The sequence below is a fragment of the Lachnoanaerobaculum sanguinis genome (assembly GCF_033242365.1).
In the GTDB taxonomy this organism is placed as follows: Bacteria; Bacillota; Clostridia; order Lachnospirales; family Lachnospiraceae; genus Lachnoanaerobaculum; species Lachnoanaerobaculum sanguinis.
Genome location: NZ_BTHK01000015.1, coordinates 1 through 57,671 on the forward strand (window position 1 = coordinate 1; position 57,671 = coordinate 57,671).

General features: G+C 37.9%; 49 protein-coding genes, 3 tRNA genes and 1 pseudogene (1 of these 53 running past the window's edge). 12 read left to right on the plus strand and 41 right to left on the minus strand.

Features of this window, described 5'->3' with window-relative positions; genetic code table 11:
* From SBH76_RS10145 to yedE, 17 genes are all read right to left on the minus strand, one after another.
* Positions 1-6,518: MucBP domain-containing protein (locus SBH76_RS10145; RefSeq protein ID WP_317977725.1), on the minus strand; the 6,518-nt coding region annotated here is incomplete at its 3' end.
* 285 nt (positions 6,519-6,803) lie between these two features.
* Positions 6,804-7,283, minus strand: a complete 480-nt coding sequence (locus SBH76_RS10150) for an S-ribosylhomocysteine lyase (RefSeq protein WP_314098155.1) — start codon at positions 7,281-7,283, stop codon at positions 6,804-6,806.
* A gap of 10 nt (positions 7,284-7,293) precedes the next feature.
* Positions 7,294-9,180 carry a heavy metal translocating P-type ATPase gene (locus tag SBH76_RS10155; RefSeq protein WP_317977726.1) on the minus strand — a complete coding sequence of 629 codons (1,887 nt, stop codon included), beginning with the start codon at positions 9,178-9,180 and terminating at the stop codon, positions 7,294-7,296.
* Between the two features lie 40 nt (positions 9,181-9,220).
* Positions 9,221-9,442 carry a cation transporter gene (locus tag SBH76_RS10160; protein ID WP_290648829.1) on the minus strand — a complete coding sequence of 74 codons (222 nt, stop codon included), beginning with the start codon at positions 9,440-9,442 and terminating at the stop codon, positions 9,221-9,223.
* A complete protein-coding gene (locus SBH76_RS10165; protein WP_317977760.1) occupies positions 9,439-9,756 on the minus strand; it encodes an ArsR/SmtB family transcription factor in 318 nt (105 codons plus the stop codon). Before SBH76_RS10165 ends, SBH76_RS10160 begins: the two co-directional genes overlap by 4 nt.
* 228 nt (positions 9,757-9,984) lie before the next feature.
* Positions 9,985-11,073, minus strand: a complete 1,089-nt coding sequence (gene trpS / locus SBH76_RS10170; protein WP_317977727.1) for a tryptophan--tRNA ligase — start codon at positions 11,071-11,073, stop codon at positions 9,985-9,987.
* Complete coding sequence (locus SBH76_RS10175; RefSeq protein ID WP_317977728.1) at positions 11,066-12,712, minus strand: O-antigen ligase family protein; 1,647 nt, start codon at positions 12,710-12,712, stop codon at positions 11,066-11,068. Before SBH76_RS10175 ends, trpS begins: the two co-directional genes overlap by 8 nt.
* A gap of 13 nt (positions 12,713-12,725) precedes the next feature.
* Complete coding sequence (locus SBH76_RS10180) at positions 12,726-13,352, minus strand: CvpA family protein (RefSeq protein WP_009664276.1); 627 nt, start codon at positions 13,350-13,352, stop codon at positions 12,726-12,728.
* Between the two features lie 65 nt (positions 13,353-13,417).
* A complete protein-coding gene (locus tag SBH76_RS10185) occupies positions 13,418-16,576 on the minus strand; it encodes a tetratricopeptide repeat protein (RefSeq protein WP_317977729.1) in 3,159 nt (1,052 codons plus the stop codon).
* A 37-nt stretch (positions 16,577-16,613) separates the two neighbouring features.
* Positions 16,614-17,210, minus strand: a complete 597-nt coding sequence (gene recR, locus SBH76_RS10190) for a recombination mediator RecR (RefSeq protein ID WP_128674335.1) — start codon at positions 17,208-17,210, stop codon at positions 16,614-16,616.
* Positions 17,210-17,554 carry a YbaB/EbfC family nucleoid-associated protein gene (locus SBH76_RS10195; RefSeq protein WP_034211039.1) on the minus strand — a complete coding sequence of 115 codons (345 nt, stop codon included), beginning with the start codon at positions 17,552-17,554 and terminating at the stop codon, positions 17,210-17,212. The genes recR and SBH76_RS10195 overlap by 1 nt, the downstream gene beginning before the upstream one ends.
* A gap of 10 nt (positions 17,555-17,564) precedes the next feature.
* A complete protein-coding gene (dnaX, locus tag SBH76_RS10200; RefSeq protein ID WP_317977730.1) occupies positions 17,565-19,124 on the minus strand; it encodes a DNA polymerase III subunit gamma/tau in 1,560 nt (519 codons plus the stop codon).
* An 11-nt stretch (positions 19,125-19,135) separates the two neighbouring features.
* Positions 19,136-20,218, minus strand: coding sequence for a 6-phosphofructokinase (locus SBH76_RS10205; protein WP_314098138.1), 1,083 nt, complete (start codon positions 20,216-20,218; stop codon positions 19,136-19,138).
* Between the two features lie 141 nt (positions 20,219-20,359).
* A tRNA-Lys gene (locus SBH76_RS10210) sits at positions 20,360-20,432 on the minus strand.
* 195 nt (positions 20,433-20,627) lie between these two features.
* Positions 20,628-20,930, minus strand: coding sequence for a putative Se/S carrier protein (locus tag SBH76_RS10215; protein WP_317977731.1), 303 nt, complete (start codon positions 20,928-20,930; stop codon positions 20,628-20,630).
* A complete protein-coding gene (locus SBH76_RS10220) occupies positions 20,927-21,127 on the minus strand; it encodes a sulfurtransferase TusA family protein (protein ID WP_317977732.1) in 201 nt (66 codons plus the stop codon). Before SBH76_RS10220 ends, SBH76_RS10215 begins: the two co-directional genes overlap by 4 nt.
* Positions 21,127-22,191 carry a YedE family putative selenium transporter gene (gene yedE / locus SBH76_RS10225; RefSeq protein WP_317977733.1) on the minus strand — a complete coding sequence of 355 codons (1,065 nt, stop codon included), beginning with the start codon at positions 22,189-22,191 and terminating at the stop codon, positions 21,127-21,129. Before yedE ends, SBH76_RS10220 begins: the two co-directional genes overlap by 1 nt.
* A gap of 180 nt (positions 22,192-22,371) precedes the next feature.
* On the opposite strand from yedE, the gene SBH76_RS10230 reads away from it, so the two are divergent.
* Positions 22,372-23,526: an aminotransferase class V-fold PLP-dependent enzyme gene (locus SBH76_RS10230; protein ID WP_317977734.1), complete on the plus strand. Its 1,155-nt coding sequence runs from the start codon at positions 22,372-22,374 to the stop codon at positions 23,524-23,526.
* Positions 23,516-24,418 carry a selenium metabolism-associated LysR family transcriptional regulator gene (locus SBH76_RS10235; RefSeq protein WP_290648848.1) on the plus strand — a complete coding sequence of 301 codons (903 nt, stop codon included), beginning with the start codon at positions 23,516-23,518 and terminating at the stop codon, positions 24,416-24,418. The genes SBH76_RS10230 and SBH76_RS10235 overlap by 11 nt, the downstream gene beginning before the upstream one ends.
* Before the next feature lie 45 nt (positions 24,419-24,463).
* Here SBH76_RS10235 and SBH76_RS10240 read toward each other — a convergent pair whose 3' ends face one another.
* The 6 genes from SBH76_RS10240 to SBH76_RS10265 all read right to left on the minus strand — a co-directional run bounded on the left by SBH76_RS10240 (position 24,464) and on the right by SBH76_RS10265 (position 28,669).
* On the minus strand, positions 24,464-25,039 hold the full coding sequence (locus SBH76_RS10240; RefSeq protein WP_317977735.1) for a helix-turn-helix domain-containing protein: 576 nt from the start codon (positions 25,037-25,039) through the stop codon (positions 24,464-24,466).
* Between the two features lie 114 nt (positions 25,040-25,153).
* The gene (locus tag SBH76_RS10245) at positions 25,154-25,639 is read right to left on the minus strand and encodes a GNAT family N-acetyltransferase (RefSeq protein ID WP_317977736.1); all 486 of its coding nucleotides are present in this window, start codon (positions 25,637-25,639) and stop codon (positions 25,154-25,156) included.
* Complete coding sequence (locus SBH76_RS10250; RefSeq protein ID WP_317977737.1) at positions 25,636-26,115, minus strand: GNAT family N-acetyltransferase; 480 nt, start codon at positions 26,113-26,115, stop codon at positions 25,636-25,638. The genes SBH76_RS10245 and SBH76_RS10250 overlap by 4 nt, the downstream gene beginning before the upstream one ends.
* Positions 26,116-26,221: 106 nt before the next feature.
* Complete coding sequence (locus SBH76_RS10255) at positions 26,222-26,815, minus strand: L,D-transpeptidase family protein (protein ID WP_317977738.1); 594 nt, start codon at positions 26,813-26,815, stop codon at positions 26,222-26,224.
* 23 nt (positions 26,816-26,838) lie between these two features.
* Entirely contained in the window at positions 26,839-27,864 is a 1,026-nt protein-coding gene (gene queA / locus SBH76_RS10260) for a tRNA preQ1(34) S-adenosylmethionine ribosyltransferase-isomerase QueA (protein ID WP_009664278.1), read from the minus strand.
* A 1-nt stretch (position 27,865) separates the two neighbouring features.
* On the minus strand, positions 27,866-28,669 hold the full coding sequence (locus tag SBH76_RS10265; protein WP_314097965.1) for a hypothetical protein: 804 nt from the start codon (positions 28,667-28,669) through the stop codon (positions 27,866-27,868).
* 120 nt (positions 28,670-28,789) lie between these two features.
* Here SBH76_RS10265 and SBH76_RS10270 point away from each other — a divergent pair.
* Both SBH76_RS10270 and SBH76_RS10275 read left to right on the plus strand, forming a co-directional pair.
* A tRNA-Arg gene (locus SBH76_RS10270) sits at positions 28,790-28,862 on the plus strand.
* A 31-nt stretch (positions 28,863-28,893) separates the two neighbouring features.
* Positions 28,894-29,877 (plus strand): biotin--[acetyl-CoA-carboxylase] ligase, encoded by a 984-nt coding sequence (locus SBH76_RS10275; RefSeq protein ID WP_317977739.1) that lies wholly within the window; start codon positions 28,894-28,896, stop codon positions 29,875-29,877.
* A gap of 103 nt (positions 29,878-29,980) precedes the next feature.
* On the opposite strand, the gene SBH76_RS10280 is transcribed toward SBH76_RS10275, so the two are convergent.
* Positions 29,981-30,053 (minus strand) — tRNA-Thr (locus SBH76_RS10280).
* Between the two features lie 155 nt (positions 30,054-30,208).
* On the opposite strand from SBH76_RS10280, the gene SBH76_RS10285 reads away from it, so the two are divergent.
* The 7 genes from SBH76_RS10285 (at position 30,209) to SBH76_RS10315 (ending at position 37,716) form a co-directional block, all read left to right on the plus strand.
* Positions 30,209-30,484 carry a GNAT family N-acetyltransferase gene (locus SBH76_RS10285; RefSeq protein WP_290648862.1) on the plus strand — a complete coding sequence of 92 codons (276 nt, stop codon included), beginning with the start codon at positions 30,209-30,211 and terminating at the stop codon, positions 30,482-30,484.
* 106 nt (positions 30,485-30,590) lie between these two features.
* On the plus strand, positions 30,591-31,010 hold the full coding sequence (locus tag SBH76_RS10290) for an RrF2 family transcriptional regulator (RefSeq protein WP_317977740.1): 420 nt from the start codon (positions 30,591-30,593) through the stop codon (positions 31,008-31,010).
* Positions 31,011-31,218: 208 nt separating this feature from the next.
* Complete coding sequence (locus SBH76_RS10295) at positions 31,219-32,319, plus strand: ABC transporter substrate-binding protein (RefSeq protein WP_317977741.1); 1,101 nt, start codon at positions 31,219-31,221, stop codon at positions 32,317-32,319.
* A 126-nt stretch (positions 32,320-32,445) separates the two neighbouring features.
* Entirely contained in the window at positions 32,446-33,537 is a 1,092-nt protein-coding gene (locus SBH76_RS10300) for an ABC transporter ATP-binding protein (RefSeq protein WP_317977742.1), read from the plus strand.
* A 1-nt stretch (position 33,538) separates the two neighbouring features.
* Positions 33,539-35,203 carry an ABC transporter permease gene (locus tag SBH76_RS10305; RefSeq protein WP_317977743.1) on the plus strand — a complete coding sequence of 555 codons (1,665 nt, stop codon included), beginning with the start codon at positions 33,539-33,541 and terminating at the stop codon, positions 35,201-35,203.
* A gap of 19 nt (positions 35,204-35,222) precedes the next feature.
* Positions 35,223-36,920, plus strand: a complete 1,698-nt coding sequence (locus SBH76_RS10310; protein WP_317977744.1) for a sensor histidine kinase — start codon at positions 35,223-35,225, stop codon at positions 36,918-36,920.
* Positions 36,913-37,716 (plus strand): response regulator transcription factor, encoded by an 804-nt coding sequence (locus SBH76_RS10315; RefSeq protein ID WP_314758004.1) that lies wholly within the window; start codon positions 36,913-36,915, stop codon positions 37,714-37,716. The genes SBH76_RS10310 and SBH76_RS10315 overlap by 8 nt, the downstream gene beginning before the upstream one ends.
* 49 nt (positions 37,717-37,765) lie before the next feature.
* Here the strand turns inward: SBH76_RS10315 and pepT are convergent, their stop codons facing one another.
* The 9 genes from pepT to SBH76_RS10360 form a co-directional block, all read right to left on the minus strand.
* Positions 37,766-38,992 carry a peptidase T gene (gene pepT, locus SBH76_RS10320; RefSeq protein ID WP_317977745.1) on the minus strand — a complete coding sequence of 409 codons (1,227 nt, stop codon included), beginning with the start codon at positions 38,990-38,992 and terminating at the stop codon, positions 37,766-37,768.
* A 12-nt stretch (positions 38,993-39,004) separates the two neighbouring features.
* Positions 39,005-40,156, minus strand: a complete 1,152-nt coding sequence (locus SBH76_RS10325; protein ID WP_317977746.1) for a metallophosphoesterase — start codon at positions 40,154-40,156, stop codon at positions 39,005-39,007.
* Between the two features lie 13 nt (positions 40,157-40,169).
* Positions 40,170-41,318, minus strand: a complete 1,149-nt coding sequence (locus SBH76_RS10330; RefSeq protein ID WP_317977747.1) for a rhodanese-like domain-containing protein — start codon at positions 41,316-41,318, stop codon at positions 40,170-40,172.
* Complete coding sequence (locus SBH76_RS10335; protein WP_317977748.1) at positions 41,318-41,488, minus strand: DUF6472 family protein; 171 nt, start codon at positions 41,486-41,488, stop codon at positions 41,318-41,320. Before SBH76_RS10335 ends, SBH76_RS10330 begins: the two co-directional genes overlap by 1 nt.
* Positions 41,485-41,712 carry a hypothetical protein gene (locus SBH76_RS10340; RefSeq protein ID WP_009664268.1) on the minus strand — a complete coding sequence of 76 codons (228 nt, stop codon included), beginning with the start codon at positions 41,710-41,712 and terminating at the stop codon, positions 41,485-41,487. Before SBH76_RS10340 ends, SBH76_RS10335 begins: the two co-directional genes overlap by 4 nt.
* Before the next feature lie 114 nt (positions 41,713-41,826).
* Positions 41,827-41,982 (minus strand): rubredoxin, encoded by a 156-nt coding sequence (locus tag SBH76_RS10345; RefSeq protein ID WP_007594817.1) that lies wholly within the window; start codon positions 41,980-41,982, stop codon positions 41,827-41,829.
* A 3-nt stretch (positions 41,983-41,985) separates the two neighbouring features.
* Positions 41,986-42,360 (minus strand): desulfoferrodoxin family protein, encoded by a 375-nt coding sequence (locus SBH76_RS10350; RefSeq protein WP_317977749.1) that lies wholly within the window; start codon positions 42,358-42,360, stop codon positions 41,986-41,988.
* Between the two features lie 9 nt (positions 42,361-42,369).
* The gene (mscL, locus tag SBH76_RS10355) at positions 42,370-42,774 is read right to left on the minus strand and encodes a large-conductance mechanosensitive channel protein MscL (protein ID WP_317977750.1); all 405 of its coding nucleotides are present in this window, start codon (positions 42,772-42,774) and stop codon (positions 42,370-42,372) included.
* Positions 42,775-43,071: 297 nt separating this feature from the next.
* Positions 43,072-44,730, minus strand: coding sequence for a PspC-like choline-binding domain-containing protein (locus SBH76_RS10360; protein WP_317977751.1), 1,659 nt, complete (start codon positions 44,728-44,730; stop codon positions 43,072-43,074).
* Between the two features lie 275 nt (positions 44,731-45,005).
* On the opposite strand from SBH76_RS10360, the gene SBH76_RS10365 reads away from it, so the two are divergent.
* Positions 45,006-46,787 carry a phosphotransferase gene (locus SBH76_RS10365; RefSeq protein ID WP_317977752.1) on the plus strand — a complete coding sequence of 594 codons (1,782 nt, stop codon included), beginning with the start codon at positions 45,006-45,008 and terminating at the stop codon, positions 46,785-46,787.
* Positions 46,788-46,847: 60 nt separating this feature from the next.
* Here the strand turns inward: SBH76_RS10365 and SBH76_RS10370 are convergent, their stop codons facing one another.
* The 8 genes and pseudogenes from SBH76_RS10370 to SBH76_RS10405 all read right to left on the minus strand — a co-directional run.
* On the minus strand, positions 46,848-47,555 hold the full coding sequence (locus SBH76_RS10370) for an AIM24 family protein (RefSeq protein ID WP_317977753.1): 708 nt from the start codon (positions 47,553-47,555) through the stop codon (positions 46,848-46,850).
* Positions 47,556-47,565: 10 nt separating this feature from the next.
* Complete coding sequence (locus tag SBH76_RS10375; protein WP_317977761.1) at positions 47,566-48,378, minus strand: TerD family protein; 813 nt, start codon at positions 48,376-48,378, stop codon at positions 47,566-47,568.
* A gap of 70 nt (positions 48,379-48,448) precedes the next feature.
* Positions 48,449-49,423 (minus strand): zinc dependent phospholipase C family protein, encoded by a 975-nt coding sequence (locus tag SBH76_RS10380; protein ID WP_317977754.1) that lies wholly within the window; start codon positions 49,421-49,423, stop codon positions 48,449-48,451.
* A gap of 3 nt (positions 49,424-49,426) precedes the next feature.
* Positions 49,427-50,170, minus strand: a complete 744-nt coding sequence (locus SBH76_RS10385) for an HAD family hydrolase (RefSeq protein WP_317977755.1) — start codon at positions 50,168-50,170, stop codon at positions 49,427-49,429.
* A 106-nt stretch (positions 50,171-50,276) separates the two neighbouring features.
* Positions 50,277-56,831: a MucBP domain-containing protein gene (locus SBH76_RS10390; protein ID WP_317977756.1), complete on the minus strand. Its 6,555-nt coding sequence runs from the start codon at positions 56,829-56,831 to the stop codon at positions 50,277-50,279.
* Between the two features lie 178 nt (positions 56,832-57,009).
* A pseudogene (locus SBH76_RS10395) lies at positions 57,010-57,147 on the minus strand (type II toxin-antitoxin system YoeB family toxin); the annotation flags it as partial.
* A complete protein-coding gene (locus SBH76_RS10400; RefSeq protein ID WP_317977757.1) occupies positions 57,140-57,403 on the minus strand; it encodes a type II toxin-antitoxin system RelB/DinJ family antitoxin in 264 nt (87 codons plus the stop codon). The pseudogene SBH76_RS10395 and the gene SBH76_RS10400, both read right to left, overlap by 8 nt.
* 99 nt (positions 57,404-57,502) lie before the next feature.
* A protein-coding gene (locus SBH76_RS10405; protein ID WP_317977758.1) for a MucBP domain-containing protein crosses the window boundary here: on the minus strand, positions 57,503-57,671 show its 3' portion. Its footprint extends 7,949 nt past the window's final position; the window shows 169 of its 8,118 coding nt (coding positions 7,950-8,118); its start codon lies beyond the right edge, outside the window — the gene reads right to left on this strand; it ends in the stop codon at positions 57,503-57,505.

Consider the following 57,671-nt stretch of genomic DNA (forward strand, 5'->3'; position numbering starts at 1 on the left):
GTATAGTTCTCTCCAAGTTTCTCTCTTCCGTCAAGTACCTCAGGGCTCTCTAAAGGTACATTTCCGTTCTCATCTATATGCTCTACTACAACATCTCCCGCATCATCACGCTTATAGATATAGTTTACAGTTATCGGATCCGGCGTAAATATTCCGTTTGCGTTACCCGGTACTGTTATAAGAGTATATCCCGGTATTGTCTTCGGTGTTGTTATGTATGGCAAGCCTACATTATCTGTTCCTGTTATTGTATCAGGTGTCTCAATTCTGTTTCCATGATTGTCCAGATAATTTACCGTTACTCCGCCTGACTGCTTTCTCTTGTATAGATATGTTACAGTTTGGCTTCCGCTTACATATGTTCCTGTTGCGTTAGACGGTACTGTATCTATCTCATAGTCTGAGTAAGTCTCAGGGCTTGTTGTATATGGTAATCCCAGCTTTCTGCTTCCGTCAAGTACTGTCGGTGTGCTTAAGTCGCTGTTATCATATACTGATTTGTGGTATACGGTTACATCTCCCGCATCAGCTCTTCTATATACATAGGTTACTGTCTGTGGTCCCGGTGTGAATGTTCCTGTTGCGTTAGACGGTACGCTCACTAATGTGAAGTTTTGTATTGTCTTTGATGTAGTTGTGTATGGAAGTCCCAGCTTTCCTGTTCCGCTTTGTGTATCAGGAATATCTATCTCATTTCCGTCCTCATCTACATATATAGTTGTCACATCTCCGGCAGGTATTCTTCTATATTCATAGATTACTGTCTGTGGTGTATTTGTATATGTTCCGTTCTTATTGGCAGGTTGTGCTACCAACTCGTAGTTAGGGATGTTCTTCTCTGTTGTTGTGTAAGGAAGTCCGAGTTTTCCGACTCCTCCCATTACATCATCTGTATCCAGAGGTGTTCCGCTTCCCTGTTCTACATATTTTACAGTTATACTCTGAGCATCATTTCTCTTATACTCATATGTTACCACTGTTGTTCCTGTTGCAGGATATGTTCCAGTATTGTTTGCAGGTGTAGTATTTACTACTGTAAAGTTTGTTACATTTGCAGGGCTTGTTGTATATGGAAGTCCTGACTTGCCTGCACCGCTTAAGTTCTCATCAGGAGCCAGTGGTGTTCCTGTTCCCTGTTCTACATGGTGAACTAATACATTTCCTGCATCATTTCTTCTATAAAGGTAAGTTACAGTCTGGTTTCCTGTAGTATAGTTTCCGTTCTTATTTGTCGGTTGGGCTACCAATGTAAAGTTCGGAATACTATGCTCAGTAGTTGTATACGGTAATCCGAGCTTTCCGGTTCCACTCATTGTGGTATCCGGTACAAGCGGTGTTGTTGTTCCGTCAATATAGTGATGTACAACTACATCTCCTGCATCATTTCTCTTGTACTCATATGTTACTACTATTGTTCCTGTTGCCGGATATGTTCCGGTGTTATTTGCAGGTGCAGCATTTACTACGGTGTAGTTTGCTATATTTGCAGGGCTTGTTGTATATGGCAATCCCGCATTTCCTGCACCGTTTAGATTCTCATCAGGAGAAAGAGAGTTTGTTGTGCCCAGCTCTACGTGGTGTACCAATACATTTCCTGCATCTTTTCTCTTATAGTAGTAGTTGACGGTCTGTGTTCCGCTTGTAAATGTTCCGTTTGCTGCAGGACTTACAGATACAAAATCATAATCATTTATATTCTTTTGTACTGTTGTAAATGCTGTTCCAAGCTTTCCTGTTCCGTCTAAAGTCTCCTGAGTATCAAGCACCGCATTTGTACCCTGCTCAAGATAATTTACCACTACATTTCCGGCATCATTTCTCTTATAGTAATAAGTTACTACCTGATTTCCGGTTGTATATGTACCGTTCTGATTTGCAGGTGTGCTCACCAATGTAAAGTTCGGAATGGTCTGTTCTGTAGTATTATATGGAGTTCCGAGTTTTCCGCTACCACTCATTGTGATATCAGGTACAAGCGGTGTTGTAGTACCCTGTTCATAATGGTGTACTGTAACATCTCCTGCGTTCTTTCTCCTGTACTCATATACTACTGTTGTTGTTCCTGTACTTGGATATGTTCCGGTGTGGTTTGCAGGTGTTGTACTTACCACCTCATAATCTGTAATAGTCTTCGGTGTAGTTGTATAGCTAAGTCCCGACTTTCCTGCTCCGCTCATTACTGTCTGAGTGTCAAGCTCCGTGCCGCTACCCTGCTCTACATATTTTACTACCACATCTCCTGCGGTCTTTCTTCTGTACTCATATACTACTGTTGTTGTTCCTGTACTTGGATATGTTCCGGTATGGTTTGCAGGTGTTGTACTTACCACCTCGTAATCCGCAATGTTCTTCGGTGTAGTTGTATAGCTAAGTCCCGACTTTCCTGCTCCGCTCATTACTGTCTGAGTGTCAAGCTCCGTGCCGCTACCCTGCTCTACATATTTTACTACAATATCTCCAACATCTTTTCTCTTATAGTAGTAGTTGACGGTCTGTGTTCCGCTTGTAAAGGTTCCGCTTGCTGCAGGACTTACAGATACAAAATCATAATCATTGATGTTCTTTTGTACTGTTGTAAAGGATGTTCCAAGCTTTCCGGTTCCGTCCAAAGTCTCCTGAGTATCAAGCACCGCATTTGTACCCTGCTCAAGATAATTTACCACTACATTTCCCGCATTCTTTCTCTTGTAGAAATAAGTTACTTCCTGCACTCCGGTAGTAAATGTACCTGTTGCATTTGTAGGTGCCGGTGTTGTGAGTTCAAAGTTTGCTATATCATTTTCTCTGCTTGCAGTTGTATAAGGAAGTCCAAGCTTTCCGCTTCCGCCAAGTTCTTCAGCTTGTGGTGAAGTTTTTCCTGCCGGTGTGTAAAGCTCTGTAGTCTGCCCTGTTTCATAGTGGTGTACTATAACTTTTCCGGCATCCTTTCTCTTGTAGTAATAAATTACTTCCTGCTCTCCTGTAGTAAATGTTCCTGTCGAATTTGTAGGTGCAGGAGTTGTAAGCTCAAAGTTTGCTATATCATTTTCTCTGCTCTGCGTTGTATATGAAAGGCCAAGCTTATTTGTTCCGTCAAGTTCCTCAGGTCCTGCCGCAGTTGCACCCGGAGCTTTGTAAAGCTCTGTAGTTGTACCTACTTCATAATGATGCACTGTAACTTTTCCTGCATTTTTCCTCTTATACTTATAAACAACAGTTGTGTCTGTAGTCGTATAAGTACCGTTTGCATTTGCCGGAAGCTGTGTTGTATCCACCTCATAATTCGGATCTGTTGTAACCGCCGCTGTGGTATATGGTGTTCCCACACCTGCAGCAGTCGTTGTATCCGGTATAAGTTCGGTGTTGTCATCAATCTTTATATGTTTTACCGTAAGATTTGAAGTCTGATTTTTCAGACCTATGTTTTTAACAGATTTAGTCTTTATCTTTGTAAGGCTTACATCTGTTTTTGCCCAAGTACTTGTCTGTCCGCTAAACAATGTTGAGGCTAAAGACTCTGTAGAGTTAAAATCCTGTCCTATTACCGAACTTGTGCTTGGATTATTTGGAATGATTGTATCACTTGTTAATGTTTCGACCACCACATTGTAGTTACCTGCATTTGTGATAATGTTTTTGAAAGCATAATCACCGTTTGCGTCTGTTGTAGTTTCGGCAATAACATTTCCGTCTTTTAAAAGCTTTACAGGACGGTTTGCAATCAGCACATCTCCTGTACCATACTCCCCGTCATCATTAACATCATAGTATGCTTTTCCGGATACCTGATACTTATAAATACCAACCTTTGAGTTGATTGCCTCATTTGCACCGTCAATATTGTTTCCATACCATGTTGCAATAGAGTTGTTACTTGTATCAGCTTCATCCAAATCTTTTGTATCAGGCATTTTTACCTTGTAAGTAAAATACTCCTTGTCATCCCTTTCCAGCTTCACACCTGTATTCATTATAGCCTTAAACATTGTTACCTGACTCCAGTCTGAAATACCTGAAGCATTTACCCAGGTATTTGCAAGGTTCTCGGCAAATGTATCCTTAGGTGAATCTGTAGAATAGTAAACCGTATATCCTGCCGGAGCAGTTACAGGTCCTTGTAAAACAGTTGCAAATTTGGAACCTCGGTCTACATAATTTCCGGCATAGTCCTTTACCGTGTTCTTATCTCCCACATATGGGAAAACATCCAAGAAATTCAACTCTGTTGCATCCGCATTTGAGTTGTTATAAGCCATGATACGATATTGAACTATCTCATCCTTTTCAGCTTTCATCTTTGCACGGTATGCACTGTCAGGCTCGGATTCAAGCTTTTCAACCTTGTTTATGATAACCGACTGTGGAGGTACGAAGTTGAACTTCCACTCTATTCTTGAAAGTCTGTCATTTGTACTTCCGTTCTCGTTTGAATCATAAATATCAAGGTAATTTGCAGTAGCCTTTGAAAATACTGTGTGAGGATCCTTACTGTTTGCCTGATCCGTATTATTGGTCCATGAAAGTATAGCTTCAACTTTATGTTCTCCCGGCTCAAGACTTGAACTTGGAGTAAATGAAACCTTTATATTATCTCTCTTAAAAATTGCCTGCTGTTGCTTTTTGAAGGCAAAATTATTGAGATCGAAGATATATGCTTTCTTTCCTGTTCCGCCGTAATTGGCTACTTCGGTAGGATTTGCATCAACTGTAAAGTAAGGCGTTCCTCCGACTGTAATGCTGTTAAAGTTTAACTCCGGATCGACAACCATAACAAGCTTACCGTTTTCTACATCTCTGTCCTCGCTGAATATATATGAATTGTCATAGTTGACATTCATCTCATATTCCATGGTATTTCCGGTGTAGGCTATATTTGAAGAAGTATTGCCGTTGATCTTCTGACTTAATTTATCAAGCTGCATCTGAGCATACTCTTCACGCATAATATATACCGCATTTGAGCTTATAGTTGTCCATACGCCGTTGGAGTATGACTGTACCTTACCTGTATTTGTAACATTTGAGGATGAAGGTGAAGGATTTGCAGCAAGTCTGTTTTTCTCCTTTGTAAACTCGGCAGGTGTAAGCTGTGTCTCAACTACAAGACCTATAGCCTTCTCACCGTACTTTGATATTGTCACCTCGTTGTCAAATTCAAGTCTTACACTCTTATAGTGCTTAGGTGTCATGGCAATCGGTATGCTGTCTGTTGTCATAGCCGCATCATTATTTACCACTTCATACGGCACATTTGTCTGTATAACTTCCTCGCTGCCGTCATCATTTACACCGATCAGCTTGTTTTGAGCTATAAGCGCAAGATTTGCGGCATCAAAATAACCGTTTTGTACACGGATTCCGTAACCTGTAAAAAGGCTTGGACTCCATGGCTCATCAATGATTGTATTTAATGTTGTTGTAGTATTTTGTACTACCGTAGTTCCCCAATACTGTCCTGCTGTAATTAAATAAGCATGTTTGTATTCTTCTTTTACGGGAACCGCATAATTGTAGCGAAGGTGATATTTGTTTCCTTTAAGCTTTCTTACATAAGAATAATCCTTAAATACGCTACCGTTTCTCTCTGTTGTGGAATCTGCACTTCCGTCAGTGTTTACAAGTGCCGTTTTTACCGGGAAAGTCTGTCGTCCCACTGTGGTTCCGGTTCCATACTTTATGGTAAAAAGAGGCCTAAACTCATAGCCTGTTCTTGTAAAATCTTTTGTAATTGTATTGTCAGCCGAATTATAAGTCCAGCCTGCATTGTTCGGTAATGAAGCATCCCAAACCGATGTTGAAGGCAATGTAACGGTTACTCTAACCGGTCTCTTATCCAAACCTTCCGAATATACTACTCTCACTTCTCCATTGGTCGCGTTCTTTTTTCCGTTCATAATAGAGAATGTGATATCGTTTTGGTAATTTGGTGAAAATTTTGTATGTGTTGAATCAACATCCGCATCTACGATTGTCTCACCATAACCCATCTGTCTCGGATTAGTCTGACTGTTGTCATTTCCTTCAATACCTGCCACATAGCCTGCAGCAGTGAAATTTTTGTTGTCGTTTACAATCTCCACTCCGTCTTTGTCGTGGAAAGTTGTCTTAATATTAACCTGCTCCCCTCCGGCGACATTCAAGTTTTTGAGAACTGCTCTAAACGGGAATGTAACAGGCGGTCCTGCCGTCAATTGTCTATAGGTAACTTTTATCTTATAGTATTGTGCATCGCTTGTGCTATCAACTGTAACTCCTTGTATGAAGTTGGCTGTTGATACATCCGCTGCAGACGGTTCCTCAAATTTGTCTTTTGACAAATAAATGATTGAGTATGGCAGTGTATAACTTCCTACCGTACCTGAAATACCCGTCTGAATACTGTAAGATTCCTGTTTTCCTATCAGCGATGTTGTTTGACTACTTACAGAGTATCCTATTTTTGTTGTAACTTGACTACCTATACCTGTTGCATGTGCGTCGATTGGCACAGAGGTAAATGTAATTATAAGTGCAAGTATGAATGACAGTACTCCGGTCAAACGTTTTCTTAATGTGTTGATATGTACTCCTCCTTCCGTTGTCCTTTTACTATTAAATATAGTAAGCGAAGAATATTTAACGGTACAATTATACTTATTCTTATCTCGATTTTCTACACTTTTTTATTGTATAAAATTAATTTCTCCGGTTTTTACTCCCTAATAATAGGAATCATTCCTTCTTTTGTAAGAATTTACAAATAAGGTTTTATTGCTTACATTTTAAAAAGGTATATAGGCCGAAGCTTACATACCTTTAAATCTTATTTAAATATATTTTCAAATTTATTCAGGATATATCAGTCTCTCTTTTGATATATCAGACAATACTTCATCAAGATACTTAGCTGAAATATATCTTGCCATAGGCAAATTTATATCCAGATAGTTGCCACAGTCCTTTGCACAGGCTCCGGGAACCTCTCCCTCATAGTTCTTTATAAACTCGAACATCTCCTTAAGCAAAGGTATAATCTCATTTGACTCATGATTGCCCTTTAAAAGCAGGTAAAATCCTGTTCTACATCCCATAGGTCCGAAATATAGAATACTCTCTCCGTAATCTTTGTGGTTTCTTAAAAATGTTGCTCCCAGATGCTCAATAGCATGAAGCTCCGCAGTATTTATTACCGGCTCAAAATTCGGCCTGGTCATTCTTATATCAAATGTGGTAACTATCTCTTCACCGACATTATCTTTTCTTGACACATAAACTCCCGGCAAAAGCTTCAGATGATCTATTGTAAAGCTTGTTATCTTTTCCATAAAATCTCCATTATATGTTTTTTGTCTGCAGGTTTCTCATAGCATTGATTACACAAAGTACAGTTACACCTACATCAGCGAATACCGCTTCCCACATAGTACCAAAACCTATGGCCGCAAGCAATAGGAAAATAAGCTTAACACCCAAAGCAAATATAATATTTTGCTTTGCAATGCTCATAGTTCTTTTTGCAAGTTTGATACCTCTTACTATATTGTAAAGCTTATCATCCATTATAACCACATCCGCCGCTTCAATAGCTGCGTCGGAACCTATACCTCCCATTGCAATACCTATATCGGCTCTTGCCAAAACCGGAGCATCGTTTAATCCGTCACCTACAAATGCCAGTATTTTATTGTCATCAAGTTCCTCTTCCACCTTTTCAACCTTATCCTGTGGTAAAAGTTCAGAGTATGCATAGTCAATTCCCAGCTCATTTGCCACTACATCCGCGACCTCTTTTATATCGCCTGTAAGCATTACAGACTTTTCAACTCCGACACTCTTTAGTGCAATCAGGCTTTCACCTGCATCTTCCTTTATTCGATCATTTATTACAATCGATCCTAAGAATTTGCCTTCCTCAGCCACATAGACAACACTTCCGAATTCTTCACTTTTTTCAAAATCTATACTGTTTGAACTCATAAGCTTGTCATTACCTACAAGAACCTCTTTGCCGTCAACTTTTATACTGATACCATGTCCTGCAATCTCTTTTAAGTCACTTAATCTGTCGGAAATATTTGTATTTTCTTCCGATTCTGTTTTCAGTTCTTCATATGCCTTTTTAATAGATATTGCTATAGGATGTGAAGAATACTCTTCCGCCATTGCTGCCTTACTTAACAATTCTTCTTCACTCACATTATTTGGATGTAAGCTTACCACCTCAAAAACTCCCTTTGTTAAGGTACCGGTTTTATCAAACATAAAAGTCTTTACTCCGGCTAAAAGTTCAAGATAATTGCTTCCCTTTATCAGCACACCTATTTTTGATGATGCACCTATGCCGCTGAAAAAGCTTAAAGGAATCGCTATAACAAATGCACAAGGGCATGATACAACTAAGAATGTAAGTGCCCTGTAAATCCATGTGGCAAATCCTGTTCCCGGGAATATAAAAGGCGGAATCACAGCCAGTGCTATAGCCGCAAAAACAACTATAGGAGTATATATCCCCGCAAACTTCGAGATAAAGTTTTCTGTCTTTGACTTCTTTGCTGCGGCATTTTCCACAAGGTCAAGAATTTTACTTGCTGTAGAATCACTGAATTCCTTCGTAACCTCAAGCTTTAAAAGACCGTCCTTATTTATACTTCCGCTATATACATTGGCGCCCTCATTTACACTTCTTGGAACCGACTCACCTGTAAGTGCCGAAGTATCAAGCATTGCCTTACCTGAAACTACAGTTCCGTCTAAAGGAATAATCTCTCCGGCTTTTACCAGTATGATATTTCCTACTTCCACATCATAAGGATCCACAGTTTCCACACTGCCGTCTTCTTTTACAAGATTTGCATAATCAGGTCTTATATTCATCATATCCGATATGGATTTTCTGGATTTATCTACAGCCAGCGACTGTAAAAATTCACCCACCATATAAAAGAGCATAACTCCGACAGCTTCCGGATATTCACCTATTATAACTGCACCTACAGTAGCAATAGTCATAAGGAAGTTTTCATCAAATACCTTACCTCTTTTTATATTTGAGAAGGCTTTTAGTAATACATCCTTTCCCACTATTATATATGCCGCTATGAACAGTCCGAAACTGATTATATTTGACATGGAAAAGCTTATTTTTGAAACTATGACGGCAATTATATAAAGGCTTGCCCCCATAATTATTTTTCTTAACATCTTCTTTTGCTTATTGTTCATATCATCCTTCTATCTAATGAATACACCTGCATTAATTAAATTACGCTCTCTTTACCTCTACATCAGGCTCTTCAATCTTTATTATCTCCATAGCCTTTTCAATAACATCATTTAACTTGTCAGCCTCTGCCTCCAAAGTACATTTTAAAGTCATAAAGTTGATATTTGCACTTGTAATACCGTCAATGGCGGCAAGCTTTTTCTCAAGCTTTGCAGCACAATCCGCACAATCCAAACCTTCTAATTTATAAACTCTCTTCATTTCTTTTCTCCTTCTAAATCTGCTTTACATCTATGAGAGACATGTACGATACCTGTTTCAAATATCTCCTTTACATGTTCGTCATCAAGTGAATAATATACTTCCTTACCTTCTCTTCTTGCTTTAACAAGCCGGGCTTCCTTAAGTGTACCAAGCTGATGTGATACCGCCGACTTCGTCATTCCCAGCACATCACAAATATCAAGTACACATAACTCATGTACATTTAATGCCCAAAGTATCTTTATCCTTGTCGGATCTCCAAATACTTTAAAAAGCTTTGACAGTGAATCTATTGTTTCAGCTTCAAGCATATTTGTCTTTGCTCTTTCCAGTGCCTTGTCTCTGCTTAAACTCTCTACTTCAATACACCTCCCTTGGTTGAATGCTTGTTCAACTGTTATGTTGCTATTATAGTTGAATGCTTGTTCAACTGTCAAGTGTTGTTTTTAAATTTATATAGAAAATTTAATCAAAAATCCAAGCCTTAAATTTTACAGTCTCATATAGGATCATAAAATAAAGCTCGGATTTAAAATTTATTATTTATTGTGAAATCTCTCCGCCTGTGACTTTATAAGCTCGATATCATCAAAGTAATTTATTCTCATAGCGTTCTTTACTTCTGAAAGTGTATTTGCGGCTTCATTTCTTGCCACTTCACAGCTTTCCTTAAGCATCTCATAGATGGCCGGAATATCTTTTTCAAATTCCGCTCTTCTTGCTCTAATCGGTGCCAAGGTTTCTTCCATTATGCTCGCAAGGAACTTCTTTACCTTCATATCTCCTAATCCGCCACGTGTGTAATGCTCTTTGAGCTCATCAAGTGAATTATAATCCGGAAGGTACTCTGTAAAATGTTCAGGTCTTGAGAAAGCATCCAGATATGTAAATACCGTATTTCCTTCAAGATGTCCCGGATCACTTACCTTTATATGCAAAGGATCTGTGTACATAGTCTTTATTGCTGATGCCACCGTATCCGCGTCATCTGAAAGATAGATACAGTTGCCAAGCGACTTACTCATCTTTGCCTTACCGTCCGTGCCCGGAAGTCTCTTTGCCGCATCTTCCTGTGGTATAAGTGCCTCAGGCTCTACCAAAGTCTCACCGTATACTGAATTAAACTTTCTTACTATCTCTCTGGTCTGCTCAATCATAGGCAACTGATCCTCACCTACAGGTACTGTAGTTGCTTTAAACGCTGTAATATCCGATGCCTGTGATATAGGATATGTGAAAAAACCTACCGGAATACTGTTTTCAAAATTTCTAAGCCCTATCTCAGCCTTTACTGTAGGGTTTCTTTGAAGTCTTGAAACAGTAACAAGATTCATATAGTAAAATGCCAGTTCTGTAAGCTCCGGTACCATTGACTGTATGAATATAGTAGACTTCTTAGGATCTATACCGCATGCCAGATAGTCAAGTACTACCTCTATAATATTCTGTCTTACCTTTTCAGGATTTTCCATATTGTCAGTGAGTGCCTGAGCATCCGCCACCATTATAAAAATCTTTTTAAATTCTCCTGAATTTTGCAATTCAACTCTTCTTTTAATAGAGCCGATATAATGTCCCACATGTAACTTTCCCGTAGGACGATCTCCTGTAAGTATTATCTTATCCATTTATAACTTCTCCTTTGTCTCTAAGTATTGCCACCATGATACTTAGGAATATCCATAAAAATGGTGTTACCACAGGTAAGTTCAAATTTACAACAGCCTGAGTGGCATAGCAAATTACCGCAATAGCACATGCATACAAATATGGCAGCATTGTATTGTCTCTAAGATAAAACAGTCTTGTTCTTAGCGCTTCAACACTTGGAAGTATAAGTGCCAGAATATAGGCTATTGTAGCTATAGGTCCAAGAGTAAATAAAAATTGTATATACTCATTATGTGTTGCATCAAAGAACTGACCGGTTACACTTGTCATTTCTTCGTTTCTAAGTAAGCCGATATATAAGCCGAAAGTATCCGGTCCGCTTCCAAAAATCTTGTGAAGCAACGGGAACTTCATATACTCTTCCACAGCGGCTCTCCATATATAACCTCTGAAAGTACCCCATGAATCGTTAAATACGAAATAATCTGCAAGAGCACCGTACTTTTCTTTAGCAGCAGTTACATCCGAGTTTATCTTCATTCCCATAAATACTATTGCCGCAAATACTATAACAAGTATTGCAAGCCAGATATATCTTAAGCTTCTTAAAAGCGCTTCGTTGTCTCTTCTTTTTTCTTTCTTTCTGTATTCAAGTACATACATGATAATAACTACGATTGCCAAAGCAACAATGACTAAATCCAGATATTTAAAATCACTTATAAAATCGTACAAACCTGAAATACCGAGCACTTTGCCCGCATAGCTTATATTTATCAGCTGTATTATCTTTATTCCGAGAAGATAAGTAAAAATCGTGAGTATAAATCTTCTTACACCTTCCATTGTTCTGAATGCCACAAAAGGTACAAGACCGAAGAATGCGGCAAGTGTAAGATAACCGTTATCAGAGGTACCCATTGCAAGTGCAATAAAGTTCATAAGCATTATCACATAGTAGAAAACTATTTTTCCAATGCTCTCACCTCTTCCGTTATCACTTTTAAAAGGTGTGGTAATAAACAGAGTTCCTGCAATGGCGATATAAAACGCCAATACCGCAGTATATGTATTTATATTACCGATTGTCGAAGTAAATATCGGCCACTGCTCAGGACTTATTTTCTCCTTAAATCCCAATATGTCCATATTGAAATAATCTGTGTATCCAAACAAACATACAGGAATACTTACTGCAAGGAAAACTGTAAAGTAGACCTTGCCGAATGAAAACATGCGACTTACTGTAAAATAAAGTATCACATAGATAGAAATAAGTAAGAGTCCCGAATATCTTCCCTTATCTCCTGTAATGGATTCCATTATAAATCTTCCTGCAAATGCTGTAGAAAGTGCACTCATCAGCCAGAATACCATTATACATATATCCCATATGCTGAATTCTTCTTTGAACCATACAACAAACCCTTTTTTATTCAGATTATCAAAGAAATTTTTAAATCCGCCTGCAAAACCGCATATTACAATCAAAGCCAAAATCATTATTATTGAAAGAGTCAATACCGTATAATATTTTGTCTGCAAGATGTCAAAATAAAAATCATTGTAAATCAAAGGGAAGATGGTAAACATAGCCATAACCCAAAGTCCGACTATAACATTTGATGCATTCATCAGCTTTCTTTTAGATTTCATATAACCTCCATATCTACAGTCCTAAAAATACCGCTATAGGGTTCATTCTTGATAAAAATACCAAAATCGGGCTGCATTCCAACATTTCAGAAAGATTCGCCCCCATCTTTGTTGTAGAAAGGGCGATGATAAAAATACAGCCGACCCAGAATATTATCAATGCAAAAATAAAACCTGTAAAAGCTCCAAGCAGCTGATTGACTCCGCCCAAAACCGGTATCTTGCTTAGAATCTTGTTACCTTTAAACAGTATCCCAAGCACCAGCCAAACCAGTACAAATGAACCGATGAAACTTATAGAATTGACAGTCATCTGAGTAACATAGCTTGCAATATAATCTGAAAAAGTATATACTCCGAGCTTTTCATAAAATACTCTGTCATCATTTTTCTTCAAAACATCTTTGACCTTTGTGGGTACATTCAGTTTATCAATCGCCTCTCTTCTTCCATCGGCATTTGATGAGTCTTCATGCATCTCATTAAGTCCTATTTTTTCATAAATTGTGGTCAAAACAAGTTGGTTTAGTTTGGTGTTTTGCTGCAACTCATTTCTAAGATATGGATTCACAAAATTCAAAGCAATTACACTTGATATGAGCGCCAGCATTGTAATTGATATTTTTAAAAGGCCCTTCATATACCCTCGCGCTATCATACCTATAAAAAACAGTAATATACAGACCTCCAGAACATTAAAACACATTATATCCTAAAATGCTCCTCTCTTAGAATCAATCTGCCTTCTTTATCATACTTAGGATTCATAAATCCGAATATAGCCTTCACAACCCCCGGCCTTTCAGCAAGGTCTGCTGCGTGATCTATAAGATTTCTGGCATTCTTTCTGGTCAATGGAGTTTTATCCTCCTTCATATAATCCGCTCTTTCTTCAACAGCATACTTTGCCTTGTTGTAAAGCACGCATTCTATTTCCTTTGCATAACTGAGTGCATAGTTAATAAAATCGTCCACATCCATAGGAGCGTTATCCTCACCGTCTTCTTCCTCATCCGCTATATCGGCTTCTTCCTTCTCTTCAATCTGAACAGGCTCTTCATCCGGTATCTCATCTTTTTCCACTTCTTTATCTTCTTCCTTTACAGGCTGTGATATAACAGGCTCAATCTTAATGGCCTCTTTTTCTTCCTCTTTCACATCAGACTTTAGATTGTTGTTTGCATGTAAGGTAATGCTGTCCGAGCTTCCTATTTCCTGCATTTCAAACTGAAAATCCTCGCCATATTCCTTCTTTAAAATATTCGCTATGATTTCAAGGTCCGATAATTCTTCAGTACTCTGTGGCTCTTTTTCCGTATCGTCTTCCTCAACAGCTTTCTCCTGTGCCTCCTTGCTTTCTTCCTTCTCAGGCTCCTTTGCTTTATCCTTCAGCTCAATATTTGCCACAATATTCTTTCTCTTTACAGGAACCTCTTCCTCTCTCATAACAAGACTCATTCCATGCAAAAGATCGTTTGCTTCTATAAGGTTTGCAATGCCTTCTATAGTATCCGCAAATACTACAGTCTCCTTACCGTCTCTGATAAACTCTATGAGTTCCGCAATAGTATTATCATCAAGGTATCCCGCATCAACTATAATAAGATCTTTACCTTTAATCTTATCAATAGAGTTCATCACTCCTTTTGCATTAAGGCTCTTTGCCTTGATTTTTAATACTGTATGCTTTATCTTCGTAAGTTCATTTACATCTCTCAACACCTCTATAGCATTTTCAAGAGCCTTTTGTCCTGTTATACCCTCTACCATTATGGAGCCCGGTCTTCTCATCAAATATTCCTTCGGATCTCTTGATTTTGGCGCTTTTGCTTTCATTACCTTTCCGTGCACAGGTAAATCAACCTCCCTACTTTCATCATTTGCAGCCTCTTCCACACTCTCTTCAATAACAACGGTATCGCCCTCTTCTTCATCTTCAGGTGAATCGGATTTTGCAATCTCTTCAGTTCCCTTTTTTTCTTCCCCTTGGATATCTGTTTCTTTTGTTGTATCCTCTTGAATATCGGTTTCTTCTATCATAACGGTACCTTCATCCTCGGCTTCCACTTCTTTATACTCAGGCTCTATAAAGATTTCCTCAGGTTCTTCACCCTTCTTTACCTTTGTTACAAAAGTTCTCTCTTCCTTTGTGTAATAGATTTCTTCATCATCTACCACTTCCATTGTTGTTTCACTTTTTATACTGCTTTGGACTACATCCTTTTGTTCTTTTCTTTTGGCCATAACAGATGAAACTGTAGGTACACCCATGTCTATTTCATCGTCAAAATAGCTGTTTATTAAATCATCCTTATCAAATATAGGATTCTTCTTTTCCGGGACATAGTTTTCCAATACCTTTGTTGAAGCCGTTTCTGTAACCGTGATATTCTCTACAGGCGGTTCATCAGGTATCTCCTCTATGAAATCATCATCCTCATCACTTTGATCCGTATTACTTTGAAGTACATCACTCTTATTTGTATTGATATTTATCAAATCAATCTTATCATTTTTTTCTTCTTCGATATCCGACTCATCCGCAACATCAGCCTCGTCTACATCAGCTTTGACTACTTCATCAGCCTGCTCTTTTATATTTTCACTGTCTTTGGCCTGTTCGGCTTTAGTAACCGTATCTTCTAAAACAGGCTCCGCAAGGTGTGAATCTTCAGATGTATCGTCATTGTCTGAAGACTTTCTTTCCTCTTCATCTCTTATCCATGTATTTTGTACTTTATCCATTCCCTCACGTTCATCTCTGCTTCCGTGAGTTTTTGGAAGTCCCATACTGTCAAAATGATTACTGATTCTGCTTTTTCTTCTTTCACCCACGACCGGTGGAGCATTAAATCTTCCCTGTTTGATTCTCTCCACTCTTTCCATATGTGCTCTGACTTCTTCATCTATCTCTCTCATAGATGCATGATCGCCTTCAGTCTTCATCTTATTCAAATTTTCATTTGTGATTGCTATGGCCCTCTTGAGTTCTATTTCAAATTCCGGGTTCACGTTTTCCCCCTTAAATGTTGTTTCTGATATCCTTATTTCGTTTACACCGACAGTCTTTGGAAAAAGCTCAGTATTTATGGAAGCATCCTCATTTGGACTTTCTTCCTCATCAATCAAACTTATAGTAGTTCTTTTTTCCTCTCTGGGTTTATATGCACTCATATCATCCAGATTAAGATTCGGATAATTCTCACTTTCATACTGTTTTGCAAGCGCATTTAATCTGTCCTCATAGAACTCCTTGTTATCAACCTGCTCCTGCTGCTTTGAGCTCAAAGGACAGCCTGTTGACTCCTTCAAAGCCGCGGCCTTTTCCACGTACTCACCGACTCCGAATAAAAGCATTATTTCATCACATGTCTTTATACAGTCATCTATTCTTCCTGCTTGAGCATAAAGCTGTGCAAGTTCATATTTCCACTGCTCATCCATCTTCTCGATATCACTGTACTTCTCAAGAATTCTTATCTTCTTATGTATGTCTTCACCCTTTGCCACAGCAATATGATATTCCATAAGATATTTTCTGCTGTCTTGAGGTGATATCTCGATATATTCTCTGTAGTAAGCTTCAGCCTCCGCTATATCTCCCTCTTTTATCGCAAGCATGGTAAGCCTGTACAAAGCTCTTTTGCCGACCGGTGCTCTGTCATAGGCCAAAAGCAATACTTCTCTGGCTTCCTTATACTCATCGTTTTTTTCATAGACTTCTGAAACGGTTGTCAATAAGCCTGCATTATGAACTCTACTCCAGTCGATTGTATCGGTGATTCTCATAGCAGCCTTGTAGTCACCGCTTTTCACCAATTTATTCAGTTGTTCAACCTTTAAATTAAATTCATATTTATCCATACTTGCACCAAACCTCAAGATTTTTTACTTTTGCACCCTAGAGTGCTCTTCTTCCCTCAAGTGCCCTCAAAAGAGTCACTTCGTCAATATATTCCAAATCCCCACCTACAGGGACTCCGCTTGCTATCCTGCTAACCTCTATACCTGTGGGTTTTACAAGTTTTGCTATATACATTGCCGTAGTCTCACCCTCAAGTGTGGAGTTTGTGGCAATTATAACTTCATTTACATCACCCTCAAGTCTTTTTATCAGTTCCTTCAGCTTAATATCCGCCGGACCTATTCCAAGCATTGGCGAAATTGCCCCATGCAAAACATGATATACTCCATTATACTTTCCGGTCTTTTCATATGCCGCCAAATCCCTTGTGTTTTCCACGACCATTATAGTCTTATGATCTCTTTTCTCACTGGCACATATAGGACAGACTTCTCCGTCTGTCAAGGTATAGCATTCTTTGCAATAATTCACATTGCCCTTGGCATCTTTTATAGCCTTTGACAATGACTCTACCTGTTCACTTGACATTCCAATTATGTGAAAAGCAAGCCTTTGTGCGGACTTTGCTCCCACCCCCGGCAGCTTTGAAAGTTCCTCTATAAGCTTGCTGATATGACTGCTGTAATAATCCATTAGAATGGCAACTTTCCTGCTCCACCTGCAATGCCGCCCATCAGTGCGGAATGCTCTTCTTCCATCTTTCTGAGAGCCTCATTTGTAGCCGCCATTATCAAATCTTCTAACATTTCCACATCGTCAGGATCTACCACTTCTTTATCTATAGATACCTTTGTGACTTCCTTTTTACCTGAAACGGTAATACTTACCGCACCGCCTCCGGCGCTTGCGCTAAACTCCTTACCTTCAAAAGCGGCACTTTGCTCCTCCATCTGCTTTTGCATCTTCTGAGCCTGCTTCATCAACTGATTTATATTACCGGGCATCATGCCTCCACCGAAACCGCCACGCTTTGCCATAAATATCTCCTTACTGTTCTATAATAATGTCTGCGTTTATAACAGATTTTATCTCGTCTATCGAAACATATCTTGTGTTTCTTACAACCTTATTTTCTCTTAAAGAAATCTGGATTGCAATATCTTTTCCGTATTTTTCTCTTAAAAATGTACGCAAATCTAAGATTGTCGTCTCCTTATTTCCCATATCGTAAAACATCTTATTAAAGAAAATAACATCTATACCGCCTTCTTTCACCGGCTCTATCTCAGCTTCCTTATATACACTGCCCGCCTTGCCGCCAAGATGTTCCACTATGCTGTTCCATTCCTTCTTTATTGCCATGAAATCATCATAGGTTGCCTTTGGAAGTTCTATCACTTCCTCAGCTACGGGAATATCTTCTGTTACTTCCACATTTCTTTGCACCGTATTTACCGGTCTTACTCCGGACTCAAGCCTTGAGAGTCTATCCAGTACACTGTCCAGATTATCCTCCATCTCAGGAGTCATAAGTCTTATAAATTCAAGTTCCGCCACAACTCTTTTTTGTGTGGCCGTCTTTAATTTATTGGACAGTTCCGACAAATTTCTAATATACCGCATAAGCGTTTCTTTGGAAACAATATTTGCTTTTTCTTTTAAATTTTGTAAGTTCTGTTCCGACATGTCAACCAAAGAACTGTCATTTTGTGTGGACTTAAGTATCAGAATATTTCTCAGATACCATAGAAAATCCGTCACAAACTGCCCTATCTCTTTTCCGTCTATTATGGAATTATTCAAAAGATTCAACACTTCTATAGTATTGCCCTCAAGTACTCCGTCCAAAAGCTCATTAAATACACTTATATCTGAAGCACCCAGTATATCCAGTACCGCTTCATAGCTTATCTTTTCATTTTGTAAAAACGAAATACATTCATCCAAAAGGCTAAGTGCATCTCTCATAGCTCCGTCCGCAGTTTTTGCAATATACTCAATCGCCCTGTCTTCTATATCAACGCCTTCACTCTTACACAGGATCTTTAGCCTTTCCGATATGGTATCGATACCTATTCTTTTAAAATCATATCTTTGGCATCTTGACAGCACTGTAACCGGCAGCTTATGTACCTCTGTGGTTGCCAGAATAAATATAACATATTGCGGCGGTTCTTCAAGAGTTTTTAAAAGTGCATTAAACGCTCCTGTAGAAAGCATATGCACCTCATCTATAATAAACACTTTGTACTTTCCGAAAGTTGGCGGATATTGTACCTGTTCCTTTATATCCCTTATATTATCCACACCGTTATTGGAAGCCGCATCTATTTCCACTACATTTATAGAAGCCTCACTGAGTATTGATTTACAGGTAGGGCATTCATTACACGGTCCGGCATCTGTAGGATTTTCACAATTGAGTGCCCTTGCCATTATCTTGGCTATACTTGTTTTTCCTGTACCTCTTGTTCCGCAAAAAAGATATGCATGTGATATTCTTCCGGTCTTTAACTGATTTTTTAAAGTTCTTGTTATAGCTTCCTGACCTACTACCTCATCAAAATTTGAAGGTCGAAACTTCCTATATAATGCTGTATAAGCCATCTGCTTCCTTTCTATTTGTCGCCAAAACTTATTCCAACAAGTCTTGCCTCTCTTACAAGTGAAGACTCGGGATCTACATATTTTAACTTGCCGGCAGACTCATTTAAAGCAATATCCGTAACCTCTGTGCCCTTTAATACCACAAGACGACCAAACTTTTTTCCAAGTATAAGTTCGGCTCCATGCGCACCAAGCCTTGTAGAAAGAGCTCTGTCATAAGGATTCGGGTCTCCGCCTCTTTGAGTATGTCCCGGAACCGTAACTCTTACATCCACATCTGTTTCGGCACTCAGCATATCTCCTATTTCATAACTTATGGAAGGATATCTGCCTGCATCTTTTAACTTCTTCTTTTTTAATTCTTTTTTTGAAAGGGCCGCATCTTCCTTTGATATTGCACCCTCTGCCACTGCAAGTATGGTAAACTTCTTGCCTTCCTTCTCTCTTGTCTTTATAGCCTCGGCTATTTTTTTTATATCATAAGGTATCTCAGGTATCAAAATGATGTCCGCACCGCCTGCAAGACCTGCGTACAGTGTAAGCCATCCCACCTTATGCCCCATTACTTCTACAATAAAGACTCTGCTGTGAGAGGCTGCTGTAGTATGAATGCAATCAATAGCATTTGTAGCTATTTCCATTGCACTTTGAAAACCGAATGTCATATCCGTACCGTAAAGATCATTATCTATGGTCTTTGGCAGACCTATGACATTTAATCCCTCTTCACTTAAGAGATTTGCAGTTTTTTGTGAACCGTTTCCGCCAAGCACCACAAGGCAATCAAGTTTTAACTTCTTATAAGTTGATTTCATTGCCTCCACTTTATCCATACCGTTTGCATCGGGCTCTCTCATAAGTTTGAAAGGCTGACGGCTGGTTCCGAGCATAGTTCCGCCCGTTGTCAATATACCCGAAAAATCTGAAGGTTTCATTACTCTGTATTCCTCATACATAAGCCCCTTGTAGCCTTCAAGAAAACCTATTATTTCCACCTCTTTATCAGATTTGTAAAGACTCTTTGCCACACCGCGCATTGTTGCGTTTAAGGCCTGACAATCTCCTCCACTTGTTAGCATACCAACTCTCAGCATATTAAACTCCTTTGCACAAAGTCGAAACAAATTCACTGCTTTTGCATTTAAGCATTGTCTTTAATTATAACCTAATTTTATTCATTATACAACAAAAAAAGCCCTTCCCAATAGCTCACTGTCTATCAAGTAGGACCTTCATGCGCCTTCAGGGACTCGAACCCTGGACAAATAGATTAAGAGTCTACTGCTCTACCAACTGAGCTAAAGGCGCTTTTTTTATTTTTTTTGCATTCCTGTTTTTTGAACACTTCGATATAATACAATATATAAAAGTTGTTGTCAACATATTTTTTAAAAAAGATTGAAATTATTTTTATTTTATTATTATATAATCTATAGTATATTTATTTTACAATTCCCGTCGTCGCCGGAACGCTTCGGGGATTGTAAAACAAATACTGTATAACTATTCTTTCGCTGTATATATTCTCCTATATCCCTCTTCCGATATTTCAGCCACCTGCTCTATTTCATTATGCTTATCATTGATCTTAAGTTCATTATCTTTTAAATAAAAGACATCTTTTTCATCCCAGAACTTTTCACTTAAACTCATATCAATTTCAAACTCCACACAGGTTCCGCAAGATGAACTCAGGCTTCTTGGCACCGGCTTCACGATACCCTTAATACCGTACTCCCTAAGTCCTCTTTCAAATCTTATAGCTCCAAAGTGTGAAAAGAAAGTGGCTATATATTTTTTGATCATTTGATGATCACCAGCTTGTACTCACCGTTTTCCTCTGTGACTTCTACATTATATCCCTCACCCTTTACAAATCTTGTGACATTTTCCAGGGCATTCTTGCTGTCGACCATCATTTCATATCTGCTCTCTTTGCTTGCCAGAGCTTTCTTTATCATTATTACAGGCTCAGGGCATGAGCATCCTCTTGCATCTACCATTATGCATTCTCCTTTTTCATCGTATTTGCTACCGCAATTATTGTTACTACAACAAGTCCTATAATAACGGCTATTTTTCCGTTTGCACTCGGTCCTTTGCCTGATGCCGCAAGTGCAAAGTTATGTGCAAATGCCGCACCTGCAAACAATCCAAGGAATGTAAAAGCTGAATCTGTATTTCCCTCACCTGTAAGTACAAGCTGTCTGAGAGGGCATCCACCAAGAAGGCAGCATCCATATCCTGCAAGCAACATTCCAAGGAAATTCCAAAGTCCGTCATTATGTGCTACAGGCTGCTCCAAAAATCCCAAATTAAACTTTCCAAGTACGAGATTTCCTACCAGAGCCGCTACAAGTATTGCCACAAATCCGATCAAAAGTCTTGTTTCTCTAAAGAGGATAAAATCTCTTATTCCTCCAACCATGCAAAGTCTTGTATACTGTGCAATACCACCAACGATAAGACCTGCAACAAGTGAAACGATAACTGCCGCATGCTTTGCTCCCGGACCTCCGTCAGCAGGTGTAAAGAAGATAAATGCAGGTGCCGCAATAACCAAAACAATTAAAACTATCTGTACTATCGGCATTACAAATCCCTGTACCTGCTCCTGTTTATAAGTTCTTCCAAGTGAATATCCCTTGTTTAAAAATACTATTCCCGCTACTATTCCACAGACAAATCCCAAAAGACCTACAATTGCATTTAGATCTCCGCCTGCAATACGAAGGATCATTCTAAAAGGACATCCCAAAAACATAAGGCATCCTATCATTACAAAAAATCCAAGCACAAATCTGAGCAAAGGACTTGAACCGCCCTTTACACTGAATTCCTTTCTGGCAAATGCCACTCCGAAGGCTCCAAGGATAAGTCCCATTATCTCCGGTCTGATATACTGTACAGGCTCCGCTCTGTGAAGTCCAAGTCCGCCTGCTGTATCCCTTATAAAACAAGCAAGACAAAATCCCATGTTGGCAGGATTACCCAGCTTTACCAGAACTACGGCAATTATTCCGATAATAATTCCCGTTCCTCCAATCACAACTTTTTCGTTCTTCATTTCTCCTCCTTAATGTTTTCTAAATAAAAAACTAAATATTTTTTATAATTATAACATGTAATCTAAATATTATTTATATGATTAACTAATCTTACACAACCATTTATTGACTTTGTCTATAAATAAAACTATAATTGAGATATAATTATTTGTGCTTCAAATATTTCGTGAGGTGGCTTTTTGAAAAGAATTTATTTTGACAATGCCGCAACTTCATATCCCAAGCCTGCAAAGGTTAGTGAATCCATGCTTGATTATATACAAAATGTCGGATCCAATGTAAATCGTTCGGGATATAAAGATGCATATAAGGCAGAAGATATTTTGTATGAGACCAGACAGCTCCTATGCTCAATGTTTAATGGAGGGGATTGTAAAAATGTTATTTTTACCGCAAATATTACTACATCATTGAATATTGTACTAAAGGGACTCTTAAAGAGCGGGGATCATATATTGACATCATCTATGGAGCATAATGCCGTAATGAGACCTCTAAAACAGCTCTCCTCATCGGGTATTTCATATGACAATATCCCTTGCTTTAGCGACGGCTCACTTGATACCTCCTCACTTAATTCAATGCTGAAGTCAAATACTAAAGCGGTTGTAATGACTCATGCATCAAATATCTGTGGTACTTTGATGCCTATAGCTGAAGTAGGAAAATTTTGCAGAGAAAACAAGCTCTATTTTATAGTCGACTCGGCACAAACTGCAGGTCTTTTCCCCATTGATATGGAAGCCATGAATATAGATGTGCTTACCTTTACAGGCCATAAGGCATTACTCGGTCCTCAGGGTATCGGAGGCTTTATATTAAAAGAACATATGATAGATATTATAGAACCGCTTATCCTTGGAGGTACAGGCAGTATATCACACACTTTGGATATCCCTGACTTTATGCCTGACAGATTTGAATCCGGTACATTAAATATACCGGGAATATACGGACTGAATGCCTCTTTAAAATATATTAATGAAATCGGTATGGACAATATAATAAAAAAGGAACTTAGTCTTACCGGAGCCTTTTTAGACGGAATATCAGATATACCTGAAATCAGGATATACGGTAAAACCGATACTAAAAACAGAGCGGCTGTTGTGTCAATTGATATAAAAGAAAGGGATCCGTCGGATATTGCATATATTCTTGAAGATACATACGGCATACAGACAAGAGTAGGACTTCATTGTGCACCGACAGCGCACCAAAGTCTTGGAAGCTACCCGAAAGGAAGTATAAGATTTTCCTTTGGACATAATAATAATTTGGAAGAAATAAAACACTGCATACAAGCATTAAAGGAGATAATTTATGGAATTTAGACAATTGGAGGCTTTCGTTGCCACCGCCGAATTAAAGAGTTTTTCACAGGCAGCAAAATATTTATATCTTTCACAATCTACTATCAGCTCACATGTTCAAAACTTAGAGGATGACTTGGGCAGAAAGCTGCTTTTAAGAACCACAAAGTCCATTACTCTCACACCTGAAGGTGAGACCTTTCTCTCATATGCCAGAAAAATAGTGGAAACCAAGGATCAGGCTGTACTCTCATTGCAACAGTCATCTAAAAGCATGTTACATATAGGCGCTTCCTCCATACCTTCAGGCTATCTTCTTCCTAAGATTATTGCAGGCTTTAAAGAGAAATACCCTGAAATGCATTTCAGTATCTGGCAGGGAAGCAGTGACGAAATAGCAGAGCTTTTACTTAGCGACAGCGTTGATATAGCATTTACCGGCAAAGACATAAACTCACCGCTTTGTGAGAGCCTTAAGGTATGTCCGGATCATCTTATGCTGGTTACACCTGCAACGGAGGAATACAAAAAATTAAGGGACAGCCATGCCAAAATATCGGATATATTAAAATATCCTATGATATTAAGATCCAACGGATCCGGCACACAATTTGTAGCCAGCAAGCTTCTCGAAGGGCTTGGCATAAAGAAAAGCGACTTAAATGTTATTGCACAGACAAATGACCTTGAATCAATACAGCAGATGATAGTTCACGGTATGGGCATAAGTATCTGCTCAAGATTTTCCACTCAGAATTTATTGGATAGCGACAAGGTGATAACATATCCGCTTGATAATGCAAATATGAGACATTTTTCATTACATTATATGAATATAAAGAAATCCCATCCGACAATTAAGCTTTTCCTTGACTATGTGCAAAACTTAGTAGATGAAGGTATTTACAAATAAAACAAGAGCCGATGAAATCGTTTTGATCTCACCGGCTCTTATATCTTATCTGAAAATTATGTACATGATTCCACAAATCGATACAGTGATTAATACAGTAACAATTACTGACAGGATTTTTTGATATGGACGCTTTGCATTTTCTTCAAGTTTCTTTAATTCATCCAATCCTTTTCCCTCTGTAAATGCTACAATTTCCTTATAGCTTTGAATATTATTGTTTTTCTTGATTTTCTCTATTTTAAACGCAAAAATCATTGCAGTCATCCATAATATAAAGCATGGAATAAACGCATAAACACCAATAAATTTAAACAGCGGAAATATTGACCCTACCGATAGAAAAAATAAAATCAGCATCATTAGAGAATACAACTTCATTTTCTTAACTTCTTCCGAATGGATTTCAACCTTCATCAAATCAACATCTCCTTTAATCAAATTATCAATAGATACCTCTAATACTTCACTCAATAAGATTATACTGTTAATGTCCGGATAACTTTTGTCATTCTCCCAATTGGAAATAGTCTGTCTTGAGACAAAAACTCTTTCAGCAAGATTATCCTGTGTAAAAGACTTCTCATTTCTGTAGTATTTGATTCTTTTACCAAGTTCCAAAATTAGTACCTCCTTTCTCGATAATATTATTGAAGATGTTATGATTTTTCTATCAAATGCTCTTTACATACATATGTTTTTACCTGTCAAAGCTCTTTTACGTACTCGTGGAAATCAAGTTTTCAATGTCATTCTCATCTTATACCAGATAGTATCGCCATGATTTGACTGTGATATACCCTCATCCTCATATCCAAATTCTGCATAAAAAAGTCTGAGTCCGTCTTTACAGGTAAGTACTATTCCTTTTCTTCCTCTACCCCTACAATCCTCTATTACCTTCTTCATCACCTGATTTGCAAGCCCCTGACCTCTGTAAGGCTTTTCTGTAACTACGGAGAATATCATCTGCCACTCTCCGTCTTTTTTATGCATAGAGGCATCGTCATACATAATATCGGTAAGATCCTCTTCATCGGTAGCCATACCGTTTATGAAACTCTTTATAATCCCATCCTCTTCCAGTATCCAAAAGCACTCCGGAAAACTTTCCATCCTCTTTCTTATGCTTTCCCTACTTGCCGCCTCAGCCTTTGGATAAGAATCCGCCTCTATCTGTGCCAGTCTGTCCAAATCCTCCGCTTTTACATATCTAATCATACATACCCCTTTAATTCATATAAAATCCTAAAACTTTTATCATCAAGCTGTATTATTCCAAGTCTTTTAAACCCAAGTTTTTCCACAGCTTTTTGCATAGTTTTGTTATCCTCATGGGTTTCTATTCTTAAAATAGATATTTCCTTCTTTGCAAAATCTACTATACGGCTTACAATATTTCTTTTACTTCCATCACTTGCCACTCTATGTATTATCCCATACTCCTTATCAGAAGGAAATTTAAGTTCTTGACTATTTTCATAGCCCTTTATAAATACAAAACAGGCAAAAATATGACCATTATCTTCCAATACATAGCCTATTTTTTCTTCTATATCCTTATTTACGATATTTTTTTCGGGATAACTGTCCTTCCACTGATTTGGATTGCCGCTATTTTTCATATATTCCCTTGCAATAGCATATATCTCCATTATCCTGTTATAATCAGAAGGAATTGCTTTTCTAATATTCATCCTATACTTCCTTTACCCAAAGTTTGTAATATAAACAGTAATAATATACTGCTCTCTATTTAAAAAAGGCATATTATAGACAAAGCCTATAACATGCCCTATATCTTTATGGTCCTACCGAAACCTTGATTCCAAGCTGTCCATATGGCCAGATAATATCCATTACATCATTGCTTACAGCAACACAACCCGCTGTAGGTACACCTTTTTGATAATTTCCGTGGATCATTATTGCACCGCCAAGTGCTGTATTCCATGGAGGACATACCTTCTTATCAATAGCTGTGTAGATGGCATCTTTTTCTTCCTGTGTAATAATTCCCTGTTCAAATCCTCTGTCGGCTGCTGCCTTATCAGGGTAAGAAAGTCCAAGAGATAAATGATATGCACTCTTATCATTTCTTACACAGATATAGTAATCGCCATTCGGGGTTGTTCTGTCACCCTGCTTTTGCTTTGTTCCGTTTGCTGAAAACTCTCCAAGACTGCATGGCCATTTACCTACTACCTTATTGTCGGCTATAAGTGTAAGCTCCTTGCTTGTCTTACTTACATAGATTCTTGTAGCAGGCTCAGTCTGCTGCGGTGTGTAATTGCTTGTAGTTACCTTTCTTACTGTTGCGGCATATACACTAAAGCTCATAAGTCCTATAATAATTGACAAAACAAGTAATGCCACAATGCTTTTTCTCATCTTCATAAAAACCCTTTCTAAAAATACATTTAATTTATAAACATCGCATCCCCAAAACTGAAAAATCTGTATTTCTCTTTTACAGCCTCCTCATAGGCATGCAATATATTTTCTCTTCCTGCCAATGCACTTACAAGCATTACTAAAGTGGACTCCGGTAAATGAAAGTTTGTAATAAGTGCATCCAAAACCTTAAACTTATATCCCGGATATATGAAAATATCTGTCCACCCCGACTTTTCTTCAAGATGTCCGTTTTCATCCGCCGCACTTTCTATGGTTCTGGTACTTGTGGTTCCCACACAGATAACCCTTTTTCCATTTTCCCTTGTACTGTTGATTATATCCGCAGCCTCTTTTGATATTTGAAAAAACTCGGAATGCATATGATGTTCATTTACATCCGTAACCTTTACAGGCCTAAAAGTACCAAGTCCCACATGCAAAGTAACCTTTGCAAGTCTGATACCCTTTTTCTCAATTTTGTCAAGCAGCTCCTTTGTAAAATGCAAACCGGCCGTAGGTGCCGCAGCAGAGCCCTCATTCTTTGCATATACTGTCTGATATCTGTTTTTATCCTTCAGCACATGTGTAATATATGGCGGAAGCGGCATAGTTCCAAGCTTATCTAAGATCTCTTCAAAAATCCCTTCAAACTCGAATTCTATAATCCTGTTACCTTCCTCCACAATATCAACTATTGTTCCCAAAAGTAATCCGTCTCCAAAATCAATCTTCGCTCCGACCTTACATTTTTTTCCCGGCTTTACAAGGCATTCCCAAGCGGTCTTTGACTTTCTCTTTAAAAGAAGTATTTCTATCGCCGCTCCGGTATCCTTTTTTACACCCATAAGTCTTGCAGGTATTACCTTTGTTTCATTAAGTACCAGACAATCACCCTCATTTAGATAATCTATAATATCAAAAAAATGCTTATGACTGATATCTCCGCTTACTTTATCAAGTACCAAAAGTCTTGAAGATGCTCTGTCTTCAAGAGGGTCCTGTGCTATAAGTTCCTGTGGCAGATCATACCAAAAATCTCTTACATCCATATCAGTTTCCGCTCTTTGTCTCGGCTATTGACACATTAGCTTCCTCTTTATCGGTTTCTGTAATACTCTCTACAGTACTTTCTTCTACAGTTGTTTCTGTAGGTTGCTCTGAAGTTTCCACTGCAGCACTGCTCTCATTTGTAGAAGCATTTTGCACCCAAATAGAATAAAGTGTACCAAGCTGTATATCACTTGTTACTGCAGTTGCAAGGTCTTTCCTCATCTGTGCATCAAGAGCAATAATATCTTCCGACTTCGACACCTCATCCACATACTGCCTCTCTTCAGCAGTCAGCTTGTCAGTCTCTACCATATAAAAAGCATCCTTAGGCTCTTCTTTTACATATGCCCATGTAAGCATAGGTGCCTTTGTATCAATATCATGGAACTTTACATTTGAACTGATAAATACCACATATGAATTATCCTCATATCCCTTTGTCACATAGGTAACAGTATCATCAAATGATTCGTATACCTTTGCCTCATCTGTAAGTTTTGCCTGTAAATCCGCAAGTCCGTCCTCATCGCTTCTTCCAAAGACATTGTACATTCTTCTGGCATCCGCATTTACTTTTGCATACTGATATGCCTTCACAAGCTCTATAATTCCCGGAATCGGATCCTTTTGCATACCATATGTTTTATAATCCGATAATACTTTTTCCTCTTCAGACATGGTAGACTCTGCAACTGTGGTGGTCTCCTCAGTGCTTGCCGTATTACTTGTATTGCTGCAGCCTGTAGCAACAGCCATCATCACTGCCATCATACCTATTCCTGTTATTATTTTTTTATTTCTCATAAATGCCTCTTTATAATTAATTTATAACCTTTTGATTCCGGTATTATTTTATCAAATATTATTGCAAAAAGCACCTATCAATTTATTATAAAAAATGATATAATTTTGTAATATTTGTTTGTATCAATAGCGTATTGGATAACGCATCAGACTCCGACTCTGAAGACTGTGGGTTCGAATCCCACTTGATACATTATTTTTTTATATGAAATATAAGGAGAACTATGTTAAAGAATGAAGTTTTAAAAATCTTATTATCAAATAACATTCACGTATCCGGTCAAGATATTTCAGAAAGTCTAGGTGTCTCAAGGACCGCCGTATGGAAGGCTATTTCCGCACTAAAAAAAGATGGCTACAATATAGAATCCGTCAATAACAAAGGCTATCTTCTTTTGGCAAAAAGTAATATTCTAAATCAAGTGGAAATAGAGCAAAATATAAGTTCTTATAAACTCTCCAATGCACCACAGATAATATATCTGGATGAAGTCGACTCCACCAATAACTATGCCCGACTGATGGCAGACAAGATAAATTCCGACTTCCTTGTAGTAGCCGATATGCAAACTTTGGGAAAAGGCAGAATGGGAAGAAGTTGGAGTTCACCTGCCGGAATCGGTATCTTTATGAGCCTTTGTATAAAGCCTGAGATTGCTGTAGAAAAGGCTTCTATGATCACTCTGGTAACCGCCATCTCCATTTGTGATGCTATAGAAGAGCTTTACCCTATAAGCGCCACCATCAAATGGCCGAATGATATAGTCATAAATTCAAAGAAAATATCAGGTATACTTACGGAAATGAGCTCAGATATGGACGGTATAAAATACATTATTTCGGGAATGGGTATAAATGTTAATAATAAGGAATTCCCTGATGATATAAAAGATATGGCATCATCTCTTTTGCTTGAAACAGGTATTTTAATGGACAGAGCTAAATTAATTGCAGGTATTATATATCACTTCTATAAGAACTTTAATACTTTTTTAAAAACAGAGGATATGAGCGGACTTAAAGAAAATTATGAGAAGCATTTGGCAAATATCGGCAAAGACGTGAAGATTCTTGACCCTAAAGGTAGTTATCAAGCCGTCGCACTTGGAATCGATGAAACAGGTGCCTTGCTTGTAAATGCCGAAGGAAAAATAAAAAGAATTATCAGCGGTGAGGTCAGTGTACGTGGACTCTATGGCTATATATAAAATGAGCAGGGAAAACTGCTTTTTTGTAAGCAAAAATCGTTGACATACAACTCAAGATACAACACATAAAAAATAACCCTTGTAAAATCAAGGGTTATAATCAAGCTGCTGACGGGACTCGGACCCGTGACCTCCTCACTACCAATGAGGTGCGCTACCACCTGTGCCACAGCAGCATCTAGGTAATAGTAGCATAAACACAAATTGCTGTCAATACGATTTGGATGCCCTACATTTACATACGATTTGGATGCCCGACATTTACATAGCCCTTGACTTTTCTCTCTCACATGCTACTCTTTACTTAAATAATAAAAATATTGGAGGTACTATGTTTAATATAGCTGATAACAGAATATATATGAATGATGAAAACGGTAAAATGATTGCTGAAGTTACTTTCCCAAATTTGGATGATAACACAATAGTTATTGACCATACATTTGTGGATGACTCTCTTCGCGGTCAAGGCATTGCAGCCAAGCTTATGCTTGAGGTAATAGACTATGCTAAGTCAACTAATAAAAAAATAAAGGCTACATGTTCCTATGCAGTAAAATGGTTTGAGAAAAACAAAGACGAATACAAAGACCTTTATATAGGATAAAAATAAATTGTTACATCACTATTTTCATTTCTGTCTTATTATTTACTTGATTTACCTATTACCTACCTGTATAATAGGATTATAAATTAAGAAGTAGGTGACTCATATGAAAATTTCAACTAAAGGGCGATACTCACTCCTTGTTATGATTGATTTAACAGAGAATAAATCTGATGATTTTATACCATTACGAGATATTGCCAAAAGACAGGACATTTCAGAAAAATACCTGGAAAGTATAATAAAACTTCTTGTAAAGCATAAGCTTGTTGTAGGGCTACGCGGTAAAGGCGGCGGCTACAAACTAACCGGACATCCAGGCGATATTACAGTAGGTGAAGTGCTTAGAATTGCAGAAGAAAATATAATGATTGATGATGAAGATACAGAAAGCATGTATCGTACAAGCGAATACCGCACTATTGATATGTGGAGTAAACTCTCAAAAATGATAAACGATTATTTTGACAACATTTCCATTGCCGATCTTATAGTAGAAGATCCCGGAAATGACTTTGTGATTTAACATATCAACTTACATCTGATAATTTTAAACTAATAACTGTCAAAATCTTTACAGGTCTTGACAGTTTTTTAATTTACTATCCGCCTTTGCTTGGGTGGATTTTTTATTTTCCACCTTTCTTTTCTAAAATAGGTTATATTTTTAATATAAAACTGCTAAACTATAAACAAACATAAACATATGGTTCGTAATTTTTAGGAGGAAAAGAATGAAAAAGATACTAAAAGCAGCTTTATTATGCTCAGTTCTGTCTTTGGGTCTCATGGCCTGCTCCGGCAGTAAGCCTGCAGAAAAAACAGAAAAAGGCGAAACTTCAGCTACCGAAACAACAAAAGCAGCTGAAAAATCTGAGAACTCTCAAGAAGAAAAAGTTCTGGTTGTTTATACAGCAAGAAGCGAAGCACTTAATAATGCCGTGATTCCGGAATTTGAGAATGCAACCGGCATTAAAGTTGAAGTAGTTGTTGCAGGAACCGGAGAATTGTTAAAAAGAGCTCAGTCAGAGAAAGAAAATCCGCTTGGAGATATTTTTTGGGCTGCAGATCAAACAATGCTCTCTTCTTCAAAAGATTTGTTTGAGGAATATGTGTCACCAGAAAATGATAATATGATTGAACCTGCAAGAAACACAACAGGATATTTCACACCTGCATTTGCAGATCCTACGGTTATGATTGTAAATAAAGATTTAGCCGGAGATATGAAGATTGAAGGATTTGCAGATTTATTAAACCCTGAACTTAAAGGAAAGATTGCTTTCGGTGATCCGGTTAATTCAAGTTCAGCTTTCCAATCATTGATGGCAATGCTCTACGGTATGGGAAAAGATCAGGATCCACTCTCTGACGAGTCATGGGCCTATGTTGATAAGTTCTTACAGAATTTAGACGGTAAGATGTGCAACAGTTCCAGTCAGGTTTATAAGGGAGTTGCAGAAGGTGAGTATATCGTCGGTTTAACTTGGGAAGATCCTGCTGCAAGCTATGTTAAAGACGGTGCTCCTGTAGAAGTTGTATTCCCTAAGGAAGGTGCTATTTTCCCGGGAGAATCAGTACAGATTTTGAAAAACTGCAAGCATCCGGAAAATGCAAAAAAATTTGTTGATTTTATGTTGTCTGAGCAAGTACAGTCTTATGTAGGTCAGAACTTGACTGTTAGACCATTAAGAGCAGATGTGAAATTAGCGGATTACATGAAGCCACAAGCAGATATAAAGTTATTTGATAAATATGATGAAGGCTGGGTTGCTGAACATAAGACTGAAATTACTACAATGTTCACAGAGCATATCGAAAGTTCAATGAACTAATATTATATTTATTAAATATCAAAATTAATCAATAAAAATAAAAAGTGGGTTGAAGGGCTGTTGCAGTAAGGGAAAATTTTATCTCTAAAGGCATCAAGCCCTTTTACCTTTATTTAGGAGAAAAATATGAGTGTAGCAATAAATATTGAGAATGTAGTTAAAAGATTCGGAAAAGATACCATTATAAACGGCTTATCATTAAATATTAAAGATGGAGAATTCTTCACACTTCTTGGTCCATCAGGTTGTGGAAAAACAACTCTTTTACGAATGATTATAGGTTTTAATTCTATCGAGGGTGGAGAAATCAAGCTGGATGAAAAGCTCATCAACAATATACCTACTAATAAAAGAAATATGGGTATGGTTTTTCAAAATTATGCCATCTTCCCACATATGTCGGTAAAGGATAATGTTGCCTTCGGTTTAAAACGTAAGAAAATGAGTAAACAGGAAATTGAGGAAAAAGTAGATGAGATACTAAAAATCGTTAAGATTGATCATTTAAAAGACAGAATGCCTGTAAAGCTCTCCGGTGGGCAGCAGCAAAGAGTTGCTCTTGCCAGAGCAATTGTCATACATCCGGAAGTGCTGTTAATGGATGAGCCTCTAAGCAATTTGGATGCAAAACTCAGAGTCGAAATGAGAAATGCAATAAAGCGTATACAACAACAAATCGGGATTACAACTGTTTATGTTACACATGATCAGGAAGAGGCACTTGCAGTATCCGACAGAATAGCCGTTATGAACGGAGGAGTTATTCAGCAAATCGACACTCCTAAGCGTATTTATCAAAGACCGTCAAATACATTCGTAGCAACTTTTATCGGACAATCCAATATTTTGGACGGTCATGTAATTAAGAATCAATCCGAACAGGGAATCAAGATTTTTGATGCATTTTTTGCAATGAATAATTTGTCTGAAGAATGCGCAGACATGGAAGAAGTCAGTGTTTCCATCCGTCCAGAGGAATTTATCTTAAGCAGAGATAATAAAGACGGAATTAAGGGTATAATTAAGAACAGTGTCTTTTTAGGAATCAACACCAACTATTTTATAGAACTTGAAAACGGCAAAGAGGTGGAAGTAATTCAAGCCTCTGATGCATTGGAAGCTATACAGGATGGCAGCACCGTCTATTTAAATTTACAAACTGAAAAGATTAATGTATTTACAAATGACGGTACAAAAAATTTGATTAAGGGGGTGTAATATGAACGGTATAAAAGAAAAGAAGCTGAATATATGGAGTGTATCCACCTTCGTTATTCTGGCTTTCGCTGTTTTATTCATTATTTATCCCTTAGTTTTGATTTTATATAAAAGTGTAATTTCAGACTCCGGAAATTTAAGCTTTGCTTATTTTACTAAGTTTTTTCAAAAAAAATATTATTGGAGCACATTAATCAACAGCTTTAAAGTAACTATCGTAGCAACTTTAATATCTACTCTTCTTGGGTTGATGATGGCTTATTTGCTCCGCTCAATTGTGATCACCGGAAACAAATACTTGAATATAATGATAGTCATGTCATATTTATCACCTCCTTTTATCGGAGCATATGCATGGATACAGCTGCTTGGTAGAAACGGCTTTATAACACGAGTGATAAATAATATTTTGCCGGTGAAATTTGCAGGTATTTATGGTTTTGCAGGTATAGTTTTGGTTTTTTCACTGCAATCATTTCCACTTGTATATATGTACACCTCAGGCGCTCTTAAAAGCCTTGACAATTCTTTGGTAGAGGCTGCAGAAAGTCTTGGTTGCAATCTATGGGACAGAGTGAGACTGATTATAGTACCTTTGGTAACACCTACATTACTTGCAAGCTCCTTACTTGTTTTTATGCGAGTTTTTTCCGATTTTGGAACTCCAATGCTTATCGGAGAAGGTTACAAAACTTTCCCTGTTATGATTTATGGTCAGTTTATGGGAGAAGTCAGTACAGATGATCATTTTGCAGCTGCATTATGTGTGATCATTATAGGCATTACCCTGTTTCTATTTTTCCTGCAGCGTTTTTTAAGTGCCAAATTTACTTATTCCATGACAGCACTAAAACCTATGGAAGCGGTCAAAATCGGTGGAGTAAAAAATATACTGGTGCACCTTTTAGTATATGGTATAGTGTTTGTAGCAATCCTTCCGCAGCTAACTGTTATAACAACTTCGTTTTTGAAAACCGGCAGTGGCGGACTTTATACCGGAGGTTTTACATTGGAAAATTACTACAACACTCTTCTATCAAAAAATAATAATTCAGCTATTTTAAATACCTACCTTTTCGGTTTTATAGCAATAGTTATTGTTGTGGTCTTCGGTATCATAATTGCATATTTAAGTGCCAGAAAACGTTCATTCTTTACATCTACACTTGATACTTTGACCATGTTGCCCTACATTATACCGGGCTCCGTATTGGGTATATCCTTTTTATACGGCTTTAACTCAAAACCTCTCTTACTTAGCGGAACCGCTATTTTAATGATCATTTCATTATCTGTCAGACGTATGCCTTATACGATTCGTTCAAGTAACGCTATTATCGGGCAAATAAGTCCAAGCGTCGAAGAGGCGGCTGTAAGTTTGGGCTGTAATGAACTTCAATCATTTTTAAAAATCACCGTCCCGATGATGTTAACAGGTGTGTTATCCGGAGCTATTATGAGTTGGGTCACATTAATAAGCGAACTCAGTTCTTCCATTATTTTGTATACCAGTAAAACACAGACTTTGACAGTCGCAATCTATGCCGAAGTCATTAGAAGCAGCTTCGGTAATGCAGCGGCTTATTCTACAATACTAACAGTAACCAGCATTTTATCATTATTGATTTTCTTTAAGATCAGTGGTAAAAGCGATATAAGTATTTAATTGTAAACGGAGGGAAAGCATGAAAAGTATTACATATAAAAAATATATAGAGTATTCATTTTTAAGGTATGCTTTATCTATTATTGTCATACTATTTATCATGATGCTAGCCTTTCTCTCCGTTAATTTTAAAGTAATTGAAAATCTTGAAAATAAAAAGAATACTCAAAAGTTGTTACAAGTACTTGAAAAACAGTTTTTAATTTATGATTCTGAACTGGAGAATTTGTCCACAGATGAAGATATTATTAGACTTTTATTAGGTGGTGACAACAGTAAACTAAGTAAAGTTAATCAAACTTTGTATAGCTTTGTAAATGCCCAAAATTTAAAAGCAAATTTTATTTTACTGGATAAGGACCTACATATAATATCTTCCAATTTATTTGAAGGCAATAAAGAGCTGTTTTTGGAAAGTCGTGTATTGGAAAAGGTTAAATCCGCTCCTTTAAATCACACCTATATAACCCCAAGCCGAATGAATTATGACTATGAACAGGAATCAAGCCTGATATTTGCCCATGCAATAATGGATGGTAAAGAAACGGTTGGATACCTTTTTTTTGATGTTTTAAGTAAGGATTTTGAATATTTGTTTATGCGCTCTCCTATAGACAGTATTGTGTTAACCGACAGATATGATCATATTATTTTTTATACCGGGAAAAGAAATGCAGATTTAACCTTAAAATATCCTGCAGATAAATATATGGATACCTTTTCAAAAGACAGTGATATTGACATAAACGGAACAAGATATCAAGGACATATTAATACCTTTATTGACGGTCAATTTACATTATATACTATGACATCCAAAGAGATCCAAAGGCGTTCTTTCTATTACGGTATATTATTTATAATATTATCAGCGCTTATAATGCTTTTTATGATTCCATATATTACCAAACGTATTTCCGAAAAAAATGCAGCCGCCATTGAAGAGCTGATAGAATTGATAAACAAAATGAGCAAAGGAAATAAAATTGATAAGCCTATTATTTTTGAAGAATTTAATATGCTATTATCATCCTTTGATGAGGTATTGAATGAAAAAGAGGCTCTGTTAAAAAACAATTCCGAGCTTTCAGAAAGAAAGCGTATTATGGAAATCAAGCAACTTGAAGAACAGTTTAATCCACATTTTTTATTTAATATCCTCGAAACTTTAAAGTATCAAATTATGATCGACAAAGAAAAGGCGGTAGAGATGGTATTGGCATTTGCAGGGTTGATGCGTTATAGTATTTATTATGGAAGTACTGTTGTAGCACTTGGAACAGATATAGAATACATTAACGACTATCTTATGCTGCAAAAACTACGTTACAACAGACGTTTGACTTATAGTATTGATATACCTGAGGAATTACAAGAATGTATGATACCCAAGCTTTTATTACAGCCTATTGTTGAAAATTCCCTGGCTCATGGTTTGGTAGATGTAATTCATATCACGATAAAGGCGGAACACACAGAAGATATACTCACTATATCGGTAGAGGATAACGGCAAGGGTATTGATACTGATAATTTAGAGTTACTTCGAAACAGTTTGGAGAAGGATTCTATTTACAAAGAGCATATCGGTTTATATAACTCCCACAGAGTTATTAAATTGCTTTATGGAAATAGCTATGGACTGGAAATAGATAGTTGTAATGGAACAGTTGTAACTATCCGATTGCCTTTTATGTTGGAGAGTGAAGATGAATAAAGTATTGATAGTTGAAGATGAGGACATTATCCGAAAAGGCTTGATGTTTATGGCAAAGTGGAGCCAATACGACTGCGTTATAGTTGGAGAAGCAGTAAACGGATATGACGGATTAAGACAAATTGAAGAAAAAAGACCGGATATAGTGATTGTCGATATAAATATGCCTGAAAAAGACGGACTAAGTATGATAGAAGAAAGCATACATATTTACGGCTATGATGCTGTTATAATTTCAGGATATTCTGAGTTTTCCTATGCCAAAAAAGCAATCAGTTTGGGAGTTTGTGAATATTTGTTAAAGCCTATTAACTTTAATGAGTTGTATCCCATTTTAGAAAAAATAATTGCAAAAAGAAATCATTTGCAACGATTAAGTCAAGACAAAAAACAAATTGATATAGAAAAAGCAAGACTACATCTCATTTCCGGTGAAGAACCATCTCATTCAAATAAATATGTGACAATAATGCTTGAGAGTATACGCTCACGATATCAAAACAGATTGTCATTGACCGATATCAGTATAGAATGCGGTATGTCTTGCACTTACTTAAATGCTAAGTTAAAACAATATACCGGCTATACTTTTAATGACTATTTAAACAGATATCGTATTCAGCAAGCTGTAAAACTCTTAAACGACAGTGACTTAAAAGTGTATGAAATAGCGGATGCAGTGGGGTTTTCCGACTACAAATATTTCATAAAAGTCTTTAAAAAATACATAGGTATTTCACCCGTAAAGTTTATTGAAAGTGAACATTTCAAAGAAGAAAACTTTGAATCTATATAAAACAGCAAAAAGCGGACATCGTTTTCCTTTCGATGTCCGCTTTTCAATTTTATCCCTCCACCGCTATCTTTGCTATCTCTACTATAACATCTATAGCCTTTTGTATTGACTGAACGCTTACAAACTCAAATCTTCCGTGGAAGTTCTCTCCGCCTGCAAATATATTCGGTGTAGGAAGTCCCATAAAGGATATCTTGGAACCGTCTGTTCCACCTCTTATAGGATCCTTATTTACTGTTATTCCAAGATTTTCCATAGCCTTTGTAGCAATGTCCACACTTCTTGGATCATTCTTTATGATATCAGCCATATTGCGATATTCATCATGCATCTCCAGCTTTACTCTGTCTATATCATATCTTGAATTGATTTCTTCACAAATCTTTCTTACAGTGTTCTTCTTGTCCTCAAAAAGCTCACGGTTGTGATCTCTGATAATATACACAAGACTTGCATTCTCCACATCTCCATGCGCCTCTATCAAATGTATAAATCCCTCTCTGCACTCAGTTGTTTCAGGTACAGATAAAAGCGGCATTGCCATCTGAATATCTCTTGATATGGTAAGCGCATTTATCATCTTATTCTTGGCATCACCCGGATGTACGCTCTTACCTAAAATATCGATCTTGGCCTCTGCGGCATTGAAACATTCAAACTGTAACTCACCTACAGAACTTCCGTCCATTGTATAGGCAAAATCACAACCAAAGTCTTCCACATCAAAATTGTTGGCTCCGACACCTATTTCCTCATCACATCCGAAGGCAACTCTGAGTTTACCATGCTTTATCTGTGGATTCTCAATCAAATACTCCATAGCTGAAACTATCTCACAAACTCCCGCCTTATCATCGGCACCAAGCAGTGTAGTTCCGTCAGTAGTGATAAGAGTTTGACCGATGTAATTTTTTAAATTAGGGAACTCCTTAGGGGAAAGCACAAATCCGCTGTTTCCAAGTACGATATCCCCTCCGTCATAGTTTTCATGTATCTGTGGTGAAATATTCTCGGCATTAAAAGCCGCTGTATCCACGTGTGAAATAAATCCTATTACAGGAGCGTTTTCCACATTTGCAGGAACTGTTGCTGTAAGGAATGCATTCTTCTTATTTATCTTAACGTCTTCTAAGCCTATTCTTTTTAACTCCTCACTAAGTTCCTCCAAAAATTCCATCTGTGAAGGTGTGGACGGAATAACTATCCCCGCCTTACTCTCATCAGATCTTGTATTTTTCTTTACATAACGCAAAAATCTATCTACAAATCTTTCCATTGTATCTCCTCTCTATAATTCCAATCTAAATTTATTCTGCTCATTGAACACAGAATCCAGTATACTCTTTATATATAAAGATGTGAAGCTCTCATGCTGATCTTCCCAAAGTCTTATGCCTTCTTCAAACCCCGTAGTATCAAAAATCTCTCCGGCAAAATAGCATTCATTCATCCTGAGAAATGCTCTGCCCATCTTTTCAATATCTTCTTCTTCATCATTGTCAAAGGTATGAGTCTTAAACAACTTATTCAATTGTCTGCTTCCGACACCTTTAAATAACTGCCTGCTGTAATTTTCAAAATCATTTACAGCCTCCACCTTCAGACATTCTGTAAAATATTTAAAAGACTTCCCGTCATAAATAATATTTGCAAAATGATTCGGTGACACTGCCAAAGAAGATGTCACTATCTCTGTTATAAGATTCTTTTCAATATGCTGAATATGCATATGGCCGCTAAGATTCAGCTTTACATTGTATTTGGCATAAAGAGCTTCTATTTCCTCCGCATTTTTAATCATAAAACCTTCAGTAAACATATAATTTTGCTCAAGAAGATTTTGATGGCTTACTGCAAGTATTTGCGCATCCGCTTTTGACAGTCTAAAAAGCACCTTATCCAACCAAAGAAGACTTTCCTTGCACAAATAATTTGAATGATAGGAATTGGTATCCAGCATTAGCAAATATAAATCATCCCTAAGTTTTGAAATATAGCTTCCGGAATACTCATCATAGTACTCATAATTTTTATAACCGCAGTCGGCATATATCTCTCTGAAATCTTTTGCACACATGCTGTCAACCTTATATATTTCATTTCCGCGAAATCCGAAGCTTCTTTCATAATCTATATCATGGTTTCCGGGTATCAAATATATCGGTATACCCTCTTTCACTATACTGTTAAGCTTTTGTGAAAGTTCCAAATGGCTTACTCTCTCTCCGTTAAAAGTTAAATCACCAAGTAAGAGTACCAAATCCGGTCTTCTTTTTTTAACTTCATTGCAGAATGCATCCACTATTTCTTCAATATATGTCATTCCCTTACCGTCGCCCTTTTCCATTACATTTTCAAAGGCCTCTCCACCGTCATTTATACTCTTTGAAAGGTAGTGGAGATCGGTAGCTATCATAATATTCAAAGTTTTCTCACTCATACAAGATAACCTCTCAATCGTAGTCCTCCAAGAAAGAGTGTTTTACCCCGTTTTTCTTGTAGGCTATTACTGTATCCAAGCTGACATTTTCCACACTTCTGAAAATATTCTTCTCAATATATGGATTTTTGGCAGCCAACTCTCTTATAAGTTTCTTTACTTCCGCCCTCATAGATCCCTTATCACCGGTCTCTGATATAGAGCAATTATCTGTCAATCTGCAGGCACATCTTATAAAATTCAGCTCATTATACTTTGCCCAATGTATAATGTCCTCTTCCCTTACAAGGTAGAGCGGTCTGATAAGCTCCATACCTTCAAAGTTTGTGGAGTGAAGTTTAGGCATCATTGTCTGAATCTGGGCTCCGTATAACATTCCCATCACAATAGTTTCTATAACATCATCAAAATGATGTCCAAGAGCAATCTTATTGCACCCCAGCTCCTTTGCCTTCGCATACAGATGTCCTCTTCTCATTCTTGCACAGAGATAACATGGCGATTTCTCATCCTCTGCCACAATATCATATATGGAAGATTCAAATACTACTATAGGAACATCCAAAATCTTAGCATTATCTACTATAGTTTGATAATTTATATCATCATATCCCGGATTCATCACAAGGAATACCAACTCAAAATTCCTCTTTCCATGCTTTAAAAGCTCCTGAAAGAGCTTTGCCATCAGCATAGAATCCTTTCCTCCGGATATACATACCGCAATCTTATCACCGTCTTTTATAAGTTCATATTCATTTATGGCGGCAGTGAATTTTCTCCAAATACTTTTTCTAAACTTCTTTATAATGCTTCTTTCAATATCTCTGCTTCTTTTATTCGACTCATCTTTTTTACTTTCCTCTTTTAGAAACTCATTTAATTTAAGTTTCATATAGGCCTCATATCCGCCTTTCAGATTATATATATTCTCATAACCCTGACTTTCCAGTTCCTCAGACAGATACTCAGTCTTATTGCCTGTAGCACATACCAGACAGATAATATCGGTTTTATCAAAATCTTTTATTCTCTCAAGTATATCTTCTTCCGCTATATTAACAGAGTCCGGAATACTTCCTCTTTTGAATTCATGTTCGGGCCTTATGTCTATTATCTTTTTATTCTGTAACTCCGGTAATTTTCCTATCTCAATTTCCATTACATTTGTTTCCTTACTATCAAATAGTCATCATTACTTCTATAATACGGACAGGTAGAATAATCACTGCTTCTCATTCTTGCATACTCATCCTCATCCATATCCACATCACAGATATACCCTTCCACATCTTCGTCATATATATAATTAATACAATAATCGCAAATCATGTTTCTTCCTGTCTCTGCTCTCTTTTGTATACCTCCTGCTTATAATCCTCAGGCGCATACTCCTTAAGCCAAATCTCTTCACCCTTCTCCAAAAGCTTTTTACCGCTAAGTACAGCCTCAAAAGCCAGATACTGTGAAGCTCTCTCTTTTCTTGATAACGGAACCTTCAAGCTTGGAAGCTCCATATCTATAATATCACTGTAATCTCTTTTTATTCCATTCATAATGATTCTAATATACTATAGTATATACTTACAAGTCAAACAATCGAGCAGGAAAACCTGCCCGACCGCATATAAAAAGAGCCCCTAAGGGCTCTGAATAGTTTTATTTAAATATTATTCCTGAGAAAACTCATCCTTGCCTACGCCACAAAGTGGGCAAACAAAATCATCCGGAAGATCTTCCCATTTTGTTCCAGGAGCTATTCCGTTATCAGGATCTCCAAGAGCCTCATCATATTCCCATCCGCAAACATCACATACATACTTCATAAATTATACCTCTGCTTTCCATAAACCATGTAAATTACAATACTCATAAGCTGCTATCAGCTTCTCGCCATCCTGTAATGCGAACTCAGCATGTGGCTTATCCTCAGCTGTAAGTCCCTTGTACTGCTTTCCAAGGTTTGTTTCAATCATGATGAAGTTGATAAGATGCTCAGGTGTCATAGGATGATCTACGCTACCTACATTAACAACAACCTTATTACCATCAACAGTTACTACAGGTACATGCTTCTCTTTAGCTGCATCTGTTGTGTTAGCCTTTAAGAGCTGCATAGGCTCTCCACAACATACAAGTGTACCACCACCATCAACTACTACTGAGACAATCTTTCCACAGTGTGCACAACGATAAAAACTCATATTTCCTCCTTAGTTCTTTGCTTTTAATAAATCTCTAATTTCCTCCAGAAGAACAACATCATCCGCCTTTGCAGGTGCTTCCTCTACCTTAGCATCCTCTTTATCTTTTCTCTTAGTCTTCTCTATAAGCTTTACAAATATGAAGATACAGAATGCAATGATAAAGAAATTAACTACATTTTGAATAAAAGATCCGTAAGCAATGGCATTCTCAGCTACGTCACCATGTTTAGGAGTTATAACATACTTCAAATCAGTGAAGTTTAAACCTCCTATCAAGATTGATATGATAGGCATAATCAAATCATTTACCAAAGATGTGACAATCTTACCAAAGGCCCCACCTATGATAACACCTATCGCCATATCCAAAACATTACCCTTAAACGCAAATTCTTTAAAATCTTTTAACATATTGTCCTCCAATATCAGGTTGTACTTGAGCAATTTACTTACTTAAATCTCAAAATCATTAGATTTAATTTTGCACAACCACAATGTGCTTTTATTATGAACTAAAATATCAAAAAAGTCAAGTACTAATAATGAGAATTATTCCTGTTTTTTATTAAATACAATTTACATATGATAAAATCAAAAAGAGGAATACCTCCTTAGAAAGTATTCCTCTCGCATTAGATTTATCAGATGCCATGAGGCTTCGCTTCGCTCCACCTCAAGCCTATATAAAATCTATTTAATTAACTGAGATTATTCCTCAAGACGTACCCAATCTACTGTGTAGTTAGATGTCTTAACCTTGTAATCATCTCCGTCCTTCTTTGTTCCGCTCTTAACCATAGCACCTGTTGTGTTAACAACATAAGCCTTGTGTCCTGTTGGAAGACCTGTGAACTTATACTCTGTATAATCTAAGTCTCCGTTTGACTTGAAGTGCTGAACGCCACCGTTACCGTAAGCTGCAAGAGCATCCTCTACAGATGACTTAGCAACTAACTTGTTGCTGCTGTCAAGGATAACGATCTCGATCTTGTTGTCAGCATCAGCTGTTGTAAGCTTTCCACCAACATAGAACTTGTGATCTTCCATACCGTTGATACCAACACCCTTGTTAGAACCGTTCTTAGCGAACTCGAATGTGTACTTTTCGCTATCAAGCTCTACAGTCTGCTTTCCTGTCTTCATAGAACCGTCATCGCTTCCACCGAAGAAGTAAGCCTTAAGCTCTCCTGATCTGAACAAGCTGTCGTTAGCCTTTACAAATCTGTTGTAGTTGTCGCTTGTATCATATGTACCGTCAGAATCTACCTTCTGAACGATCTTCTTTGTGCTGTAACCTGAACCTACAGTGTTACCTTCCATCTGAAGTACAACGAATCCGCTGATCATTCTACCGTAGTTGTCGAATGCATACTTCTTACCGTTTACTGTCTTGATTTCGTTAACTGTAAGCTTTCCGTTACCGTCTGAGTAGTACCAGTAATCTGATCCATCCTCATACTTATCTCTCTGGAGGTAGTAACCCGGAGTTACCTTGAACCAACCCTTTGTAGATCTAGCACCATCCTCAGGTGTTGAGTAGTATAAGAATGAGTTAGAGTATGTAGCAATACCCTGTGAACCGCCGTCAGCAGCCTTAGTGTTAGATGCTGTAGCTGTTGTGATCCAACCGGCGTTCATACGGCCATACTCATCGAAGCCATACTTTCTTCCGTTGATTGTCTTACCTGTCTGGTTCTTCTCCTTCTTTCCTGAAGCCTTGAAGTAGAACCATCTTGTCTGATCCTGATCCCAGTAGTTGTCACCAGGCTGAAGGTCTGCTGCCTGATCATCAACGATAGCAATCTCTCTCCATCCCTCTGCCATAGAACCGTCGTTCTCATCGCCGAAGAAGTAGTCTGAATCCTGCCAAGCGTTGTCATCATGCTGTGTCTCGCCGTCTTTTACCCAACCATACTGCATCTTACCGTCAGTATTGAATGTGTACTTCTTACCGTTGATAGTCTTTAAAGAAACGTCGCCTGTAGCTGAATCGCTTCTCTTGTAAGCCTTACCGTTAGCTCCGAAGTAGTACCACCACTGATTTGGCTCGTTCTCTTCGCCTGCGTTCTCGTTGTCAACTGCAACCCAACGATTTGTAACCATAACACCGTTAACGTCAACATAGTATGTATCGCCGTTATCGTCGATAAGTGAATCTGTAGCCATCTCGCCGTTGTCGTCAAGATAGAACCAGTAGTCACCTGACTTCTGCCATGTCTCTGTTACTTTCTCTTCGTTTCTGTTATAATATACCCATGTACCATTCTCCTGTTGCCAGCCTGTAGCAGCGAAAGCTGTCATAGCTCCACCAACTGAGAGAACAGCTGCTGCTGAAATTAATGCAGCAATCTTTGTTTGCTTTCTCATAATGAATGCATCTCCTTTTTGAAATCCTTTTAAAATCTAATGCGTCCCGTAAAGGCTCTTATCAGTCCTTTATCTTAAGACAAAGCTAGTATATAACTTTATTTTATTACTTACAATATATTTTCTTTTTCTGATTTCTTACAAAAATATTACATTTCTGTCTTTTCTAAGATATATATGTATACTTATACCCCCTGTTATGCTAATATGTTCAATAAGGATATATTTTTATTGTTTTTGAACTTAATGTTTATTTTATTATATTGGGAGCTTATATGAACAGATACGCATATTTACTCAGAGAAATATTTGAATGTAATACTATTACTCAAAGAGAGCTTGCAGATAAGTTAAACCTCTCTCTTGGAAGCATCAACTCACTTATAAAAGATGCTATGGCATTAAACTATTTACATAAGGAAGGAAGTAGTATGAGTCTTACCGAAGCCGGACTTGATTATCTATCTCCTTTTAAGGTGGAACGTGCAGTTATCATGGCTGCAGGCTTCGGCTCAAGATTTGTTCCTCTTACATTTGAAACACCGAAAGGATTACTTGAGGTGTTCGGCGAAAGAATGATTGAGCGTCAGATCAAGCAACTACATGAAGTCGGTGTCTTTGATATAGTAATAGTTGTGGGATATTTAAAGGAGCATTTTGAATATCTTATAGATAAGTACAATGTAAAACTTGTGTATAATCCGGATTATTCCACTAAGAACAATATTTCCACATTGCACTATGCATGTAAATATATAGAGAATTCCAATGTCTATATACTTTCTTCAGACAACTGGATGAGAGATAATATGTATCACAGCTATGAGCCTTACTCCTGGTATTCTTCTATATATATGGAAGGAAATACGAATGAATGGGTACTTGATTTTAATAAAAAGCGTGAAATAACAGCTATAAATGTAGGCGGTAGCGATGCCTATGTAATGTACGGACCTGTATATTTCAGCAAAGACTTTTCAAAAGAGTTTATGCCGATACTGGAAAGAGCATTTGCTACTCCGGGAAGCGATGACTGGTATTGGGAAAATGTACTTATGAGTGAAATACAAAAGAAAAACTCTACACTGCCTGCCATGCATATCAATCCACAACCTAAAAATCAGGTCTATGAGTTTGAAAATCTGGAAGAGCTTCGAGCATTTGATGATAAATATAAGGAAAACAGTGGAAATGTGGCTCTTGAACTTATTGCAAAGGTTTTTAATATCCCCGAGAGTCGTATAAAAGGTCTGCGCACATTAAAAGCCGGTATGACAAATAAATCTTTCCTTTTTGAAGTGGATGATAAGAGTTATATATGTAGAATACCCGGAAAGGGCACAGATGTACTTATAAACCGTTCAAATGAGTATGATTGCTATATGGCAGTCAAGGATTTGCATATTACGGAGAAAATAATTTATTTTGATAAGGAAAGCGGTTATAAGATATCAAAGTTTTATGACGGTTCAAAAAATGCCGACGCCTTTAATAAGGAAGAAATGTCAAGATGTATGGAACTTTTAAGGACTTTGCATGAAACTGATGTAAAAGTCAGCCATCGCTTTGATATAGCCGAGAGAATAGATTATTATACCGGACTCTGTGAAAAGAGCGGTGGAATATCTTTTGAAGATGTAGAAGAGGTTCACAAAAATATGATGCTCTTACTCGATTTACTTAAAGGAATGAAGTCTGAAAGTCGCCTCTGTCATATAGACAGTGTAGCCGATAATTTTATTATCACAGCGGATAATAAGATAAAGCTTATTGACTGGGAATATGCCGGAATGGCGGATCCTGTTATAGATGTGGCGATGTGCGCTATATATTCTTATTATGATAAATCTCAGGCTGATGAACTTTTAGAATCTTATCTTAAAAGAAAGCCTTTTACAGATGAGTATAAGAAGCTGTATGCTTATATGGCACTCAGCGGTTATCTTTGGGCGCTATGGACGGTGTATAAGGCCAATGTAGGGGAAGAATTCGGAGAGTACTCTCTTAAAATGTACAGATATGCAAAGGACTTTTTTAAAGAAGTAATGAAGCTTTAATAATTATGAAAAAGCAGTCGGAATTTCCGACTGCTTTTAACTTGCAATAATTCAAATTTATTAATCTACACTCACTCTGATTCCGCCGCCTCTCTCGCTTGGCTGAACCAAAACCGTTACAGGCTCATTTCCTGACCATTCAAATGAATATGACTCTCCTGAAGCCTGACCGATAAATGTCTTCCATGAGATATCCGCCTTTATCTGTGGATCTCCCATTCCGTTCTTGCTGAACCAGCATATTACAGCATCCGGATCTACCGCAAGTGTATCTCTTGACTTCACATTTGAAACCACAAGCGGGTTTCCGTCTGAGAGTAATGCCACATAGGCATTATTTCCTCTACCAACCAGTGTGGTTGTAGCAAGACCTTTTTGTGAAAGTATACCTACACCTAAAAATCTTACAGAGTAATCACAGTCGTTTGTAAATGCAAGTATATTCTCAGACTCTACCGAAACCGTCTCACCCGGTGCCAGCTTATACACTACTACATGCTGTCCGTAGTTTGCATAGTATGTTGTGGAAGCTCCGTTTAAATGTACCTTCATAAGCGGTATATTTTCACCTGCAACTCTTCTTACAAGCTGTCCCAGTAATGCCTGTCCGATACTTCCTCCCGGTCCAAGCAACATCTTTTCAAAAGTATAGTTCTTTCCGCCCGGATTTTCTCCGGCTATAAATGCACCTGCTTTTGCAATCAATGTGTCATTTCCTTCACAGGTAACCTTAAGTGTCAACTCGTTAATAACTTCAAATGTCAGCATATTCCCCTCCTTATTCGACTTGTACTCCGTAAAATTCGCAAAGTCCCGCCAAGTCTTTATTTACTCCGTTTCCTATTGCATTAAACTTCCAAGCACCGTTGTGCAGATATACTTCTCCCATCATCATGGAGTTTATATTGTTGTAATATTCCTCTACAAGGAAAGAAGCTACCTCTGCGTTTGTCACCGGATCCACTATCTGTATGTATGCGTCTTTTAACATACCGAAATTAAGTGCTTTTTCAATTGCATCATTTATAGTCATTACAAAGACTATCTTTTGTACAGCCGGATTTAATATAGAAGTATCTATATCAAACACCTGCAATACATTTGCCTCTTCAACATTTTTAAAAAGCACACTCCTTTCAGGGCTGCTCTCCTGTCCGTAGAAAACAAAGAAATCATCCCCCACCACTTTTCCGTTTCCGGCGAGTAAAAAAGCTGAGACATCCACATCACAGGCTGAATTATTCACATTCCACCCGAAATTCACCTTTATCTTGTTTGAAGAAAAGGTAAGCGGGACTTTTTGCCCCTTTGAAACTCTCTTGCTTAATGCCGGCAATGTTATTCGCCTTACATCGGCATTTTGTCCAGTGCTTTGAGCCTGTCCGGTGTTTTGACTTACTGTAGTACTGCCTGCGGCGGCAGGATTTGGTGTACTTGCCGTCTGTGTTGCAGTGTTTGTGTTTCCTGTTTTTTTATAATAGGAAGTATTCAAAATATCTACATTGTCACTATTTAATACAACACCTTTTTTTCGGTTCAGATTCTCCAGTTGTTCCGCACCTATAGGTTTTGTTACATTCATCGGATACATACTCTTATTCACCTCACTTTCTTTAAAGTAATAATATTTAAATTTTTAAATACTAATCATTTGATATCTTTCACCCTACATCAAGCCCTGAATGATAGGAGTAATTTCCTATATTTTCAAGCAGTCTGTGAAAATCGGTCTCTTCCATTCTGTCCGGCACTATTTCCGTATTCAGTATCTTAAATATTTCCTCACATCTGTCAATGCATTTATCAAAAAGCTCCGGAAAGCTTTCATTTGAATGAACACTCTTATTCCATGGATTTATCCAAAGTTCATGTTCAAGATTTAGGGCTCCTTTTGCATCCGGTACTTCATCTGAGAGTATCTTCTGTGAAACTATAGGCTTTTTTAAAAACAGAGATTCTATGGCATTTATCCTGTCTTTTTTTCTGCCCGTGGGATCGGCAAGAGTTCTTACTCCAAATCTCATTGCAAGTACAGATCTGTGTACCATGGCAGGTGTTACTCTGAAATTATTCTTATATGTAATCGGATAATAGGTTTTATTTATCACTCTTGCAAGAAAATCCGAAACAAATTGTATCTCAAAACCGTTTAGTGCAAGAGTGGCTGCCTGATTAAATTCCGAGGTTTTCTTTTTCTTATACTTTTTTAAAAGTATGGTATCTATATCATTTTCAAGTGCCGCATGAAGTCCGTATACATAGGCGCTGTTTTTTCCGTTTTCATGCCCTATTCTTGCGTAAATATAAGGATGGCAGATATAATCACCTACATAGTGGCATAAAAAACCTGCAATATAGCTTATAGCCTGCTGCTGTTTTTGTTTTGATTCCATCCCCTGTATTTCACAAAGTGCATTTGCAAAAAAATCATTTACATGGCTCTCATGCATATATGAGCCGACATTTCTGTAATCCCTGTGTCTCAGTATCGGAATATTGTAAAAAAACATATCCGGTCCCTGAAGTCCCAGCTGATACAACCATCTGTATTTAGATATAATATATTTTAAACCTGAGTTTTCTAAGCCACCATATGCCTTTAACCCTAAAATATAGTGAGTTGTAAATCCCGGCATTTCCTACTCCTTAATATATTCTAAAACCTTTTCCAGATAGAAATCCGAAAAGAGTCCTTCATAATCATTGAAAATATTTTTACTTATATTCAAATCTTTATGTGCAAATCCGATGTCTGCAAGCTCTATCATTCCGATATCAAACTCCGTATCTCCGGCCGCAAATACATGATCTTCGCTCTTTGCATATCTTTTGACAAATCTTTTAACCGTATCCGCCTTGTTTAAGTTCTTCGGCATTATATAAAGCTTATCTTTATTGTACAAAACCTCCACCTTTGTCATATCCAGTATGCTTTTAAGATCTCTTACAACATCCTCAATCTCATCGCATTTTGTAAAGATAAATAAGTCATCAATATTTCTGCATTCAAACTTTCTTCTTTTATCTTTCTGCAAAAATGCATATGCTTTTTCTCTCTCATCTGATGAAGGCTTTACTATATCAAGGCTTTCTTTATACCATTCATCCGACTTTATGCCGTCTTTTAAAAGTATTCCTCCATTTGCACATAGTACATATTTTGGATTAAAACCAAGATCTACTCTGCTGTATTGAATATAGGTTCTTGTGGTAATAGGTACTATAAGGAGCATCTCATTTAACTTATGCAAAAGCTCATAGGAGTATTTTGACATAAAGCTGTTTACCTCTCCGTTATAAAGCTCCACCGGTATTTTCTCTGCTATATTCGTTTTCTTTGAATAGATCAAAGTATTGTCCAAATCTGTAAATAAAATATTCATATGGCTAGTTTAACACTTTTTTATAAAATAGTCATTTTAAAAAAAATTAAATATTAAAAAAGCCTCGGGAAGTTGCTGTTCCCGAGGCTTTCTTCTTGTCAAGTCACTATCTCTTCTTAAATACCAAAAGCATTGCTCCGCATGAAGATATCAGTAATATCATATATTTGAAAAGGTCTGTATTATCTGAGGTCTTAGGTACCGAGAGTGGGCGTCTGTCTGATACAGTCTCCGCAGTAAACTTTTTCGGATCCTCTATGATAATTTCAGGTTTTACAGGCTCAACATTTATAGCATCAGCCTTTATTTCTTCTTTTTTCTCTACAACTGTCTGTGTAGGTCTTATAGATGAGCTTCCTCCCGAGCCGCCTCTTCTTCCGTTTGAAGATGTGGCTATTGAAGGTGTAGCTATAGGTCTTATAATGATATCATTGTTTCTATCACCCGGACGATTTATCTGGCTTGGTGTAGCCGGATGTAGCGGATCCGGATAGATTATAACACTTGGATCTTTAACATATACATAGTTTATCTCTATTTGTGCAGTTGAGAACAATCCGCTTTCAGCGCCTTCAACTCTCTCCAAATGATATCCGGCAATAGCCTTTGCACTTGTACTGTAGGCAAGGCCAAGTTTTCTGCTGCCGTCCAAAACTTCATCTGCATCTAACGCAACTCCCGCCGGATTGATATAATGGGCAATTACATCTCCTGCATCCTGTCTGCGATAAATATATGTTACTCTTTGTGTTCCCGGATTAAATACTCCGTTCGCATTTGCAGGCATTGAAATCAAGTCATAATAGTCAAATGACTTAAGTTCTGAAGTATAAGGAACTCCGATTTGCTCACTACCGTTTAAAACAGTAGTCTCAACAAGCGGAACGTTTCCGTTCTCATCCAGATATTCAATAATAACATTTCCTGCATCCTGGCGCTTATAGATATACTCAACATTTATCGGTGATGTTGTGAATACTCCTGTTGCATTTGCAGGATTTACCACAAGATCATAATAAGGTATTGCCTTAGGTGATGTTGTATAATTAAGTCCAAGCTTATTTGCTCCGGAAATTGTATCATCACTTTCTATGCTGTTTCCGTGAACATCCAAATATCTTACAGTCACATCTCCTGCATCTTTTCTTCTGTAAAGGTAAGTCACAGTCTGTGCTCCATGAGTAAATACTCCTGTTGCATTTGCAGGCATCGTATCTATATCGAAGTTTGCGATATTCTCTACACTGCTTGTATATGCAAGTCCAAGCTTTTCGATACCGCTAAGTACTGTAGGTGCTACCAAATCACTTCCGTCATGTACAGACTTGTGATATATTGTCACATCCCCTGCATCATCTCTCTTGTAGACATAATTTACTACTTGTGGAGCAATCGTAAATACTCCTGTTGCATTTGCCGGTGAATTTACAAGCACAAGACTTCCAATAGTCTTAGGTGCTGTAGTATATGGCAAACCAAGTTTATTTGTTCCTGACAGTATATCTCTTGTGTCCAGTTCATTACCGTCTCTGTCGGTATACATTACTGTCACATCTCCGGCGTCATCTCTTCTGTATTCATAGGTAACAATATAGTTTGTTCCCGGAGTAAATGTTCCGATATGATTTGCAGGTGTAGGATTTACTACCGTAAAGTTGGCTATACTTGCAGGACTTGTCGTATAGGAAAGTCCGGCTTTACTTACTCCCGATAAATTCTCATCTGCGGCAAGAGCGTTGCTTGTTCCGACTTCAAAATGATGTACTGTTACATTTCCGGCATCATCTCTCTTGTAGTAGTATGTAACCACTGTAGTTCCGTTTGCCGGATATACACCTGTATTATTTGCAGGTGTTGCATTTACTACTGTAAAGTTGGCAACAGTACCTGCATTTGTTGTATAGGCAAGTCCTGCCTTACCTGCACCTGACAATATCTCATCAGGTAACAGTGAATTGCTTGTTCCCACCTCAAAATGATGTACCAATACATTTCCGGCATCATTTCTACTGTAATAATATGTAACCTCTGTAAGTCCTGTAGCAGGATAAGTTCCTGTATATCCTGCAGGTGTTGCATTTACTACCGTATAATACGGTATATTTTTCGGACTTGTTGTATATGTAAGTCCCGATTTCTCCGCTCCGGATAAATCCTCTGCAGGTGAAAGTATATTGTTTGTTCCCACTTCAAGATGATGTACTTTAACATCTCCCGCATCATTTCTCTTATACTTATAAACCACTTCTACAGGCGCATTTCCAAATGTCACTGTCGGATTTGCCGGTGAGCTTACAAGATGGAAATGAGGAATATTCATGCTCTGTGTAGTATAAGTAGTTCCAAGCTTATTGGTTCCGTCCACTGTCACAGCCGCAGGTGTTCCTCCCGGGGTTTGTGAATACAACTCATTTGTAGTTCCGTCTTCATAATAATGAATAATTATCGGTGAAGCACTGTCTCTTTCATAGTAATAAATCAGCTCTGTAGGTGTTGTGGTAAATGTTACCTGTGTAGGATTCGGTGACTGATACAAATGATAATTTGCAATATCCGCCGATCTCTCCTGTGACTGATAGGTAAGTCCAAGCTTATTTGTACCGCTTATAACTTCCGGTCCCACAGCTCCTCCGGCTACCGGAGCATAAAGCTCTGTGGTAGTACCCTTTTCATAGTGATGAACTGTAATATTTCCTGCATTTTTTCTTCTGTAGGAATATGTTACCGATGTTGTTCCGTCACCGAATACTCCGTTTGTAGGAGTGGTACTGCTTACAAAATCATAATTGTCTACAGGAAGTACATTGCTGCTCCATGCAAGTCCCTCTTTATTTGTTCCTGATAGAACTGTAGGAGTATTGATCATTACACTACTTCCAAGACTCTCAGGTCTTGTAAGATTTGCACCTGTATCAATATCCACATATTTTACAGTAACATCCGGTGCATCATTTCTTTCATAGAAATAAGTAACCGTCTTTGCCGTTGCATCAAATGTTCCGCTTGTAGGACCTGTAGGTGTTCCTACAAGGTGGTAATGAGGTATCGGATAGCTTCCTGCAGTACTTACATCTCTTCTGTAAGTCTGATAAGGTTTACCCATCTGTCTTGCACCTGAGAGTACTTCGGCCGCAGGTGTTGCTGTTGCCGAAACCGCATAAAGTTCATCGGTCTTTCCCGTTTCGTAGTGATGTACGGTTACATCTCCTGCATTTCTTCTTATGTAATGGTATATAACTGTTGTATCTGCAGTATAACTTCCGTTTGCATTTGCAGGAAGATTTGCAGTATCCACTTCAAAATTCGGATCTGTAGTGATTGCCGCTGTTGTATATGCGGTGTCTCTCGGCTCTCTTGTAACTACATCCGGCACAAGATTGCTTCCGTCCTCATCCTTGATATGCTTTACCGTAAGATTATAAAAATCCGTCTTAAGTCCAAGGTTCTTGATAGCACTTGGATTATCTATTGTTAAGCTTATATCCACAGTTGACCATTGTGTATTAGGTACCGGAGTCTGATTTGCCTTGATTACAGATGCCTTTGTAGTAAATGAAGTAAAGTCATTTCCAACCACAGTGGCAGTACTTGCCACATTTGGTGAAGCAAAGCTGTCACTGGTCAAGTTCTCCACATAGAGCTTATAATTACCTGCATTGCTGAGCTTATTTGTAAATGAAATATTTCCGTTTGAATCTGTTGTTCCCGATTCAACCACTGTCTCATTTCCCGTTGCATCAAGCTTTACAAGTATATATGGTCTGTTTGCAATATTTAAATCAGTGCTGTCATAGACTCCGTTATTATTTAAATCATAGAAGGCATGAGTTGCGATATTGTACTTATGAGTACCTACCTTTGAGTCGGTAAACTCATTTGCACCGTCAATATTATTACCTCTCCATGAAGCTACGGAGTTATTTGCAGTATCTGTGGCGAGATTATCCTTGGTATCAGGCATCTCCACCTTATAATTAAAGAGCGCCTCTTCTCCTGCCGTTATACTCTGTCCCGACTTTAAATCGGCCTTAAACATGGTGACTGATGACCAGTCTGTAATACTTGCAGCAGGTAACCATGTCGCCCCGATATTTCCTTCTATCGTAGCACTTGGAGCATCCGTAGAGTAGTAAATATCAAACTTAGAGTTATTGGCAGTCACTCCCGATATAGCCTTCGGATATATTTTTGAATCCCTGTCAAGATAGTTTCCGCTGCCGTCTTTTACTATAAATTTATCATTTGCATATGGGAAAACATCCATTACATGAAGATTTTCCACCGGGTCATTGGTATTGTTCCATACTCTAACCTGATAATCTAAGATATCTCCCTTGTCAGCCTTTATACTCGTCTGGTATACACTGTCTGTGGAAAGTTTTACTTTCTTTCCAAGTACCATTGCCTGTGGCGGTACAAAGGTGTAATTGTATGTCAATGTAGAAAGTCTGTCTGTTGTATTGCCGTTGTTATTGGCATCATATGTGTCAAGGTAGTCTGCGGTATCTGAAGAATATATAATTCCCGGAGCCGCGCTTGATGCGGCTGTAGTGTTATTATCCCAGCTGAGTATTACCTTTATCTCATGTGGACCTCCGTCCATACCCGCTGTAGGCTTAAACGAAAAATTTAAATGATCGATTCTGTTCTGTGTATAGTTTCCGTAACCCGGAACTGTAGAACCCGGGAATGTCAGTCCTGTAAGTTCAAACTCGTACGCTGTCTTTCCTACATTACCTTTATAATTAGGTATAACCGTAGGAGTAGGATTAACAGTAAATAAATTGGCATTCATCTGCGGCTGCACACTGTCAAACGCAAGGTCCGAATCGACTACAACTACCATCTTAGGATTTACGGCAGCTCTTGGGTCCCAAAGTATACTGTTATACCAAATACGTGGTGTTATTTTTATAGTTCCTCCGACACTTACGGTACTTGTAGCGGAGGTGCCGTTTATACTCATTCCGATATTTTGAAGGTGCATACTTGCATACGGATTTCTTAAATATGCATCGGCCAATGAATAACCCAGTTCCTGACCGGCTGCATTTCTTACTCTACCGAAATTTCTGACAAGCTTCCAATATACATCATTGACATGCGCATTCAAATCGTTGATATACGCCGTATGTGTGGCAGGTGTAAGCTGTGTCTGAACGATAAGACCTACCGCATCTTCATCAAACTGTGAGATAGTTATATCATCATCAAAGACAAGTCTGAAATACCTGTACTCAGGCGGTGTTGTCAATGTGGTAGCTACGGAGTTTGCTCTGTAGTCTGTAGCATTGCTCACCTGAACAGGTGTAATATTTGTAGCAATAGTGGTCCATGTGGTTCCGTTATCGGAGCCGACAAGCTTATTGTGTGAGAGTTTTGCAAGTTCTGTCGCAGTGAATCTTTCAGGTCTGACTCTCAGTTCATATCCAGTGAGAAGACTTCTTGCCTGCGGCTCATCCTCTATCATTCTGAATGTAACACTGCTTGCAGTCTGCGGTCTTGTACCACCGAACTGATCCACACTTACCAAGTAGTTATATTTATAGTCCGCATCCCTCGGTACAAGATTTCCCTTATCTCCGAGTAATGACTTCCTTATACGGATTCTTCTTACATATGAAACATGATAGTACAACTCACCGCTTCTTCTTGTAGAGTTATCTAAAGTTCCGTCATCATTTACCAATGTAGTAACCTGTTGCATAATTATTTTCGTCCATGTAGGAGCTAAAGTAACAGGTTGATTTCCGTCCCACTTAAGCGAAAAAGGTGGCTGTACTACTGTTGCCAGCCCTCTGTCCACTATCTGTGTGATAGTTCTGTCCGTACTGTTATATGTCCAGTTCGAGTTGTTTGGAAGTGAAGGATCCCATACTGCGGTAGCCGGAAGAGTAATCTTAAACTCTACTTTTCTCTTATCCATACCCGCACCGGTACCTGACGGTACTTGTGATACACCGCCGTTGGCTGTATTTGCAGGACCGCTGTAACCGTATCCGAACAAACTTGATACAAAGTCTGTCGACAGTCGGTCATTCGTGGCATTGGTTGCATCATCCGATATGTATTCGCTTTTTCTGTTGTTATTTGCAACTGTCGATGTGTCTGCTGACATAATTCCGACCGGATATGCCTTTGCAACAAACTGATCGTTTGAACTTGCCAGAGGCGCATCTGTAGCGGGATTTTTCCCTGCTTCAAAAAGCTTTACCGGAATATGGAAAGTCTCACCGTTTTGCACTGCCGAATTCTTCAGCGTAGCCTTTATCGGTATTGCCGCATATCCTGTATCCAGTCTGGAATAATTTATCTTTACAATATAATAGTTCGGATCTGAATATATAATATTTACACTGCTTGCACCTGATGCCAAGGTAACGTCACTGACAACAGGAGGTGAAAATATACTCTTGTCAAAATACACATACGAAAACGGATTGTACAGTGTAGATACCGCTCCGGAAAGTGTATTTGTAACATAGTATGACTCCTTTTGTGCAACTAAAGATGACGTCTGCCCGGATAAACCGTACCTAACATCCGTAGTTATCGCACTACCGCCGGCGCCTGTAGCATATGCTTTCCCCGTCGGGGCAAACAACGACAGCAGTATTGAAAAAATCAGTAATAAAAAATAATGCGGTGATTTTTTTCTCATATTTCCTCCGTAATAAAATCATGTATATTAAAAATGTTATTATTTGCCGTATACAAAACAAAATTTTAACATCATTATCCTTTTACATTTTATAGTAATCTAGGAATAATTACTATGGTTAAATTCTTACAATATCTTTTCAACAGTTGTCTTTTAATGTAAAAAGCCCGACACTATAGTCCGGCTTTCCTATTCCATCATACCCATTTCTGTCTATATCTTTTAGTAACTGTAGTATTCTCTTCAATGTCTTCTTATCTTGTCTTGTCCAATATTCAAAATCTTCCCATGCCTCATCTGTCCATGATTTAATCATCCGGATTTACCTCATGTATTGTACCGCCTGTCCTCTCCATTTCAGCAATTGATTTTTTTAATCTGGATATATTTTCCGAGCTGTAGAAAGGATCATTATCCGCTGTGATTTCAAAAGGAATTCTTCTCTCTCTAACAGCTTTTTTTGCAAATACACAAAATGCTGTCGTCATACTCATTCCGATATCTGAACAAAATGAATCAAATTGCTTTTTCAGTTCTTCATCCATACGTATATTTACATTCGTCTGTGCCATAATATTTACTCCTTTTTTATATCATTTTATATATTTTTATTTACAATGTCAATAATTTAAATATCAAAAAGCCCCCCGGCAAATGCCGGAGGGTGAAATTTATCTTTCTTCTTTTTTCTTTAATGCAAGTACCAATGCCGCTGTGATTGAACTCATAAGGATAAATATATATCCTCTTACATCTCTTTCATCAGCTGTTTTCGGTACAGCCAAAGCCTTTCTTTGATTCTTATCAAATCCTATCTTATTTGTATCGGTCTTATCTGTA

Coding starts and splice junctions, on each gene's coding strand:
- SBH76_RS10150 (WP_314098155.1), bottom strand. CDS start 7,283: ATGGAAAAGATAACAAGCTTTACAATAGATCATCTGAAGCTTTTGCCG.
- SBH76_RS10155 (WP_317977726.1), bottom strand. CDS start 9,180: ATGAACAATAAGCAAAAGAAGATGTTAAGAAAAATAATTATGGGGGCA.
- SBH76_RS10160 (WP_290648829.1), bottom strand. CDS start 9,442: ATGAAGAGAGTTTATAAATTAGAAGGTTTGGATTGTGCGGATTGTGCT.
- SBH76_RS10165 (WP_317977760.1), bottom strand. CDS start 9,756: ATGCTTGAAGCTGAAACAATAGATTCACTGTCAAAGCTTTTTAAAGTA.
- trpS (WP_317977727.1), bottom strand. CDS start 11,073: ATGGATAAGATAATACTTACAGGAGATCGTCCTACGGGAAAGTTACAT.
- SBH76_RS10175 (WP_317977728.1), bottom strand. CDS start 12,712: ATGAAATCTAAAAGAAAGCTGATGAATGCATCAAATGTTATAGTCGGA.
- SBH76_RS10180 (WP_009664276.1), bottom strand. CDS start 13,352: ATGAAGGGCCTTTTAAAAATATCAATTACAATGCTGGCGCTCATATCA.
- SBH76_RS10185 (WP_317977729.1), bottom strand. CDS start 16,576: ATGGATAAATATGAATTTAATTTAAAGGTTGAACAACTGAATAAATTG.
- recR (WP_128674335.1), bottom strand. CDS start 17,210: ATGGATTATTACAGCAGTCATATCAGCAAGCTTATAGAGGAACTTTCA.
- SBH76_RS10195 (WP_034211039.1), bottom strand. CDS start 17,554: ATGGCAAAGCGTGGCGGTTTCGGTGGAGGCATGATGCCCGGTAATATA.
- dnaX (WP_317977730.1), bottom strand. CDS start 19,124: ATGGCTTATACAGCATTATATAGGAAGTTTCGACCTTCAAATTTTGAT.
- SBH76_RS10205 (WP_314098138.1), bottom strand. CDS start 20,218: ATGCTGAGAGTTGGTATGCTAACAAGTGGAGGAGATTGTCAGGCCTTA.
- SBH76_RS10215 (WP_317977731.1), bottom strand. CDS start 20,930: ATGATCAAAAAATATATAGCCACTTTCTTTTCACACTTTGGAGCTATA.
- SBH76_RS10220 (WP_317977732.1), bottom strand. CDS start 21,127: ATGGTAGATGCAAGAGGATGCTCATGCCCTGAGCCTGTAATAATGATA.
- yedE (WP_317977733.1), bottom strand. CDS start 22,191: ATGAAGAACGAAAAAGTTGTGATTGGAGGAACGGGAATTATTATCGGA.
- SBH76_RS10235 (WP_290648848.1), top strand. CDS start 23,516: ATGGAATTTAGACAATTGGAGGCTTTCGTTGCCACCGCCGAATTAAAG.
- SBH76_RS10245 (WP_317977736.1), bottom strand. CDS start 25,639: ATGATTAGATATGTAAAAGCGGAGGATTTGGACAGACTGGCACAGATA.
- SBH76_RS10250 (WP_317977737.1), bottom strand. CDS start 26,115: ATGAATATTAGAAAAGCAATTCCTTCTGATTATAACAGGATAATGGAG.
- SBH76_RS10255 (WP_317977738.1), bottom strand. CDS start 26,815: ATGAAGATGAGAAAAAGCATTGTGGCATTACTTGTTTTGTCAATTATT.
- queA (WP_009664278.1), bottom strand. CDS start 27,864: ATGGATGTAAGAGATTTTTGGTATGATCTGCCACAGGAACTTATAGCA.
- SBH76_RS10265 (WP_314097965.1), bottom strand. CDS start 28,669: ATGAGAAATAAAAAAATAATAACAGGAATAGGTATGATGGCAGTGATG.
- SBH76_RS10275 (WP_317977739.1), top strand. CDS start 28,894: ATGTTAAAGAATGAAGTTTTAAAAATCTTATTATCAAATAACATTCAC.
- SBH76_RS10285 (WP_290648862.1), top strand. CDS start 30,209: ATGTTTAATATAGCTGATAACAGAATATATATGAATGATGAAAACGGT.
- SBH76_RS10290 (WP_317977740.1), top strand. CDS start 30,591: ATGAAAATTTCAACTAAAGGGCGATACTCACTCCTTGTTATGATTGAT.
- SBH76_RS10295 (WP_317977741.1), top strand. CDS start 31,219: ATGAAAAAGATACTAAAAGCAGCTTTATTATGCTCAGTTCTGTCTTTG.
- SBH76_RS10300 (WP_317977742.1), top strand. CDS start 32,446: ATGAGTGTAGCAATAAATATTGAGAATGTAGTTAAAAGATTCGGAAAA.
- SBH76_RS10305 (WP_317977743.1), top strand. CDS start 33,539: ATGAACGGTATAAAAGAAAAGAAGCTGAATATATGGAGTGTATCCACC.
- SBH76_RS10310 (WP_317977744.1), top strand. CDS start 35,223: ATGAAAAGTATTACATATAAAAAATATATAGAGTATTCATTTTTAAGG.
- SBH76_RS10315 (WP_314758004.1), top strand. CDS start 36,913: ATGAATAAAGTATTGATAGTTGAAGATGAGGACATTATCCGAAAAGGC.
- pepT (WP_317977745.1), bottom strand. CDS start 38,992: ATGGAAAGATTTGTAGATAGATTTTTGCGTTATGTAAAGAAAAATACA.
- SBH76_RS10325 (WP_317977746.1), bottom strand. CDS start 40,156: ATGAGTGAGAAAACTTTGAATATTATGATAGCTACCGATCTCCACTAC.
- SBH76_RS10330 (WP_317977747.1), bottom strand. CDS start 41,318: ATGGAAATTGAGATAGGAAAATTACCGGAGTTACAGAATAAAAAGATA.
- SBH76_RS10335 (WP_317977748.1), bottom strand. CDS start 41,488: ATGATTTGCGATTATTGTATTAATTATATATATGACGAAGATGTGGAA.
- SBH76_RS10340 (WP_009664268.1), bottom strand. CDS start 41,712: ATGAATGGAATAAAAAGAGATTACAGTGATATTATAGATATGGAGCTT.
- SBH76_RS10345 (WP_007594817.1), bottom strand. CDS start 41,982: ATGAAGTATGTATGTGATGTTTGCGGATGGGAATATGATGAGGCTCTT.
- SBH76_RS10350 (WP_317977749.1), bottom strand. CDS start 42,360: ATGAGTTTTTATCGTTGTGCACACTGTGGAAAGATTGTCTCAGTAGTA.
- mscL (WP_317977750.1), bottom strand. CDS start 42,774: ATGTTAAAAGATTTTAAAGAATTTGCGTTTAAGGGTAATGTTTTGGAT.
- SBH76_RS10360 (WP_317977751.1), bottom strand. CDS start 44,730: ATGAGAAAGCAAACAAAGATTGCTGCATTAATTTCAGCAGCAGCTGTT.
- SBH76_RS10365 (WP_317977752.1), top strand. CDS start 45,006: ATGAACAGATACGCATATTTACTCAGAGAAATATTTGAATGTAATACT.
- SBH76_RS10370 (WP_317977753.1), bottom strand. CDS start 47,555: ATGCTGACATTTGAAGTTATTAACGAGTTGACACTTAAGGTTACCTGT.
- SBH76_RS10375 (WP_317977761.1), bottom strand. CDS start 48,378: ATGTATCCGATGAATGTAACAAAACCTATAGGTGCGGAACAACTGGAG.
- SBH76_RS10380 (WP_317977754.1), bottom strand. CDS start 49,423: ATGCCGGGATTTACAACTCACTATATTTTAGGGTTAAAGGCATATGGT.
- SBH76_RS10385 (WP_317977755.1), bottom strand. CDS start 50,170: ATGAATATTTTATTTACAGATTTGGACAATACTTTGATCTATTCAAAG.
- SBH76_RS10390 (WP_317977756.1), bottom strand. CDS start 56,831: ATGAGAAAAAAATCACCGCATTATTTTTTATTACTGATTTTTTCAATA.
- SBH76_RS10400 (WP_317977757.1), bottom strand. CDS start 57,403: ATGGCACAGACGAATGTAAATATACGTATGGATGAAGAACTGAAAAAG.